This is a genomic window from Pseudomonas sp. PSPC3-2 (genome assembly GCF_049897085.1).
GTDB classification, from domain to species: domain Bacteria; phylum Pseudomonadota; class Gammaproteobacteria; order Pseudomonadales; family Pseudomonadaceae; genus Aquipseudomonas; species Aquipseudomonas paraveronii.
In genome coordinates, this window is record NZ_JAFCVO010000003.1 from 275,811 (window position 1) to 331,273 (window position 55,463).

Genomic DNA, 55,463 nt, shown 5'->3' on the forward strand with positions numbered 1-55,463 from the left:
TTCGCCGCAGTAGAACAAGCACACTGACGCAACCTCACAAGGGCGTGCGTCTACCAATGTAGTGGGGAAAACCATGGCACGTGTTCTGATCGTCGACGATTCGCCGACCGAAATGTACAAACTGAGCGGCATGCTGGAAAAGCACGGCCATCAGGTCCTCAAGGCCGAAAATGGCGCCGACGGCGTAGCACTTGCGTCCCAGGAGAAGCCCGATGCGGTGTTGATGGATATCGTCATGCCGGGCCTCAACGGCTTCCAGGCCACGCGCCAGTTGAGCAAGCACAACGATCCGAGCATCAACTCGATACCGATCATCATCATTACCACCAAAGATCAGGAAACCGACAAGATCTGGGGCGAGCGCCAGGGCGCCAGGGATTACCTGACAAAGCCTGTGGACGAAGAAACCCTGATCGCCACCCTGAACAAGGTGTTGGCCGGCTGACGGCACGCCATCATGACCGAGTCACAGACCGCCTTCGAGCTGCTGCTGGACATCGACCGCCGCTGTCGCCTGCTGGCCGCCGACCTGCCATCCCAGGAAACCCGCCTGCAAGGCTGGAGCGGGATCGGCTTTCGCGTGGGCGAACAGTGGTTTGTCGCGCCCATGGGCGAAGTCGCCGAAGTGCTGCATGAGCCGCGCTGCACTTTAATGCCCGGGGTCAAGACCTGGATCAGAGGAGTCGCTAACCTGCGTGGGCGCCTGCTGCCGGTGATGGATCTCGGCGGTTTCCTCGGCCATGCGCTGTCCAAGACAGGTAAGCAACGGCGGGTATTGGTCGTGGACTACCAAGACATATTTATCGGGCTGCTGGTGGACGAGGTGGTGGGTATGCAGCATTTCGCACAAGACGCGTTGTTGCCCAGCACCACCCCCTGCGCGTCCTTTATCCGCGGCCAGTTCGACGCTGATCAGCGCTGGCAGGTCTTCAGCCCCTTCGCTCTGGCCCAGGCCCCTGGCTTCATGGATGTTGCCGCATGACCACTGCTACTACGCCCAAACCCCAGGCGGTCTCGCGCAGCCGCTCGCAGATCATCGTGCTGTTTATTGCGCTGATCGTATTCATCATGTTGCTGTTCGCCAACTTCGCGTACCTCAACACCCAGTCCACCTACGACAAGCAGTACATCGGCCACGCCGGTGAGTTGCGGGTGCTGTCCCAGCGTATCGCCAAGAACGCCACCGAAGCGGCCGCCGGCAAGGCCGCCGCGTTCAAATTGCTGGCGGAGGCGCGCAATGACTTTGCCCAGCGCTGGGGTTACCTGAAAAAGGGCGACCCGGACACCGGCCTGCCCGCCGCGCCCAGTGCGGTGCGTGCAGAGATGCGGGCGGTGCAGACCGATTGGGAAGCGCTGCTGAAAAATACCGACGCGATCCTCGCCAGCGAACAGACCGTGCTGTCGTTGCATCAAGTCGCCGCGACCCTGGCCGAAACCGTGCCGCAACTGCAAATGGAATCGGAAAAGGTCGTAGATATCCTGCTGCAACGCGGCGCCCCGGCCAGCCAGGTGGCCCTGGCCCAGCGTCAGTCGCTTCTGGCCGAGCGTATCCTGGGGGCGGTCAACACCGTACTGGCCGGTGACGAAACCGCCGTGCAGGCCGCCGATGCCTTTGGCCGCGATGCCAACCGCTTCGGCCAGGTGCTCACCGGCATGCTCCAGGGCAACCCCGGGCTGCGCATCACCCAGGTCGAGGACCACGATGCGCGGGCGCGCCTGACAGAAATCGCCGAGCTGTTCGAGTTTGTCTCAGGCTCCGTGGACGAGATCCTCGAAACCTCGCCGCAACTGTTCCAGGTCCGCGCCTCGGCGAACAATATTTTCAACCTCTCGCAAACCCTGCTCGATGAAGCCTCGCTCCTGGCCACCGGCTTTGAAAACCTGGCCAGTGGGCGCAGTTTCGACACGATCGGCGGCTATGTGCTGGGCTTGCTGGCGCTGGCCTCGATCATCCTGATCGGCCTGGTGATGGTCCGCGCCACCAACCAGCAACTGCGGGAAACCGCCGAGAAGAACGAGCGCAACCAGAACGCGATCATGCGCCTGCTGGATGAAATCGAGGACCTCGCCGACGGCGACCTTACCGTCACCGCCTCGGTGACCGAGGACTTCACCGGCACCATCGCCGACTCCATCAACTATTCCGTGGACCAACTGCGCGACCTCGTCGCCACCATCAACCTCACCGCCGGCCAGGTTGCCGGCGCGGTGCAGGACACCCAGGCCACCGCCATGCACCTGGCGCAGGCCTCGGAACACCAGGCCCAGCAGATCGCCGAGGCCTCCACCGCGATCGAACAGATGGCCCAGTCCATCGACCAGGTGTCGGCGAACGCCGCTGAGTCCTCGGCGGTGGCCGAGCGCTCGGTGGAAATCGCCAACAAGGGCAATGAAGTGGTGCACAACACCATCCACGGCATGGACAACATTCGCGAACAGATCCAGGACACCGCCAAGCGCATCAAACGCCTGGGCGAGTCGTCCCAGGAGATCGGTGACATCGTCAGCCTGATCGATGACATCGCCGACCAAACCAACATCCTCGCGCTCAACGCCGCGATCCAGGCGAGCATGGCCGGGGATGCCGGACGCGGCTTTGCGGTGGTGGCCGATGAAGTGCAACGCCTGGCCGAGCGCTCGTCGGCGGCCACGCGGCAGATTGAAACCCTGGTGCGGGCGATCCAGGCCGACACCAACGAAGCGGTCATCTCCATGGAACAGACCACCACTGAAGTGGTGCGGGGTGCGCGGCTGGCCCAGGACGCCGGGGTGGCGCTGGAAGAGATCGAAGGCGTGTCGAAAACCCTGGCGGCGCTGATCCAGAGTATCTCCAACGCGGCGCAGCAACAGACGTCGTCGGCGGGGCAGATCTCGCTGACCATGAACGTGATCCAGCAAATCACCACCCAGACGTCGTCGGGCTCGACCGCCACCGCCGAGAGCATCGGCAACCTGGCAAAAATGGCCAGCCAGTTGCGCCGCTCGGTGTCGGGGTTCACCTTGCCTGCGCCCAAGCAGGCTGATGATTGAAATGTAATCCAAATGTGGGAGGGGCGGTGCGACGATTCGACTTGCTCCCGATGACGGTGTATCAGTCACCTGATTCATTGACTGAGCCACTGCCATCGGGAGCAAGTCGAATCGTCGCACCGCCCCTCCCACATTGGATACCAGCAACTCATGAATTCAAAGCGGAGCAGTTATGGTTGATCGGCACGACTACGTGGCCCTTGAATGGGTCAAGGGCGACATTGCCGAAACCCTGAAACAGGCCCGTTCGGCGCTGGACGCGTTTGTCGAAACCACTGACAACGAGACCCTCGGCGACTGCCTGGCGTGCATTCACCAGGTGCATGGCGCGTTGCAAATGGTCGAGTTCTACGGCGCCGCGCTGCTCGCCGAAGAAATCGAAGCCCTGGCCCTGGCCCTGCAGGCCGGGCGCGTCAGCCAGCGCGATGAAAGCATCCGTCTGCTGCAACAGGCCCTCGGGCAATTGCCGCTGTACCTGGACCGCATCCACAGTGCCCGCCGCGACTTGCCGCTGGTGGTGTTGCCACTGCTCAACGACCTGCGCAGTGCGCGCGGCGAAAGCCTGTTGTCGGAAACCAGCTTGTTCAGCCCGCAATTGCTGTCGATTGCGCCGTTGCCCGAGGAGACGCTGGCGCAACGCGCGCCGCCCGACCTGAGCGATCAGTTGCGTCAGTGGCATCTGCTGCTGCAACAAGCCCTGGCCGGGTTGCTGCGCGAAGATCACGGCCCTAGCAACCTGGAAGACATGGCGCGGGTGTTCGCCCGCCTCGAAGCGCTGTGCCAGGGCGCGCCGCTGTTGCCGCTGTGGCAAGTCACCTCGGCGCTGGTCGAGGGCATGCTGACCGGCGTGATCGCCAACAGTCCGGCGCTGCGCAGCCTGCTCAAGGCCAGCGACAAGCAACTCAAACGCCTGCTCGCCCAGGGCATTGGCGGCATCAACCAGCCGGCGCCGGATCAACTGCTCAAGAGCCTGCTGTTCTATGTCGCCAAAGTCACCCGGCCAACGCCGCGCATGCAAAGCCTGAAAGAACGCTACGGCCTCGATGAAGCCTTGCCCGACAGTGCCGTGGTCGATGCCGAACGTGCGCGCCTGGCCGGGCCGGACCGCAATGCGATGGGCTCGGTGCTCGGCGCGTTGTGTGAAGAGCTGGTGCGGGTCAAGGAACGCCTCGACCTGTTCGTGCGCAGCGACCGTCAACACACCAGCGACCTCGATGCACTGCTGGCGCCGCTGCGGCAAATCGCCGACACCCTCGCGGTGCTGGGCTTTGGGCAGCCGCGCAAAGTCATCATCGACCAGCTTGCCGTGGTGTTGAGCCTGGCCCAGGGCCAGCGTGAACCCAACGATGCCGTGCTGATGGATGTCGCCGGCGCCTTGCTCTACGTCGAAGCGACGTTGGCCGGGATGGTCGGTACGGTCGAGCCGCAAGGCCGTGAAGAAAGCCGCCTGCCCACCACCGACCTGACGCAGATTCATCAGTTGGTGATCCGCGAGTCCTGCCAGTGTCTCAAGCAAGCCAAAGAGCTGGTGATCGACTGCATCGACGCCCAGTGGGAGCGCCAGCGCCTGGAATCCCTGCCGGAACTGTTGAGCCAGGTGCGCGGCGCCCTGGCGATGATTCCACTGCCACGCGCAGCGAGCCTGATGCGCGGTTGCACCGATTACGTCGATGAACAACTGATGATCAACGACGCAGTGCCGTCCGAAGAGCAGTTGGCGCATTTCGCCGACGTGATCAGCGGCCTGGAGTACTACCTGGAGCGCATGCTCCAAGACCCCGACGCTGCTGGCGAACGGGTGCTGGAGTTGGCCACCGAGGGCCTGGCCGCGCTGGGTTACCTGCCTGCCGAAAAGCCCTGGCGCCAGGCGCTGGTGGCGCCGGACGGCGCGTTGTCGACCGAGAGCGCGCCGAGCCAATCCCAGTTCGACGCGCTGGCCAATCCTGCTTCGCGCTTGAATCCGCCCGCCCTGCAACGCCCCGGCAGCTTGCTGCCGCCGCCAGCCGGTGAAGAGCCGATCGACGACGAACTGCGTGAAGTGTTCCTCGAAGAAACCGCCGAGGTCCTCGAGGTACTGCACCACCATCTGCCGAGCGGCGTCGATAAAACCGCCCTCGGCGAAATGCGCCGTGCCTTCCACACCCTCAAAGGCAGTGGCCGCATGGTGCGCGCCCTGGTGCTGGCGGAACTGGCCTGGGCCGTGGAGAACCTGCTCAATCGCGTGTTGGAGTGCAGCGTGGCCGCCGGCCCCGAGGTGCAACGGGTGCTGGATGACGCGGTGGCCCTGCTGCCGGAATTGATCGCCGACTTCGCCGCCGGCGCCCAGCGCCAACGGGACGCGGTCGACGCCCTGGCCGCGCGCGCCCACGCCTTGGCCAGCGGCACCGCCGTGCCGGCTGCCGAACCGCATGACCCGATGCTGCTGGAGATCTTCCGCAACGAAGCCCAGAGCCACCTCGACAGCCTCAACCACTTCCTGCGCCAAGCCGCCGAGCATGTGCCGCTGCAAGTCAGCGATGAGCTGCAACGCGCCTTGCACACCCTCAAAGGCAGCGCCTATATGGCCGGCGTGCTGCCGATCGCCGAACTGGCTCGCCCGCTCGATCACCTGACCCGCGAGTACAAGGCCCACCGCCTGCCGCTGGACCTGGATGAAGTAGAACTGCTGCTGGAGGCCGAGGATCTGTTCCAACGTGGCTTGCGCCAGTTGAACGGCGACCCGCTGGTGCCGATCAAAGGTGCCGCCGACCTGATCGACCGCACTCAAAGCCTGCTCGATCATCAGTTTCAAGCCCAGCTCGACGCGCCGAGCACCGGCCTGCGGATCAAGCGTGATCCGCACCTGATCACCAACTTCCTGGCCCAGGGCATGGACATTCTGCTCGACGCCGAAAGCCTGCTGCGCCGCTGGCAACAACACCCCGGCGAACGCCAGGAACTGACCGCGCTGCTGGATGAATTGACCACCTTGGGGCAGGGCGCGCACCTTGCCGACCTGCACGCCATCGACGAACTCTGCGAAGCCTTGCTTGATCTGTACGGCGCCGTGGAAGAAAGCAGCCTGGCGGTCAGCGAGCGGTTTTTCGAGGAGGCCGAACAGGCCCACGAAGCGCTGATCAACATGCTCGACCAACTGGCTGCCGGCCAGGAAATCAGCCCGGCCCCGGCGCGCATGCAAGCCTTGCGCGAGCTGCTGGATGGCGCCCTCGACCCGTCCGCCACCGGCCTGATCAAAAGCGACGGCAGCCGTGCGCTGAGCATCTCCGAGCTAGGCGCTGCGACGGCCCGGCTGGATCGGCACGCGGTGGTGGATGATGAGATCGTCGAGATCTTCCTCGAAGAAGCCGTGGATATCCTCGACAGCGCCGGGCAGTCGCTCAAACGCTGGCTGCTGGAACCCGAGGGCGTGGCGCCGTTAACCTCGTTGCAGCGCGACATGCACACCCTCAAGGGCGGCGCGCGCATGGCCGAGATCGGGCCCGTTGGCGACCTGGCCTACGAACTGGAAGGCCTTTACGAAGGCCTGGCGGACCGCCGCTACAGCTATTCCAATGAACTGTCCCAGGTGCTGATGGCCAGTCATGAGCACTTGGCGTTGCAGTTGGACCAACTGCAACAGCATCAGCCACTGAGCGACTCCAGCGCGTTGATTGCCAGCGTCCGGGCATTGCGCCACAGCGGGCCGCCCGCAGCGCCGGCCGCTGCTGCGCAGAGCTTGGGCATCGACCCGGAATTGCTGGATATCTTCCTCGAAGAAGCCGCCGACATTCTCGACAGCTCGGGGGCGGCGTTGCTGCGCTGGCAGGCTGAGCCCAACAACCGCCAGGAAGTCGAAACCCTGTTGCGCGACCTGCACACCCTCAAGGGCGGTGCGCGCATGGTCGAGATCGGCCCGATCGGCGATCTGGCCCATGAGCTGGAGTTTCTCTACGAAGGTTTGTCCTCCGGTTTGCTCGTGGCGTCCCCCGAGTTGTTCGCCTTGCTGCAAGGCTGTCACGACCGCCTGGCGCAGATGATCGACGCGGTGGCGGCGGGCTTGCCGGTGGGCTCGGTGGACAAACTCATCGAGCGCATCAAAAGCCTGGTCCACCCGAGCAAAGAGCCGGTGGTGCAGGTGGTGCCGGTGGCATTAGTGACGGGCAAGGCCGAAACAGCCGGCGACCCGACGGCCGACATGGTGAAAATCTCCGCCGACCTGCTGGACGATCTGGTTAACCTGGCCGGCGAAACCTCGATCTTCCGTGGACGGATCGAACAGCAGGTCAACGACGCGCAGGTTGCCCTCAATGAGATGGAAACCACCCTCGAGCGCATGCGCGACCAACTGCGCCGGCTCGACACCGAAACCCAGGGCCGCCTCTTCAGCCGTCAGCAGGCCGAAGCCGAGCGCCTGGACTACGAAGAATTCGACCCGCTGGAAATGGACCGCCATTCACAGTTGCAGCAGTTGTCCCGCGCGCTGTTCGAGTCCGCCTCCGACGTGCTCGACCTCAAGGAAACCCTTGAGCGCCGCAACCAGGATGCGCACGACCTGTTGCAGCAGCAGGCGCGCATCAACACCGACTTGCAGGAAGGCCTGATGCGCACGCGCATGGTGCCCTTTGAACGCATGCTGCCGCGCCTCAAGCGCATCGTGCGCCAGGTCGCGCAGGAATTGGGTAAGGACGTGGAATTCGTGGTCGGCAACGCCGAGGGCGAGATGGACCGCAACGTGCTGGAACGCATGGTCGCGCCGCTGGAACATATGCTGCGCAACGCCGTCGATCACGGCCTGGAATCCCGCGAGGCGCGGCTGCTGGCCGGCAAGCCTGAGAAGGGCCGTATCACCCTGGACCTGACCCACGAAGGCGGCGATATCGTCTTCGATCTGCACGACGACGGCGCCGGCGTGCCCCTCGATGCGGTGCGGCGCAAGGCAATCAAGCGCGGCTTGCTCGCCCCTGATCAAGAGATCAGCGACCGTGACGTGTTGCAGTTCATCCTGCAGCCGGGGTTCTCCACGGCGGAAAAGATCACCCAGATTTCCGGGCGCGGCGTGGGCATGGACGTGGTGCATGAAGAAGTGCGCCAGCTCGGCGGCTCGATGTCGATCGATTCGACGCCGGGGGCGGGCGTGCATTTTCGTATTCGCTTGCCGTTCACCGTCTCGGTCAACCGCGCGCTGATGGTGCAGTGCGCGGACGATCAATACGCGATCCCGCTCAATACCATCGAAGGGCTGGTGCGCGTGCTGCCCCATGAGCTGGAAGGGCACTATCAACTCGACCCGCCGCGGTATGAATACGCCGGCCAGCGGTATGAGCTGTTTTACCTCGGCGACCTGCTGCACACCGTCGCCCGCCCGAAACTGCTGGGCCTGTACCAACCGTTGCCGGTGCTGCTGGTGCAGTACAACGAACGGCACGTGGCGGTGCAGGTGGACAGCATGGCGGGCACCCGGGAGATCGTGGTCAAGGGCTTGGGGCCGCAGTTTGCCGGGGTGAAGGGGCTCTCTGGGGCGACCATTCTCGGTGACGGCCGGGTGGTCTTGATCATCGATCTGCTCGCCCACATCCGCGCCCGGCAACCGGCGTTGCCGGCGCAGGTGGTGGACGTCCCACTGCTGCTCAACGTCCCGCTGAAAAAGCGCCCGCTGCTGGTGCTGGTGGTGGACGACTCGGTCACCGTGCGCAAAGTCACCAGCCGCCTGCTGGAACGCAACGGCATGAACGTGCTCACCGCCAAGGACGGCATCGATGCCATGGCCGTGCTGGAAGAACACACCCCGGACCTGATGCTGCTGGACATCGAAATGCCGCGCATGGACGGTTTCGAAGTGGCCATCCAGGTGCGCAACGACCCACGGCTGATGCGCCTGCCGATCATCATGATCACCTCTCGCACCGGCCAGAAACACCGCGACCGCGCCATGGCCATCGGCGTCAACGACTACCTCGGCAAGCCGTATCAGGAGTCGGTGCTGCTGGAAAGCATCGCTTATTGGAGCCAGTCCCATGCTTGACCACCGCACCAGCCAACTCACCGGCCTGCTCCTGCCCCTGGCCGACCGCCACCTGGTGCTGCCCAACGTTGCCATCGCTGAACTGATCGACTTCCAGCGCGGCGAACCGGCCAGCGATGCACCGCCCTGGTATCTGCGGCAAGTGACCTGGCGGGACCGGCAATTGCCGCTGATCAGCTTCGAAGCGGCCTGCGGCGAAGCCAGCATGACCGGCGAGCGCTCGCGCATCGTCGTGCTGAACGCCCTGGGCGGGCGGCCGTCATTGAAGTTCATTGCGATGGTGATCCAGGGGATTCCACGCTCGTACAAGCTCGATAGCCAGTTGAGCTATGTGGATGTGCCGCTGTGCGCGTTGGAGCTGGCGGCGGTGCAAGTGGGGGAACATGTGGCGAAGGTGCCGGATTTGATGGGGCTCGAAGCGCTGCTGGTCGAGGCTGGGCTGGCCTGAACATACGCCTTGCAATGATCCCAATGTGGGAGGGGGCTTGCCCCCGATAGCGGTGTGTCAGTCTTAGTATCTGTAACTGAGCCACTGCCATCGGGGGCAAGCCTCTGTCGGAATGGGATGTTGTTTATGTAGGCAAGTTCTTTACTTGGATTGGGCAGGTTTTCTGGCCTGAGTGGGATGCTAATTTCAGCGCCCCTCACTGCCAACAAGGACCGGCACATGGCCGTACCGTTAATGCCGCCTGGTGTTTCACTTCTAGAAAATATGGCAATAGCCAAATGCAAGCGTGTTCATCTCCAGTCAGGCTCGGCGTTCGCCTACTCCTGGTTTTATTCTTAGGTCAGAGCTGCCGGGCCATGGAACTACAAGAAGCGAGGGCGCCAATACGAGGCTTTTGGTAACTTCAATTACGGTGCAACTGGTACGGTGTTGGGCATTCCTGAGCACGTGTTGCTGCGCGCCGCTGGTGTTGCTCAGACCATCGCAAAAACCACCCATCCGGATTTTGGATCATGGTGGGGAGGTGATCCTTTTGGTGATGACCCGCGAGATCAATATTGGATAAGGAGAGGTATTGAGTATGCGATTTCTCAAGGCCACTGAAGGCTTCATACCGATCCTGCGTAACTGCCTGTTAGTGGTCTGCCTGATTTATATCGCGGGCAGTTGGGTCATGTCGCCCGGGGCACCGGATCTGGATGAGGTGGTGTTGAAACATTCCTTGGGCAACGGCACCTCAATCTACGGCGCGCGGGATGGGCAGGGTGGTGCGACGGTGGGCTTTTCCTACAGGTACTACGTTCATAAGGACCTGGGGAGTGATCAGGAAATACTCACAGGGTTGGTGTCGGCTCATCCATTTCTGAAAACCAAAGAACCCGATGTGCAAGTAAGTGAGCATGAGGGCGTGCTTCGGTTGGATATTCAGGGGGGCGTGTATGAGTACAACAGCTACGCCCTCGAAGGTCTTGGAGCGGTCAAGGTGGTGATGGCGTTGTGATGAGTCAGCGTTCGGATTCTTCCTGCAATATTTTGCGCCCGGCATGAACGTGTCGCTCCCAGCGCGTAATCATGCTCGGAATCCAGCAAATGGCGGCGTTGGGGCAGTTGCTGGTCGACAGAGCGCTGGAGCAAGTCAGCCCTTCTCCAGCATCGTGAAGCGTTCCCAAACAGCGACTGATCGTTCCTTTTTGGGGACCGCCATTTAAAAGACACCACCGAACAAATGTGGGAGGGGGCTTACCTCGATAGCGGTGTGTCAGTCTCAGTATCTGTAACTGAGCCACTGCCATCGGGGGCAAGCCCCCTCCCACACAGGTTAGCGCTCGTCTTTATCGCTCAATGACCGGTTGCTCTGGATGCTCGGCCTGCCACAAGTCGTAGGGGCTCAGCCCGAACCCTGACTGCCAACCACTGCCGTCATAGCCGATTGGCAGAGTATGTAACTGCCAACGCATCTGCCATCTTCGTGCTTGAATATTTAAGTATTTGTTATCAATCAATAAAAAACACATTTCCGCTCTTGGCATGGCGCGTGCTAACTGCCTGGTTATGGCCCGTTCCGATAAGCGACGGCGGCGCCATCTGCCAATGGCAGTGCTGGGTGACGCATGCGCTTGCCGGCGGGATAAAGTTCCAACATTGAGTGCTGACGATATGACTGAACTATTGAGTACCGCGCATAAGAACACCACCAGTACTTATCTCCAGTTAGGGGGAGAGGCGGGTATCCATAAACTGGTCGACCGCTTTTACAAACTGATGGAGGTGCTGGCCGAGGCGAGAATAGTGCGTCAGATGCACCCACAGAGTCTCGCCGGCAGCGCCGACAGTCTATTCAAGTTCCTGAGTGGCTGGCTTGGCGGCCCGCCACTGTTCCATCAGGAACGTGGCCACCCTCGTTTGCGCATGCGACATGCGCCCTTTGCAGTCAGTATTGTCGAGCGCGACGAATGGATGCTGTGCATGCGTCAGGCAATCAACGAGCAGGTGGATGACGCAGCCCTGAATGCGAAGCTGCAACGTATGTTTTCCGAGATGGCCGACCACATGATTAATACCGATGGGAGCCGCGCAGGTGTTGCGGCGCCGCTTTGAACGTCGGGTCACTCTCCCAACTGGACGCTTCCCAAATACCATGATTAAAACTGCCCACGATCTTGTAGTAGAGGCTAAGGCCCGTATCGAAGAAGTTGCCATCGAAGACGTTGACCTGGCTATCCAGAATGCGGATGTACTGATTGATGTACGTGAAGCCGACGAGTATGCCGCAGGTCATATATCGGGCGCTGTGCATGCGTCGCGCGGCATGCTGGAATTTAAACTGACCAACGATACCGCGCTCAGTTCGCGAGACCTTAAAGTCGTGCTGTACTGCAAAACGGGTGGTCGCGCTGCGCTCGCGGCTGTATCGCTGCTTGATATGGGCTACCTGCACGTAACATCGATCACCGGAGGGTTCGACGCATGGGTGAGTGCGCAAAAGCCGATTGCGGTTCCGCATTTACCGCGCTTCGAGTAGCACTGTGGGCTGCTTTGGGGGGCATGTTGCTCCCCATTAGGCTTAACCCCGTGTTTGTTGCTTATTCATTACTCCAGCCGTAACGATTCAGCGCCCAGCTTGATTGATGCCCCTCTGAATCACTCCTAAGGTACAGCCCACGACAGCAAACCCGTGGAGCGACCATGACAACAATAATTACCCCCGACTCGCGCTGGACGCGGCGGCGCGATGAAAAGCAGCGGCGGCTCGGGCTGGTCAAGCAGTATGCGGATGGGGCCGTGCTGCCCAGCGACAAAATCGTCGAGGCCCTCGAAGCCCTGATCCTCCCCGGCGACCGCGTGGTGCTGGAAGGCAATAACCAGAAGCAGGCGGATTTCCTCTCGCGCTCCCTGGCCAAGGCCGACCCGGCCAAGCTCCACGATTTGCACATGATCATGCCCAGTGTCGGCCGGTCCGAGCACCTGGATCTGTTTGAGAAGGGCATCGCACGCAAGCTCGACTTCTCCTTCGCCGGCACCCAATCCCTGCGCATCAGCCAGTTGCTGGAAGACGGCTTGCTGGAAATCGGCGCGATCCACACCTACATCGAACTCTATGCCCGGCTGGTGGTGGATCTGATCCCCAATGTGGTGCTCTCGGCCGGATTCATGGCCGACCGCGCCGGTAACATCTACACCGGCGCGAGTACCGAAGACACCCCTGCGTTGATCGAGCCTGCCGCGTTCAGCGACGGCATCGTCATCGTGCAGGTCAACCAGTTGGTGGACGACGTCACTGACTTGCCCCGCGTCGACATCCCGGCCAGTTGGGTGGATTTTGTGGTGGTGGCTGACAAGCCGTTCTACATCGAACCGCTGTTCACCCGCGACCCGCGCCACATCAAGCCGGTGCATGTGCTGATGGCGATGATGGCGATCCGTGGCATCTACGAAAAACACAACGTGCAGTCGCTCAACCACGGCATCGGCTTCAACACTGCCGCCATCGAATTGATCCTGCCCACCTACGGCGAATCCCTGGGCCTGAAGGGCAAGATCTGCCGCAACTGGACCCTCAACCCGCACCCCACGCTGATTCCCGCCATCGAAAGCGGCTGGGTCGAAAGCGTGCATTGTTTCGGCACCGAGCTGGGCATGGAAAATTACATCGCCGCCCGCCCGGATGTGTTCTTCACCGGCCGCGACGGTTCCATGCGCTCCAACCGGATGTTCTGCCAACTGGCCGGCCAATACGCGGTGGACCTGTTTATCGGCGCCACCCTGCAAGTGGACGGCGACGGGCATTCCTCCACGGTCACCCGTGGCCGCCTCGCCGGTTTTGGCGGCGCGCCGAACATGGGCCACGACCCGCGCGGTCGCCGCCATGGCACCCCGGCCTGGCTCGATATGCGTCACGAGGATGCCCCCGAAGCACTCTTGGAGCGCGGCAAAAAGCTCGTGGTGCAAATGGTCGAGACGTTCCAGGAGGGCGGCAAACCGACCTTCGTCAACACCCTCGACGCGGTGGAAGTGGCGCGTAAAAGCGGCATGCCCCTGGCGCCGATCATGATCTACGGCGACGACGTCACCCACCTGCTCACCGAAGAAGGCATCGCCTACCTGTACAAGGCGCGTTCCCTGGAAGAGCGCCAGGCGATGATCGCCGCCGTCGCCGGGGTGACCGCCATCGGCCTGCGCCATAACCCCAAGGACACCGCGCGCATGCGTCGCGAAGGCCTGATCGCCTTGCCCGAAGACCTCGGCATCCGCCGCACCGACGCCACCCGCGAATTGTTGGCCGCCAAGAGCGTGGCCGATCTGGTGGAGTGGTCCGGTGGTTTGTACAACCCGCCCGCCAAGTTCAGGAGCTGGTGAATGCGCGCCCTCAAACTGCACGAACTCAGCCTCGCCGAACGCCTGGCGGACCTCGCCGTCGACGCGTTGATCGACGAAGCCGACCTGTCGCCCAAACCCGCCCTGGTGGACCGCCGTGGCAACGGCGCCCACAGCGACTTGCACCTGGGCCTGATGCACGCCTCGGCGTTGTCCTTGTGGCCGATGTTCCTGGCAATGGCCGAAGCCGCCCTCGACATCGGCGAAGTCGGCTTGCCCCTGCGCGAAGCCCTCGGCCGCATCGGTCGCGACGGTGAGCAGGCGATGCTCGTCACCACCGACGGTGTGAACACCCATCGCGGTGCGATCTGGGCCCTCGGCTTACTCACCGCCGCAGCGGCACTGGAGCCGCAATCCTGCACCCCGAATGCCGTGACCTTAAAAGCGGCAAAACTGGCCCTGCTCGACGATCGCTATGCCCCGCAACCGATGAGCCACGGCGCGCAGGTGGCGCAACGTTACGGCGCACGCGGTGCCCGTGAAGAAGCCCAACTGGGTTTCCCTTCAGTGCTGCAACGCGGCCTGCCGCGACTGCACAAAAGCCGCCAGCAACAGGCCGGTGAGCAGAACGCACGCCTGGATGCCTTGCTCGCGATCATGACCGACCTGGCCGACACCTGCGTGCTCTACCGCGCTGGCCCCGCCGGCCTGCACGCCATGCAACACGGCGCGCAAGCGGTGCTCGACGCCGGCGGCAGCGCCACCCTCGCGGGGCGCCGCCACCTGCACGAACTCGATCAACAGCTGTTGGCCCTGAATGCCTCCCCCGGTGGCGCCGCCGACCTGTTGGCCGCCTGCCTGTTTATCGACCGCCTCGACGGAGCGTTTTGATGGAAACTTTATCCTTTGAATTCCCCGCCGGGCAGCCACCCAAAGGCCGCGCGCTGGTGGGGTGTGTCGGTTCGGGCGACCTCGAAGTGCTGCTGGAACCGGGCACGCCCGGCATCCTGACCATTCAGGTGCAGACCTCGGTGAATGGCGCCGAACAACGCTGGCAGCACCTGTTCGAGCGGATCTTCCTGGAGCAGACACCGCCAGCACTGAACATTGATATCCACGACTTCGGCGCCACCCCCGGCGTGGTGCGCCTGCGCCTGGAGCAGGGCTTCGAGGAGATCGGCCATGACTGACTTGCTCAGCAAACACAGCTTCGTCGAACTGGGCGCACGGCAGCGGGCCAAGGCCTTGTTGGACGCGGGCTCTTACCGTGAACTGATCGACCCGTTTCAGCGAGTCATGTCGCCCTGGCTCAGCCTTCAGGGCGTGGTGCCCCAGGCCGATGACGGTGTGGTGATCGGCAAAGGCCGCATCGCCGGCAAGCCGGTGGTGATCGCCGCGATCGAAGGCAACTTCCAGGGTGGCAGCCTCGGTGAAGTCGGCGGCGCAAAAATCGCCGGAGCCCTTGAGCTGGCGGCCGAAGACAACCGCAACGGCATCCCGACCTGCGCCGTGCTGCTGCTGGAAACCGGTGGCGTGCGCCTGCAGGAAGCCAACCTGGGCCTGGCGGCGATTGCCGATATTCACGCCGCGATTGTCGATCTGCGCCAGTATCAGCCGGTGATCGCTGTGGTGGCGGGCAGCGTCGGTTGCTTTGGCGGCATGTCCATCGCCGCCGGGCTGTGCAGCTACCTGGTGGTGACCCGCGAAGCGCGGCTGGGCCTGAACGGTCCGCAGGTGATCGAGCAGGAAGCCGGCCTGGACGAATACGATTCCCGCGATCGGCCCTTTATCTGGAGCCTGACCGGCGGCGAGCAACGCTTCAACAGCGGCTTGGCCGACCGTTACGTGGCAGACGATGTCGCGCAGATTCAGCAGACCGTCAGCGCGTTGTTGCAGCTCGGTTTGCCGGCCCAACAACGCAGCCGCCGGGCCGACTTCTATCTGGCGCGCCTGGCTGAGCTGGACGCCGAACCGCAAATCGACCCGGCGACGGTTCGCGATCTTTATCAGGGAGAACGCTCATGAGAGGTTTGCAGTGGTTCAACGCATTGAGTGCCGGCGCCCAACCTGTGGAAGGATTGCCGAACTCGCTGAAAGTCGCCGATGGCGTATTGGGTGAACACCAGGTGCGCTTTATCGCCGTGGTCCCCGACGCGCAAAACCGCTTCCCCCGCGCACGCAACGGCGAAGTCGGCTTGCTCGAAGGGTGGGGTTTGGCCAAAGCCGTGGATGAAGCCATCGCGACGGGCGACAAACGCCCACTGATCGCCATCGTCGATGTGCCGAGCCAAGCCTACGGCCGTCGCGAAGAAGCCCTCGGCATTCATCAAGCCCTGGCGGCTGCCGTCGACAGCTACGCCCGCGCCCGTCTGGCCGGGCACCCGGTGATCGGGTTGTTGGTGGGCAAGGCCATGTCCGGTGCGTTCCTCGCCCACGGTTACCAGGCCAACCGCTTGATCGCCCTGCGCGACCCCGGCGTGATGGTACACGCCATGGGCAAGGCCTCGGCGGCGCGGGTAACCCTGCGCAGCGTCGAAGAACTCGAAGCCCTGGCCGCCAGCGTGCCGCCGATGGCCTATGACATCGACAGTTATGCCAGCCTCGGTTTGCTCTGGGAGACCCTATCGGTCAGCCAGATTGAACAGCCGACGAAGGACGATGTGGCGCGGGTCAGCGATTGCCTGGTCAATGCGATCAGGGATGTCGATGGCCGTGATTTGAGCGGTCGCCTCGGCGCCACCAATCGTTCTGCCTCCAGCCATGTCCGCCAACTGCTGCGGGCGCAATGGTGAACGCTCACGACCTGCTCTGGGGCATGACCCCGGCGCATGTCCCTGCCGATGCGCCGGCCTGGGTGCTGGCGGCGCTCGGTGCCGGGCAGCCGGTGGTGGTCCGTCGCGCCATTGCGCAACCGGGCCATGTGGCGGTCGGCGTGCGCGGGCGTTTGCGCGAGCAGCGTTTCGCCGCCGAAATGCCGCTGGCGCTGGTGCAACGGCGGGTGGTGCCGGAAGCGCTGCGCGAGGTGATCTCGCCCCGCGATGTACCGGCATTGCGCGCGCTCGCTCAATTGCGGCCGATGCTGGCGCAGAAGGACTGGGGCGTCAGCGGCAGTGCGGGTTTTGAATTGGCCACGGGCATTGAAGCGCTGCATGACAGCAGCGATCTGGATTTGATCCTGCGCACCCCAGAGCCGCTTGAACGACGCGACGCCGGGGACTTGCTGGCGATCCTGGACACGGCAGCCTGCGTTGTGGACCTGCAACTGCAAACCCCGTTTGGCGCCGTCGCCTTGCGCGAATGGGCGGGCTCGTCACGCCGCGTGCTGCTCAAAGCCGCCAGCGGTGCGCATCTGGTGATTGATCCCTGGCAGGCGCTGATATGAGCAGCCTGCTGGTGTTTCCGGGGCAGGGCGCGCAACGGCCCGGCATGCTCGGGCATCTGCCCGCGCCGGTGCTGGACGAAGCCAGCGCGGCCTTGGGTGAAGACGTGCGCCAGCTCGATTCTGCGCGGGCCTTGGCCAGTACCCGCGCCGTGCAGTTGTGTCTGTTGATTGCGGGCGTGGCCCATGCGCGTCTGCTGGCGCGCACGCCGGATTATGTGGCGGGCTTGTCCATCGGCGCTTACCCGGCGGCGGTGATTGCCGGGGCCCTGGACTTTGCCGACGCGGTCAGGCTGGTCAGCCTGCGTGGCGAACTGATGCAGCAGGCTTATCCACAGGGCTACGGCATGACCGCCTTGATCGGCCCGGACTTATCCACTGTCGAAACCCTGCTGGCCGAAATCCATAGCCCCGAAACCCCGGTGTACCTGGCCAATATCAACGCCGATAACCAGACGGTGATCGCCGGCAGCGATGAAGCGATGCAGCGCGTGGCCCAGCGCGTCAAAGGCAACGGCATCGCCAAGCGTCTGGCCGTCAGCGTGCCGTCCCATTGCGCGCTGCTGCAGCGGCCGGCCCAGGCGCTGGCTGAAGCGTTCGTCACGCTCAAGGCTCCGCGTATCACCTACCTGAGCAGCACACGGGCGCGGCCGATCCACGACCCTGCGCAGTTGCGCGACGACCTGGCCTTCAACATGTGCCGCGTGGTCGACTGGCGCGGCACCGTGCAAAGCGCCTATGAGCGCGGCGTGCGCCTGCAAATCGAACTGCCCCCCGGCGCCGTACTCACCGGTTTGTCACGCCGCGTGTTCGAACAAGGCACGGTGATCGCCTGCGAAGGTGCGCGCCTGGACACCGTGCAGGCCCTGCTGGAAGAGGAGGAACACCGCGACCGATAAAGCACTACCCAAGGCTTTCGAAGCACAAAAACAAAAAATCGATCGAGCACTTTGAGGACAACAACAATGATTATCTATGGTGTGGCGTTTCTGGCGCTTTGCACGTTGGTCGGGCTGTTTGTGGGCGAACTGCTGGGTAAATGGATGGGTATCCCGGCCAACGTCGGCGGGGTTGGCATCGCCATGTTGCTGTTGATCGGCCTGGGCAGTTACCTCAGCAAGCGTGGCTTGTTTACCGTTAAGTCGGAACAAGGCGTGAGCTTTTGGGCGGCTATCTATATCCCGATTGTGGTGGCCATGGCTGCCCAGCAAAACGTCTATGGCGCCATCAGTGGCGGGCCCATGGCGATCTTGGCCGGGACGTTTGCGGTGGTGCTCGGGTTTGCCTTGGTGCCGGTGCTGATGCGCATCGGCAACCAGGAGCCAAGCGCTGTTGTTCCCACTAAAGATGCCGGGTGATCGCTATGTACGAATCGATGATGAAAGTGATCACCGGCTACGGCCTGATCAGTGGTTTCGCGGTAATCGGCTTGACCATGTGGGTGTCCTACTGGATTTCCAACACGTTCACCAAAGGCCGTCTGCACGGCTCGGCCATCGCCATTTTGTTGGGGTTGCTGCTGTCATACGTCGGCGGCGCCTTCACCGGCGGCGCCAAGGGTGTGGTGGATATCCCGTTGCTGTCAGGCATTGGCCTGCTCGGTGGGGCGATGCTGCGGGACTTCGCCATCGTGGCCACGGCATTTGGCGTGAGTGTGGATGAGCTTAAGCGAGCCGGGTACGTTGGCGTACTGGCGTTGTTTATCGGCGTAGGGTCGTCGTTTATCGCCGGTGTGTCGGTGGCCATGGCATTTGGTTATACCGATGCCGTAAGCCTCACCACCATAGGCGCCGGGGCGGTGACCTATATCGTCGGCCCGGTGACCGGTGCCGCGATTGGCGCCAGCTCCGAGGTTATGGCGCTGTCCATTGCCGCGGGGCTGATCAAGGCCATCCTGGTGATGGTGATGACCCCGTTTGTAGCGCCATTGATTGGCCTGAACAACCCTCGCAGTGCCGTTATCTTCGGCGGCCTGATGGGCACATCCAGCGGTGTGGCGGGAGGCCTGGCGGCAACCGATCCGAAGCTGGTGCCTTACGGCTGCCTGACAGCGGCGTTCTATACGGCGCTGGGATGCTTGCTGGGGCCGTCGTTGCTGTTTCTGATCATGCGTGGCTTGGTGGGTTGACGGGGCCGCAGGCAAGCCTGCTCCCACCTATTGACCGAGTATGCTCAGGCGGCTCGGTCAACGGCAGGCGCCGGGCTTGCCCCCGATAGCGGTCTGTCAGGCTGTCACCTGGCGATTGGCATACATCCGACACTCCGCCAACAACGCCAGTAAATTCGGGTCGCGCTCCTTGGCCTTCAAGAACACCACCCCGATATGCTGCTGCAACCGATACCTGGGTTGCAGCGGTATCAGCTTCACGCGGTTCTCATACACCGCCGCAATCCTTCCCGGCAGCAGCGCATAACCCACCCCCGAACTGACCATGCTCAGCAGCGTGAAGATGTCATTGACCTGCATCGCCACCTTCGGCTCGAACCCCGCTTGCTTGAACACCCGGTTGCCGTCCTGGTGGGTGGCGAAGCCCTGGGTGAGGGTGATGAACGTGGCGTCACGCACGTCGGCCAGGTCGATTTGCTGCTCGCGGTCGAAGGGCGAATCGGCGGGCGTGGCGAGGAAGATGTCGTCGGAGAACAGCGCAATCTGCGCACAGTCGGGATCGTTGGCGTGTTCGTCGAGGGAGATGAGGATCGCGTCGACTTCCATGTTCTTGAGCTTGTACAGCAGGTCGAAGTTGGAGCCGAGGATCAGGTCGATGTTGAGTTCGCTGCGGCGGATTTTCAGGCCCATGATCAGTTGCGGCACGGTTTTCACCGTCAGCGAATACAGCGAGCCGAGCTTGAAGCGTTCGGCGGAGAACCCGGCGGCTTCGCGGGTCAGACGCACGCTGTCGACCACGTCGGCTATCAGCTTTTGCGCACGTTCTTCGAGCACGTAGGCGCTTTCCAGCGGGGTGAGGTTGCGGCCTTCATGCTTGAACAGCGGGCAGCGCAGGGCGTTTTCCAGGGAGTGGATGGCGCGGTGTACGCTGACGTTGCTGGTTTGCAGCTCGGCGGCGGCGCGGGCCAGGTTGCCGGTGCGCATGAACGCCAGGAAGATTTCCAGCTTTTTGAGGGTGAACTCTTCGTCGATCAGCATGGCCGTGGCTCTTGTTCGAATACGGCCGATTGTGCCCGCAAAACCGCGCGGCGTCGCCGGAACGTCATAAGGCCCTTGCACTCTTATGCGCAAGGCGGGACGCTTGTCAGGCAGCGGTTAACGGTTACAAGGGGGGCAGTGACAGATGTACCACGGGGAACGATTCAACGCCTGGAGCCATTTGCTCGGTGCAATCGCGGCGTGTGTGGGCGCCGTGTGGATGTTGGTGGTGGCGAGCCTGGATGGCAGCCCCTGGAAGATTGTCAGCGTGGCGATTTATGGCTTTACGCTGATGGTGCTGTACAGCGCGTCGACGGTGTATCACAGCGTGCAGGGGCGGCGAAAAGCGATCATGCAGAAGGTCGATCACTTTTCGATCTACCTGTTGATCGCCGGCAGTTACACGCCGTTTTGCCTGGTCAGTTTAAGAGGCCCGTGGGGCTGGACGCTGTTCGGGATCGTGTGGGGGCTGGCGGTGGTCGGCATTCTGCAGGAGATCAAGCCGCGTTCCGAGGCGCGGGTTCTGTCGATCGTGATCTACGCGGTGATGGGTTGGATCGTGCTGGTGGCCGTCAAGCCGCTGATTGCGGTACTGGGTACGGCGGGGTTTATCTGGCTGGCGGCGGGCGGCGTGTTGTACACCGTCGGCATCATCTTTTTTGCCCTGGAGGATCGCCTGCGGCATTCCCATGGGATCTGGCATTTGTTTGTGATCGGCGGCAGTTTGCTGCATTTTGTGGCGATCATGCATTACGTGCTCTAACGCACGAAGCGGTCTAAAAAATGTGGGAGGGGCGGTGCGACGATTCGACTTGCCCCCGATGGCGGTGTGTCAGTTGGCAAATAAGCTGACTGAACCACCGCCATCGGGGGCAAGTCGAATCGTCGCACCGCCCCTCCCACATTGGTTCTTCAGTGGGGTTGAGGGCGCTGACTACAGGCGTTCCAGCAGCTCCCGGGCACGCTCACCGAAGATCTGCAGCAGGTTGGCCAGCATGTGCGGCGGCGGTTCGTTGGCGCGGGTCAGGGCGTACAGGGTGATCGGCAGTGGCGGTGTGAGCGTGCGGATGCGGGTGGTCGCCGTCGACGCGCCGAGGGCGGTGAAGGGGTCAGCGCTGGACAGGCCAATCAACGGCGCTCCCGCCAATTCCGCCAACGGCAGCGGCTTGCGGGTTTGCGCCTCGGTCCAATAGCCCTTGGACGCCAATGCGACCAAGGCTTCGTTGGCCAGCACTTGGGTGGTGAGTCCCGGGTGGCCGGCGAAGTTGAGGGTCAGCGCCAGGTCGATCTCGCGCATCAACAGCTTCTGCACCAACTCGCGGCTATGGTCGCTGGACAGCTCGCAGGCAATGTCCGGGTAAGCGCGCTGCCACTGCAGAATCGCCGGCGGTAGCAACGACAGGGCCGGGCGCCCCGCGCCGCTTAAATCGTCATCACCCGAGAACCAACGATCGATGGGATTTGTCGGCGCGGGTTTGAGCCGCCGATCCCACCGAAGGGCTTGAACCTGGAGTTTCCGATGAGCGCCGAGTTGAAGGCGATCTTCGCTAAGCCAGCGAGCGATCCGGTGGAATAAACCCTCTCCTCGGGTTGGTCAGAAATCGCCCCACAGTTGTTGGGCGACCGACAGCGCGACAACCGGTGCGGTTTCGGTGCGCAACACGCGCGGGCCGAGGCGGGCGGCATGGAAGCCGGCGCCTTGGGCGGTGTCGATTTCAGGGTCGGTCAAGCCGCCCTCGGGGCCGATCAGAAAGGCCAGGCTCGACGGCTTGGCGTGGCTGATCATCGGCTCGGCGACCGGGTGCAGCACCAGCTTCAGGTCCGCCTCGGTCTGCTTCAGCCAATCGGCCAGTAACAGCGGCGGGTGAATCACCGGCACCGTCGAACGCCCGCATTGCTCACAGGCACTGATCGCCACCTGGCGCCAGTGCTGCAGGCGTTTGTCGGCGCGTTCGTCCTTGAGGCGCACTTCGCAGCGCTCGCTGAAAATCGGCGTGATGGCGTTGACGCCCAGTTCGGTGGCTTTCTGAATCGCCCAATCCATCCGCTCGCCCCGGGACAGGCCCTGGCCGAGGTGAATGTGCAGCGGCGATTCGGTCTGCCCGGCGAATTGCTCGGTCAGTTGCACGCTGACGCGTTTTTTCCCGACCTCCAGCAACGTGCCGCGAAACTCCTGCCCGGAACCGTCGAACAGTTGCACGGCATCGCCTTCGACCATGCGCAGCACGCGGCTGATGTAGTGCGCCTGGGCTTCGGGCAATTCATGCTCGCCGAGGCTCAACGGGGTGTCGGTGAAAAAGCGGGACAGTCTCATTTCTGTTCTCTGGAAAAATACAAAACCTGTGGGCGCCGGGCTTGCCCGCGATGACGGTAGACCTGGCACCCGATCAGTCGAGTGAGCCCAATCAGCCCGGATCGCGAAAGCCTGGGTGAAAGTCCTTCGGCACGGCGACGCTGACGGTGCTGTTGGTGGCGATATCGATCCCTTCACTCGCCACTTCGGCCAGGAAGTCGATCTGCTCCGGTGTAATCACATACGGCGGCAGGAAATACACCACGCTGCCCAACGGCCGCAGCAGCGCACCGCGCTCCAGGGCGTGCTCGAACACCTTCAGGCCGCGGCGTTCCTGCCACGGGTAGGCGGTTTTGGTGGCTTTGTCCTGGACCATCTCGATGGCCAGCACCATGCCGGTCTGGCGCACTTCCGACACGTGGGGGTGGTCCACCAGGTGTGCGGTGGCCGTGGCCATGCGCTGGGCCAGGGCCTTGTTGTTTTCGATGACGTTGTCTTCTTCGAAAATATCCAGGGTCGCCAGGGCCGCCGCGCACGCCAGCGGGTTGCCGGTGTAGCTGTGGGAATGCAGGAAGGCGCGCAGGGTGTGGTAGTCGTCGTAGAAGGCGCTGTAGACGTCTTCGGTGGTGACCACCGCCGCCAGCGGCAGGTAGCCGCCGGTGAGGGCTTTGGACAGGCACAGGAAGTCCGGGCGGATGCCGGCCTGTTCACAGGCGAACATGCTGCCGGTGCGGCCGAAGCCCACGGCGATTTCGTCGTGGATCAGGTGTACGCCGTAGCGGTCGCAGGCTTCGCGCAGCAGCTTGAGGTACACCGGGTGATACATGCGCATGCCGCCGGCGCCCTGGATCAGCGGTTCGACGATTACGGCGGCGACCGTGTCGTGGTTGTCGGCCAGGGTCTGTTCCATGGCCAGGAACATGTTGCGCGAGTGTTCTTCCCAGCTCATGCCCTCGGGGCGCAGGTAGCAATCCGGGCTCGGTACTTTGATGGTGTCGAGCAGCAGCGCTTTGTAGGTCTCGGTGAATAGCGGCACGTCGCCCACCGACATCGCGGCGATGGTTTCGCCGTGGTAGCTGTTGGTCAGGGTGACGAAGCGCTTTTTGTTCGGCAGGCCACGGTTGAGCCAATAGTGAAAGCTCATCTTCAACGCGACTTCGATGCACGACGAGCCGTTATCGGCGTAGAAGCACCGGGTCAGGCCTTCAGGCGTCATCGCCACCAGGCGCTCGGACAGTTCGATCACCGGCTGGTGGCTGAAGCCGGCGAGGATCACGTGCTCCAGTTGGTCGACCTGGTCTTTGATGCGCTGGTTGATGCGCGGGTTGGCGTGGCCGAACACGTTGACCCACCAGGAGCTGACGGCGTCGAGGTAGCGCTTGCCTTCGAAGTCTTCCAGCCATACGCCTTCACCCCGCTTGATCGGGATCAGCGGCAGTTGCTGGTGGTCTTTCATCTGGGTGCAGGGATGCCACAGCACCGCGAGGTCGCGTTGCATCCACTGGTTGTTCAAGCCCATCGTCTATCTCCTCGAAGCGGTCCTGCATCTTCGCAGGTGAAACAATCGCGCAAGCCTATGCAATGGAGGCCCGTGTCACAAGCCATTGTGGGGAATTCGCGGTAAACATAGGACGGACTGTCACGTTTCTTGGGAATAGTCTTAATCCCTCGTTAACGTATCGTGCCTAGGCTTATGATCATATTTCTCGATATTTCAAAGCAAAAATTTGCGCTTTAATTCGATAGGTAAATCGTTAGTCTTGAGCACAGTTCTTACGGGATTAAGTACATGCAGCTACGTAACTCACCAGCCCGCTACGGCTGGGTCAGCATGGTGTTGCATTGGGGCGTGGCCCTGGTGGTGTTTGGTCTGTTCGCCCTGGGCTTGTGGATGGTCGGTCTCGACTACTACAGCACGTGGCGCAAAGACGCGCCGGACCTGCACAAAAGCATCGGCATCACGCTGTTCGCGGTGATGCTGGTGCGTATTGTCTGGCGCCTGATCAGCCCGCCGCCGCCGGCGCTGGCCAGCTACAGCCGCCTGACGCGAATCGGTGCTGCCTTTGGCCATGCGTTCCTTTATGTCGGTTTGTTTGCCGTGATGATTGCCGGTTACCTGATTTCCACCGCAGACGGTGTGGGTATCCCGGTGTTTGGCCTGTTTGAGATTCCTGCTGTGGTTTCCGGCTTGCCGGACCAGGCAGACACCGCTGGCGTGGTGCATCTGTACCTCGCCTGGGTGCTGGTGGTTTTCGCCGGCTTGCATGGCGTAGCCGCGTTGAAGCACCACTTTATCGATCGTGATGCGACCCTCACGCGAATGCTGGGGCGCAAAGCCTGATGTTCAACCTCGACTCACAAGGAATAGAAAGCATGTTGAAAAAGACTCTCGCCGCTCTGGCAATCGGTTCTGCTCTGCTGTCGGCAGGTCAGGTGATGGCCGCTGACTATGTTGTCGACAAAGAAGGCCAGCACGCCTTCGTCGATTTCAAGATCAGCCACTTGGGCTACAGCTTCATCACCGGTACGTTCAAGGACCTGGACGGCAAGTTCAGCTTCGATGCCGCCAAGCCTGAAGACAGCAAGATTGAGTTCAACGTCCGTACCGCCAGCGTGTTCACCAACCACGCCGAACGTGACAAGCACATCTCCAGCAAAGACTTCCTGGACGTTGGCAAGTTTGCCGATGCCAAGTTCGTCTCCACCAGTGTTAAAACCACCGGTAAAAATGCTGCGGGCCAAGTCACTGCCGACGTGACCGGCGACCTGACCCTGCACGGCGTGACCAAGCCGATCGTTGTCAAGGCCACCTTCCTGGGTGAAGGCAAAGATCCATGGGGCGGCTACCGTGCCGGTTTTGAAGGCACCACCAGCTTCAATCGCCAGGACTTCGGCAAGCAGATGGACCTGGGCCCAGCGTCCAACAATGTTGAGCTGTACGTGACGTTTGAAGGTGTGAAAGCGAAGTAATTTTCGCCCGCCACACAAAAATGCCCCGGATCTCACGATCCGGGGCATTTTTTATGACGCTTTGAAAATCAGCGGTTGCGGGTCAGCAGCGCTGGTTTTTCACCACGAGGACGGCCTGGCAACTGATCCAGTTGCTCGGGTGTCGGGAAGCGATCGGCTTTCGACTCCTTGTGGATGATCTTTGGTGCCGGGCCGCCGCGCGGGTTTTGCACCGCTGGCTCGGACAACTGTGGCTGGTCGTCACGGGCTGGGCGGCGGTTGTTGCTACGCGAGTCTTCGCGACGCGCCTGGCCATCACGCGGTGCGCCGTTACGCGGGCCGCTGCGCTTGGCCGGTGGGGTGCCGGTGGTGCCGCCGCTGCTGTTGCGCGGGCCGTTCTGGCGCGCGCCCTGTGGCTGACCGCCACGGGGTGCGGCCGTGCCGGTGCCAGCGCCCGGAGCCGGAGCGCCTGGACGACGGCCACGGCCCTGGGCCGGTTTGGCCTGAGGCACGTAGTCGACGCGGTTACCGAAGTTATCCACATCGTCGTCGAGGAACTCGTCCGGCGCGCGGTCGGCGCTGGCGCGTGGCGTCTGGCTTGGCTGGCTCGGCTGACGCTGTTCGCGGGCCGGGGTGCCTTCACGGGGTTTCTGCTCGCGGGCCGGGCGTTCGCCACGGCCGTTGGTTGGCGCTTTTTCCTTGCCGCCCTTGTCCTTGCCCTTGTCGCGACGACCACCGCCGCCACCGCCGCCGTTCGGGCCATCGCCCTTCGGACCGCGTGGGTTGCGCGGGTTACGCACGTCCGGACGCTCGCGCACTTCAGGCTTCTCGGCCTCAACGGCGCTGGAATCGAAGCCCATCAGGTTGCCGTCGGCAATTTTCTGCTTGGTCATGCGTTCGATGCTTTTCAGCAGTTTTTCTTCGTCCGGCGCTACCAGGGAAATGGCTTCGCCCGAACGACCGGCGCGGCCGGTACGGCCGATACGGTGTACATAGTCTTCGTCGACGTTGGGCAGCTCGAAGTTGACCACGTGCGGCAGTTGGTCGATATCCAGGCCGCGTGCGGCGATATCGGTGGCCACCAGGATGCGTACTTCACCGGCCTTGAAGTCGGCCAGCGCTTTGGTGCGCGCGTTCTGGCTCTTGTTGCCGTGGATGGCGACGGCGGAGAGGCCGTGCTTGTCCAGGTACTCGGCCAGGCGGTTGGCGCCGTGCTTGGTGCGGGTGAACACCAGCACCTGTTCCCACGCGCCATGGGTGATCAGGTGGGCGAGCAACGAACGCTTGTGGCTGGCAGCCAGGCGGAACACGCGTTGCTCGATACGCTCGACCGTGGTGTTCGGCGGCGTGACTTCGATGCGTTCCGGGTTGTGCAGCAACTTGCCGGCCAGGGCGGTGATGTCGTTGGAGAACGTTGCCGAGAACAGCAGGTTCTGACGTTTGGCAGGCAGGCGGGCGAGGACCTTTTTCACGTCATGGACAAAGCCCATGTCGAGCATGCGGTCGGCTTCGTCCAGCACGAGGATTTCCACGTGGGACAAATCGACGCTGCCTTGGCCGCACAGGTCGAGCAGACGACCCGGGCAGGCGACGAGGACGTCAACGCCACGGGACATGGCCTGAACCTGTGGGTTCATGCCGACGCCGCCGAAGATGCAGGCGCTGACGAACTTCAGGTCGCGGGCATACAGCTTGAAGCTGTCATGCACTTGGGCGGCGAGTTCGCGGGTAGGGGTCAGGACCAGTACGCGCGGTTGGCGCGGGCCATGACGCTGGGACTTGTCCGGGTGACCGTTGGGGAACAACCGCTCCAGAATCGGGAGGGCGAAACCGCCGGTTTTACCAGTACCTGTCTGAGCCGCAACCATCAGGTCGCGACCTTGCAACACGGCGGGAATGGCCCGCTGTTGCACCGGAGTAGGCTCGGTATAGCCCGCTGCCTCGATGGCGCGGACTAAAGCCTCGGAGAGACCGAGGGAAGCAAAGGACATGAGTAATCCTGTTTTAGTTAGGGCTTGGCCCAAAGGGATAATCTTGCCGGGCGTGAATGGCGCTTAGGGGAGCGCAATCCCGTCCGGTCCTGCTGCGTCTGGCGGGCACTCCACCGGCTCGCGCGGGCTTGAAAGCTGCGCAGTAGCGGGGTTGGGTGCCTTTTTCAAGACCTCAGCGGCCGGGCGTAAGCCTGGCGGGAAGGCCGGAGTATAACAGAGCAATCACGGCGCGCTGCTTTCCTGCTGCTCAACGGTGTGTTCAGGCAGTGTAATCGGCTCGGCTGCGGTTTGAATACCACCATATTTGGCGCTCAAGGCGGTGTAGGCCGGCTCTTGCTTGAAGCGCTTGAGTTCAGCGGCAAAGCGCTGCACCAGCAGGTCCATCCCGGCGCCACGGCGCACCGCGAGGAACTGCTGCTGGCGGCTGATCACGACGGGCGCCTGGCTGACCTTGCCTTCCAGGCCCAATGCGTTGATCACATGCTGAGCGACCCTGCGGTCAGTCACCAGCAGATCGATGCGGCCAAGCATCAATTTGCCGAAGTTCGCTTCATGAGTCGGCGCCGGCTCGCGATGGAACAGGCTCGATTCGCTGAATTGCGCGCCATACAGGTAGCCCGGCGAGGTGCCGACGGTCAGGTTGCGCAGCTCGTCGAGGGTCTGGGCCGGGTGGGGCCGCTCATTGGCGTAGAACAGCACGAACTCCACCTCCGACAGCGGTTCGCTGGGGTACAACAGCAGGGCATCGCGCTCATGGCTGTGGAAAATATCCAGCGCGCCGTCGGCGTGGCCTTGTTCGAGCATGCTCAGGCAGCGTTTCCATGGCAGGAATTGCCATTGCACATCGACGCCCAGGCGCTGGAACACGATCACCGTGGTTTCATAGTCCAGCCCGCGCATGGTGCCGTTGTCGTCGTACACATAGGGCGCCCACGGCTCGGTGACAATGCGCAACTTCTCGCCGTAAGCGGCCAGGCTCAGGCAAGTGAAAAATGTCGCGGTCAACAGCTTGAGAATCACGGGCATGGCCTGAGGTTACGACGCTCCTGCGTTAAAGAGAAGCTCTGGCACACGCATCTGCGGGGATCGCTAGTGGGCTGGCGAGGTCATCAAGTGTTCGTAGATTGCGGTGCGCCGTTCGCCGAGAATCAGCCTGACCGCCGGGTTGGCGAACCAGTGTTCCAATTGGTGGGCGTCGAACGGACGCTTTTGGCGCTGTTCCTGATTCTGTCGCGCCTTGTCCCACCACGCCGGGCCGCACGCCCGGTCGAACTCGTTTTCGTGCTCGTAGCAACCGTAGAGAATTTCGCGGATGAACTGTTGCTGGTGCTTGGGCAAGAGCAGGGTGATCAGCTTGTACATCAGGCGCTGCAGGCGCGGTGGTCGCGGCAAGTGGGAGGAGACCTGCCGCGTGTCGGCCAGGGCCTGCGCGCTGGTGGGGGCGGCCGCGTGCTTGGCGACCCACGCTTTGACCTTGGCGCGGAACAGCTGCTTGCGGCTCCAGTAGTGGTGGATCAGGTCCGGGCACCCGCGCACGTTGAGGGTGCGGTAGGCGGCGATCGACAGGCAGAACTCTTCCAGGGTGTAGGCGCCCTGGGCGTGAGGGAACAGTTCGTCCATCAACTCGATGGAGTGATCGAGGATGTGCGCGTCCTGTTGCGTCAGGCCGATGACCCCGGAGTTGAGATTCATCATGTCATCGTCGGCCAAGCCCATGTCCAGCAGGCGTTGGTGCAACGCGGAGTAGAGAATGTTTTCGTGGTTGTCGCCGTACTTGGAGTAGAAATCGTTGCACAGCAGGGTGCCGGGCTGCACGCGCTCGAACAGGGTCGTGGGCGAATGGTGGAAGAACGTGTCGGTGTCGATCAGCAGCGCCACTGGCGATTCTTTCAGCACCTGGCGCAGCACCACATGTTTGGTGCGGAAGTGATAACCGTGGGGCTCGCTCCAGCGTTTGCGGGTGGCTTCGTCCAGCGGGCGCACACGCACCGGCAGCAGGCGATAGGGTTCGGGGTTGTCGCTGAAGACCTGGATGTCTATGGCGGCGTCCGGAGTCTCCTGCAGAAAAGCCAGCGCACTGGCGATGCTGAAGACGGCCTCCTGGTGATAGGTCTCGGCGCCGAAAACCAGATAGACCAGTTGCGGGCGGGAAGTCGGGGGCGCGGTATTCATGGACTGCTGGGTTCCGTGGGCATGTAAAACGACAAAGGCCCTCGTAGGGGCGAGGGCCTTGGCACCGCCGGGCAGGCGTTAGCGTGGCAGCTTCAGGTTGTTCCAGATGGCAAGGCTAGGTTCAGCCTGGTTCAGGGTATAGAAGTGCAACCCTGGCGCGCCACCTTGCAACAATTGTTCACACATCTCACTGATAACCTGTTCGCCGAACGCCTGGATGCTTTTGACGTCGTCGCCATAGGCTTCCAGTTGTTTACGCACCCAGCGTGGGATCTCAGCACCGCAGGCGTCGGAGAAGCGCGCCAGCTTGCTGTAGTTGGTGATCGGCATGATGCCCGGCACGATCGGGATGTTCACACCCAAGGCCCGTACACGCTCTACGAAGTAGAAGTAGCTGTCGGCGTTGAAGAAGTATTGGGTGATTGCACTGTCGGCGCCGGCGTTGGCCTTGCGCACAAAGTTCTGCAAATCGTCTTCGAAGTTGCGCGCCTGTGGGTGCATCTCCGGGTAAGCGGCCACTTCGATGTGGAAGTGATCGCCGCTTTCTTCGCGGATGAAGCTCACCAGGTCGTTGGCGTAGCGCAGCTCACCGCTGGCGATGCCCATGCCGGATGGCAAGTCACCGCGCAGGGCGACGATGCGCTTGATCCCGGCGGCCTTGTATTGGGTCAGCAGGGCGCGCAGGTCGGCCTTGCTGTCGCCCACGCACGACAAGTGCGGCGCGGCGGGAATTTTGACTTCGCTTTCCAGCTGCAACACGGTGTTGATCGTGCGGTCACGGGTCGAACCGCCGGCGCCGTAAGTGCAGGAGAAGAAGTCGGGGTGGTAGCTGGCCAACTGCTTGGCAGTCGCCATCAGTTTTTCATGCCCAGCATCGGTCTTGGTCGGGAAGAACTCGAAGCTGTAGCGACGGTCTTGGGACATGGTAATACCCTTGGAAACTCAGAATACCGGAAGGCGTGCACCGATTAATGTGGGAGCGGGCTTGCTCGCGATGGGGGCGGCTCGCTGTTGCAGGTGTGCCGAGTCGGTGCCATCACGAGCAAGCCCGCTTCCACAAAATGCCCCCTCCCGAAGAGAGGGCAACAGGCATATCAGTAGCGGTAAGCGTGCGGCTTGAACGGACCTTCAACGGTCACGCCGATGTAGTCGGCCTGGGTCTTGGTCAGTTGAGTCACCACGCCGCCGAAGCCGCGGACCATTTCCAGGGCCACTTCTTCGTCGAGTTTCTTCGGCAGCACTTCCACGGTCAGGCGCTCGGCTTTCTGGGCCGGCGACAGGTCGGCGTATTTCTGGCCGAACAGGAAGATCTGCGCCAGTACCTGGTTGGCGAACGAGCCATCCATGATGCGGCTTGGGTGGCCAGTGGCGTTACCCAGGTTTACCAGGCGGCCTTCGGCCAGCAGGATCAGGTAGTCGTCGTTCTGCGGGTCGAAATCGCCCGAGCCGGTACGGTGAACCTTGTGGACCTGTGGCTTCACTTCTTCCCATGCCCAGTTCTTGCGCATGAAAGCGGTGTCGATTTCGTTGTCGAAGTGACCGATGTTGCACACCACGGCGCGCTTTTTCAGGGCCTTGAGCATGTTGGCATCGCAGACATTCACGTTACCGGTGGTGGTCACGATCAGGTCGATCTTGCCCAGTAGGGCCTTGTCGATGCTTGCTTCGCTGCCGTCGTTGATACCGTCGATGAACGGCGAAACCACTTCGAAACCGTCCATGCAGGCTTGCATGGCGCAGATCGGGTCAACTTCGGAGACCTTGACGATCATGCCTTCCTGACGCAGGGACTGGGACGAACCCTTGCCCACGTCACCGTAGCCGATCACCAGGGCTTGCTTGCCCGACAGCAGGTGGTCGGTGCCGCGCTTGATGGCATCGTTCAGGCTGTGACGGCAGCCGTACTTGTTGTCGTTCTTGCTCTTGGTCACCGAGTCGTTGACGTTGATGGCCGGGATTTTCAGCTCACCCTTGGCCAGCATGTCCAGCAGGCGGTGTACGCCGGTGGTGGTTTCTTCGGTCACGCCGTGGACGCGGTCGAGGATCTGCGGGTACTTCTTGTGCAGTAACTCGGTCAGGTCGCCGCCGTCGTCGAGGATCATGTTGGCATCCCATGGCGCGCCATCTTTCAGGATGGTTTGCTCCAGGCACCACTCGTACTCTGCTTCGGTCTCGCCTTTCCAGGCGAATACCGCGATACCGGCAGCAGCGATGGCGGCGGCAGCCTGGTCTTGCGTCGAGAAGATGTTGCAGGACGACCAACGCACTTCGGCACCCAGGGCAACCAGGGTTTCGATCAGCACGGCAGTCTGGATGGTCATGTGGATGCAGCCAAGAATCTTCGCGCCCTTGAGCGGTTGCTCAGCGGCGTACTTGCTGCGCAGGCCCATCAGGGCTGGCATTTCGGATTCGGCGATAAAGGTTTCGCGACGGCCCCAGGCAGCGAGGGACATGTCGGCGACTTTGTAGTCGTTGAAATCTGCAGGCGTAATTACAGCGCTCATGAAGAGCCTCCATTCGTAGTGTGCGAATGGGCGCCGTTGTGCGTTTAGTATCAGGCCAGGGTAACCAGGCCGGACAACGCCCCATCCGAGCCTGACAGGTTGAACCTGCTGCAGCGCCCCTCGGACAGGTGGCGGGAGAACGGTATCAACTGAAGATGACCGTTTTGAAGCGGGGGCGATTATAGCTGTGTACGCGGCACTTCCCAAGCCTTTCTGTCGGCGGGATGAAGATCGCGCATGGGGTTGATAGGCAATAGCGCATAGAGCTTGAGCCCGGGCTCTGCCATGATGTTGCCCATCATTCGGCAAGACGTTTTGGAGTGACCATGAACTTCCACACCCGCAAATGGGTAAAACCTGAAGACCTCAACCCCAACGGCACCCTGTTCGGTGGCAGCCTGCTGCGCTGGATCGACGAGGAAGCGGCCATTTACGCGATTGTTCAATTGGGCAACCAGCGGGTGGTGACCAAGTACATCTCCGAAATCAACTTCGTCAGCGCCTCGCGCCAGGGCGACATCATCGAGCTGGGCATCACCGCCACCGATTTCGGCCGCACCTCCATCACCCTGACCTGTGAAGTGCGCAACAAGATCACCCGCAAAAGCATCCTCACTGTGGAAAAAATGGTCTTCGTCAACCTCGGCGAAGACGGTTTGCCCGCGCCGCACGGCCGGACCGAGATCAAGTACGTGAAGGACCAGTTCAAGGAAGACAGCCACCCTGCGTAACCGCTCACCGGTTTGATTGCTTTACCAAATCATTCCAGGTGGATCTTTCCCGGGCGTTCTCATCACTCAGGACTACATCCTGTATTGAGAGCCTGTGTATGAAAGTGTCCTCCAATCCGGCTGCCCAAATTCGGCCGCCTTCGCTTCAGTCGCCACAATCCTCCTTCAGCCAAGGCGTGAAACCGACCTTGGTTGAAGGGGTTGGGCCGCGCAAGCTGAGCCTCTCCCGCGACATTAACGGCCAGGTGGACATTGTGGTGTCGCCGCCACCGCCCAGCCATCTGGTGCTCAGTGGCGGGGGAGCCAAAGGCATTGCCTATCCGGGGATGGTGCAGGCGCTTGAGGACAGCGGGAAGCTGCAAGGTATCCAGGTTATTTCCGGCTCATCGGCCGGCGCGATTTCTGCAACGTTGCTCGCCAGTGGCATGAACGCCGAGGTCTTCGGCAAGCTATCGAACAGTATCGACCTGCCGAGCCTGTTGAATAGTAACGACCCGTTAACGGCCTGGCTGCAAGAGGCCAGTACTCGTATTGGCAAACTCATCGGGCGCTTGCCAGGCCCTGCCGGCAATATCGCCCAATTGCTGCTGACCTTGATGCCGCGCCTGCAAACCGAGGCGTATCCCCTGGAGGAATTGCTGCGCAACGAGTCACGCCAGTCGATCCTCGCCCATATCGCCGCCACGCCAAGGGCCACCCGGCCAGACGCAGTCATGAAAATTGCTGACCGGCTCAGCGCTGGCGGCGCGCCGACTTTTCGCGATCTTGAGGTGTTGAACCGACATATCCCAGCGATCAAGCCACTCAATATCACCGGTACGGGTATGTTCGACGGCCGCCCGCAATTGGTGGCGTTTAACGCCAGCTTGACCCCAGACATGGACATCGCCCGCGCCGCGCACATTTCGGCGTCATTGCCGGTGCTTTTCAAGCGCCCGACCGAGCAGGGCCATGCCTTTCAGGAAACTGCCGAAGCCACGGCGTTTCAGGACGGTGGCCTGCTGCTCAACACGCCGGCTCCCGGGGTGATCGAGCGCTCGTTTGCAGAAAGTCCGCTAAGCCAGTACGAGTCTCTGATCGTCAAATTTGAAGCCGAAGACGCTGCAACGCCGAAAAAAAGCGTCGGGTTTTTCAGTGGCCTCGTCGATAAGGTGACGGGAACGTCCCATACGTCCGCCGAGGCCTATCAAGATGAACGGCTCAAGGCGTTTGCCGAGCAGACAGTGGTCCTGCGGCTGAAGACGAATAAGGGGGATTTTCGCGGCACACTCAACGGCACCGTGAACTTCACCATGAGCGCCGAGCACAAGCAGCATCTGCAGGCACACGCGCGCAAAACCGTGGCGGCGCACTTGGAGCAACGCGACACGGTTCGCGAGCATCACACTTTTGCTTCATTGGATGACGCTGTGCTGGCGATGGACGATGAGATGTTGGCCAGTGTGCAGGAAACCTTGCAGAAAGAGCCGGCTGCGGCTGCGGTATTGAGGTTCAGAAAGAGCGCGCAACAAGCATTGCAGGCCCTGGACAATGCCATTGCCAAGGTGAACCAGAACTACGACAGCTTGATCTTCACCCCTGAACTGTCTGCCGCGCTGCGCAACCTGGATGCGCTCGCCAGCCGGCCAGAACATGTCGAGTGGCTGGGGCGGCGCCTGAATGCAGCGGGGCAGCGCAATTTTCAGCAGTTGTTGCAGGTGGCGGCCAAGCAGGCTTCGGGCGCCTCGTCGATGTCCAAGGTCATGGCCAGTGCGGTCGCCGAAATGAAAAGGCGCGACCTCTCGGTAAAGGCCGAAAATTTCACCCGCGAGGTCATCTACCCATCGCTGTACCGCCCCGGCCAGACAGGCGCCAACGTCGACTTGTTGCAACGCGCCGCAGGTAATTTGGCCAAGGCGACCACCCCCGCTGAGTTCAACCGAGTGCTCGACGACATCATTCAGCACTACGGTGCGCGCAACAAACCCTGGTCAAAATCGTTCCGCTCGACCACGGTGGAGATGGCCAAAGCCTGGCGCATACCGGTTTAGTTGCCACGCCACTGAACAGCCATTGCTCCAGCCTGTCGTAGCTACAGACACCTCTTGGACTCTGGAACATCATGGCCACGAACGACGACGGCAAAACCCCCAACCTGTCGCAGGAAGAACAGCACGACGTTGACAAGAACCAGCCGCCCCGCGCGGCTGTACTGCATGAAATCATCCGCACTCAGGGCGATCAGGAGCTCGAGCGCTCGGTGGCGGCATTGTGGTGGTCGGCGCTGGCGGCGGGCCTGACTATGGGCCTCTCACTGATGGGAATGGGCCTACTCAACTCGCGCCTGCCGGACGGTGAAGGGTTCAAAGTCATCGCCAGCTTCGGCTATTGCGCGGGCTTTTTGGCGGTGATCCTCGCACGCCAGCAGTTGTTCACTGAAAACACCCTGACCGCAGTGCTGCCGGTGATGAGCAAACCGACCCTGGCCAATGCCGGGCGTCTTCTGCGCCTGTGGACGGTGGTGCTGGTGGGTAACTTGTGCGGCACCTTGCTGGTGGCCTATGTGATGCTGCACTTGCCGATCTTCGATACCAAGACCGACTTGGCCTTCCTTGAGATCGGACGCAAAGTCATGGAAAACGCCCCCGGCCAGATGTTCGCCAAGGGCATCGTTTCCGGCTGGATGATCGCCACCATGGTGTGGATGATCCCGTCGATGGAAAGCGCCAAGATCTGGATCATCATCCTGATCACCTACCTGATGGCGCTGGGGGATTTCACCCACATCGTGGTCGGTTCGGCGGAAGTGTCTTACCTGGTATTTGCCGGCGAATTGCCGTGGAAGGATTTCTGGCTAATATTCGCCGGGCCGACCCTGGCCGGCAATATCATTGGCGGGAGCTGTATCTTTGCGCTGATCAGCCACGCGCAGATCCGCAGCGAAAGCAGCCTGCCGGGCAAGGCTGCAGCGGACCCGAGGCATCCGCAGCGGATCAATAAGGATCAGTGAGCGGAGGCGCTACCGGCGCCGACCGGGGCGTGTGTTGATGAGCTACGCTTGGGTGCTTTGGGTCATGCCGTTGGGCCCATCGCCTGTGGATGGGGGCTGACCAGCATGTTCGTGATAAAACGCTAGCCGTCTTGATAAAACCAAAAAAGGAATGAGTAATGACTGTCGCTTTCTGGTGTGTATTGATCGCAATCTTTCTGCCTTACCTGTGTATAGGCGTGGCCAAATTCAGCGGCGGCAAGTTCGGGCCACGGCAGAACCATGACCCGCGTGCCTTCCTCGATACCTTGGAAGGCTTCGCCAAACGTGCCCACAGCGCGCAGCTCAACAGCTTTGAAGTGACCCCGGCGTTTGCTGCCGCTGTGATCATCGCGCACCTGGCTGGCAACGCCGAACTGGTTACGATCAATGTCCTCGCGGTGTTGTTTATCACCAGTCGCCTGCTGTACATCATCTGCTACCTGGCGGACTGGGCCATCCTGCGCTCGCTGGTGTGGGCGGTTGGCATGGCGCTGATTGTGAGTTTCTTCTTCGTCTCGATCTAACGCCTGCCGCCGTGTGGGAGCCGGCTTGCTCCCACATTGTCGATCAGCGTCGGTCAGGTGCCGGCTGGGGCATCCGGCACCTGGGGTAATACGGCCCCCTTGGGCCACAACATCCAGATCTGCCCCTGCTGCTTCATATTCCCTGCCAGTTCGCCTGCTGCTTCCCCTGTGCCCCAGAACAAGTCCGCGCGCACTTCGCCGGTGATTGCGCCGCCGGTATCCTGCGCGGCGACAGGGCGCACGATCGGTGTGCCATCCGGGCGTGTGGTCGACAGCCACAACAGGCTGCCCAGCGGAATCACCTTGCGATCCACCGCTACGCTGTAGCCGGCGGTCAGCGGCACGTTGAGCGAGCCGCGTGGGCCTTCGTTGCTGTCGGGGCGGGCGCTGAAGAACACGTAGCTGGGGTTGCTCGCCAGCAGTTGCGGAATGCGCTGCGGGTGCGCCTTGGCCCAGGCGGCGATGGCGCCCATGGTCACGTCTTCTTTCTTCAGCTCGCCTTGTTCCACCAGCCAGCGGCCGATAGGGCGGTAGGGGTAGCCGTTCTGGTCGCCGTAGCCGATACGCAGTTGGCGCCCGCCAGCCAGTTGAATTCGGCCCGAACCCTGGATCTGCAGGAATTGCAGGTCCATCGGGTCGGTCAGCCAGGCGATCGGCTTGGCGGTGGAGCCTTGGCCGTTGATCGTGCTGGCGTCGTCATACGGCTTGAGCACACGACCTTCCAGGCGGCCGCGCAGGCGCTTGCCCTTGAGTTCCGGGTAGATGCTTTCGAGGTTGACGATGATCAGGTCGTCCGGCACGCCGTACACGGGCACATGGGCGGTAGGGGTTTCGGTCAGGCTGCCGGGGTAGACCGGCTCGTAGTAGCCGGTGATCAGGCCGTTCGGGGTGTTGTCGGCCGAGCGCAGGCCGAATACGTCCAGGCGCTCCTTGAGAAAACCGCGAACCGCCACCGCATCCCCTGGCACTGCAGTTGCCGCCGCGCAGGTCGCGCCCCACACCGGGTCAGCCTTGAGGCGTTGGCAGGCGCTGCGCCAGGATTCAAACCCGGCTAGCAGTTCGCTATCGGACACCGCCGGCAGCGCTTCCCACGGTGCGCTCACATAGGTGGCGACCGCATGGGGTTTGATAGTTTCATCTTTGTGCGCATCCTTGCCCACATCGCAGCCGGCCAACATCACGATCATCGGTAGAGCCCACGCCAGGCGGCGGCTCCAGGGTTTCAAAGCGATATTCATACAAGCAATTCCTGAAGCGATTGCCCGCGCGCCGACGCGTTTGGGCAACCCTTATCGTTAATAGGGCTATTGGTCTTTGCAGGCGGGGCGAGGATACTGGCCGCCGTTTCCCGTGACCTCGAAGCCACCATGACTTTTAAAAAACTGACTGTTGTACTGCTGGTCTGCCTGGCGCTGTCCGCCTGTGGCGGCGTTGATCCGAATTCGCCCCTGGGTCAGCGCAAGGCGATCTTCAAGCAAATGCTCAAGACCGGCGAAGACCTGGGTGGCATGTTGCGTGGACGCATCCCGTTCGACGGCCCGAAGTTCGCGGAAGGCGCGGTCAAGCTCGATGCGTTGTCCCATGAGCCGTGGAAGCATTTCCCGAGCGTGCGAGAGGAAGACCACACCAGCGCGAAGGACGACGTTTGGCAAAAACAGGCGCAATTCCAGCAACTGGCCCGCGACCTCGAAGCGGCCACCGGTGAATTGGTGATCGCAAGCAAGGTGCAGCCCTACAAGGCCAGTAACCTTTCGCCTGCGGTGCAGAAAGTCGAAGATGCCTGCAGCGCCTGCCATAAGCAGTTCCGGGACCACTGACCGGTTTACTGGTCGAGTTCTTCCACCGCATCCTGCAGTGCTTTGCGCGACTCGGCCAGTTTGTCCTTACGTTTGTTGATCTTGTCCGCGTCGCCTTTTTTCATCGCCTTGTCGAGGTCGGCCTGACGGCGGCTGACGTCATGCTTGGCGTCGAGTACCTTGTTTTCGCGCTCCTTTTTCAAGGTGGCGTCGGTGCAGTTGGCCGTGACTTCACTCAGGGCTTTTTCCAGGCCGGCCTGTTGTGCGCTGTTGCCATGGGCCTTGGCCTGTTCGATCTGGGTGATGATGGCCTGGCGCTTGGCGGCGCAGCCGGTCAGTGGGGTTGCTTCTTCGGCTGCCAGCAGCGGCGTCGCCATGAAGCATGCGACGGTCAGCAGGGCAAAAGGGGCTAAAAATTTCATAGGGCGCTCCAAAGTCGCAATCTAGTGGCCGGGTCAGGTTCAAAACCCGTCAATCCCAGCCACGCGTAGTGTCTCAGCCAACGCCTGGATCTGCGGGTCGCGAAAAAAAGCGCTCAGTTGCGCCGCGCGTCCCGGGCCGATGCCATCCAGGGCCAGCCAGGCTTGGGTGTCCTTGGCAACCAGCGCCTGCCAGTCGCCTTCCAGGTTATTGCGTGCCGCGGGCGGCACGCCCAGGGCTTTGAGCCATTGAGCAAAAGGCCGTTGCCGTGCGCTACGAATACTGTCGAGCACCCGCGCACGGCTGCGATCACCGAAGCCTTCAATGTTAGCAAGCTCTGCCGCATCCAGGGTTAACCAATCGAGGAAGCCTGCGATTAGACCGGCCTGGATCAATACGTTCCACGTCTCACGGCCCATATGCGGCAGGCCCAGGCCCTGGTTGCCGCTCAGCCAGGTCAGGCGGGCCAGCAACTGTTCTTCACAGCCGGGGTCCAGTTGCCAGCAACTCAGGGCGTGAAAGTCCCTGGCGCTGGGGACTTGGATATCCACTCTTGTTTCGTTGCGCAGGATCACTGCGTCCAATCGCGGAATGACCTGGCCGGCGAGGCTGATGGAAACCTGATCGCCGGGGCGTATATCCAATGTTTTCCAGCGTTGCAGGGAACCGGTGCTGACGCGGCTGATTTGCCTGTCGTCCAGTCGCACCGGTTCGAGCTCCAGGACAGGCGTGATGCGCCCGGTGCGGCCGATGTTGAACTGCACCTTGCGTACCAGCGCCAGGGCCTTTGCTGCTGGATATTTCCAGGCGACCGCCCAGTAAGGCGCGCTGACCTGCCAGCGCTTGGCGGGTGCACGGGTGGCTTGGTGCAGCACGACGCCATCGCTGGCAAAAGGCAGTGGATGGTTGTACCAGTAGGTGCGCCAACGGGCGGCGTCGGCGATGTCCTGAATGGGCCGGCTGTAGCGTTGGCTGTCGGTGAAGCCCCAGCCAGCCAGGGTGGCCAGGCGTTCGGTAAAGTCTGCCGGGCCATCGGGCCAGGCCCAGACAAACAGACCGATCCCGGCCGCCTCGGTGTCGTTCAATTGTCGACGGTTCATCAGGCCGGCCACCTTGCTGCGCGCATTAAGCCCGCCGAGGGTCGATTGCACGTGGTCGTCGAGACGCCAGTAGAGCTCACCTTGCAGCACAAGGGCGATGGGCTCTGGCAGTTGCTGGACGATGCCGGGGATTTTTTTCGCGGAGGCAGACCAATCCTGGCCGAGCAGGCCGTCGCCTCGGCTGATTACTTGGCGCAAGCGCCCCTGGCGGTAGACCAGGGTCACGGCGACACCATCGACCTTGGGCTGAATCCAGACGTCTTGGCGAGCCCGGAGCCATTCGCCGACGGCGTGTTCGTCGAGCAATTTTTCCAGGCCCGTATGGGCCACCGGGTGCGGCGAGGTGCCCCGTGAGCTGGCCAATGGCTTGTCAGCTACCGCAGCCGGTTGGGGAAAGCACCGGTGCCAGTGAGCCAGGCGTTGGCGGGCCTGGTCGTAGAGTTCATCGCTGATGGGCGAATGGCCAAGCCGGTGGTAGTTGTCATCCCAGAGACTGATTTGCCGGGCCAGCGGGCCGATCTGCGCGCGCGCATCATCGGGGCACTCTTCAGCCCTGGCCAACCCGGTTAGAACACTGAGTAAAAGAACAATCAGCAGGCGCATCGGGAGCATCCTTGCTCGGTAAGGGGCGCTCAGCCTAAGGGATCTTCGCGCCCACAAAAAAGCCCCGACAGGTCGGGGCTTTTTACCGGGTGTTTCTGCTTACTTGAACAGACCACCCAAGGCTTTCACGGCATCGTTGTTTTCAGTCTTGGCCTGCTGCTTTTGCTGCTTGGCATCGACGTTGGCCTGGGACTCGGCGAGTTTGTTACAGCCTTTGTTGACCTGCTCCAGCGCGGCTTCGAAGGCCTTCACTTTCAAGGTGTCGTTTTTGGCATTGGCCGCATCGATCTTGGTTTGCAGGTCTTTGGCTTGCTGTTGGCAGTCGCCGGAGTTGCCGCCACCGAGTTGGGAGCTCAGTGCGCCACTCAGTGCGCTCAGGTCGGCGGCATTTACCGGCAGGGCGAACAGGCTGAGCAGCAGGGCGGTCGGGGCGAGCGTGGAAATGCGCATGAAAACCTCAATGTTCGATTGCCTGCGCGTTGATGAGTCCCGGGCTGGCGCAGTGCAATATCCATAATTAGGTGGAAGGCCCGGGAGGGCGCGGATTCTAGTGGGCCATTATTTGGCCTGCAAGGTTTGGATCCAAAAAATGTGAAGCACGACGCGAATCGCGCACCAATAAAAAGCCCCGCCGGGCGAACCCGGCAGGGCTTTGAGTACCGCAAGCGATTACAGGCCGGCAGCGATACGCAGGTCGTCGGCGCGGTCGGTTTTTTCCCAGGTGAACGTGGTGAAGGTGTCGTCGCCGACCGTCTTCTGCGCCGGGGTACGGCCGAAGTGGCCGTAGGCCGCGGTTTCCTGGTACATCGGGTGCAGCAGGTCGAGCATGGTGGTGATTGCGTAAGGGCGCAGGTCGAAGATCTCACGCACCAGCTTGACGATCTTGTCATCGCTGATCTTGCCGGTGCCGAAGGTGTTCAGCGAGATCGACGTAGGCTGGGCCACACCGATAGCGTAGGACACCTGAATCTCGCAACGCTCGGCCAGGCCGGCGGCGACGATGTTCTTGGCCACGTAGCGACCGGCGTAGGCTGCCGAACGGTCAACCTTGGATGGATCTTTACCGGAGAACGCGCCACCGCCGTGACGGGCCATGCCGCCGTAGCTGTCGACAATGATCTTGCGCCCGGTCAGGCCGCAGTCGCCCACCGGGCCACCAATGATGAACTGGCCGGTCGGGTTGATGTGGAACTGGGTGTCCTTGCTCAGCAGTTCAGCCGGCAGTACGTGCTTGACGATCAGCTCCATCACGCCTTCGCGCAGGTCGGCGTAGGAAACGTCCGGGTTGTGCTGGGTTGACAGCACGACAGCATCGATGCCGACCACTTTGCCGCCTTCATAACGGCAGGTTACTTGGGACTTGGCGTCCGGCCGCAGCCACGGCAGCAGGCCGGATTTACGGGCTTCGGCCTGGCGCTGCACCAACTGGTGCGAGAAGGTGATCGGTGCCGGCATCAGCACGTCGGTTTCGTTGCTGGCATAGCCGAACATCAGGCCCTGGTCGCCGGCGCCCTGGTCTTCTGGCTTGGCGCGGTCGACACCTTGGTTGATGTCTGGGGACTGCTTGCCGATGATGTTCATCACGCCGCAGGTGGCGCCGTCAAAGCCGACGTTGGAGCTGTTGTAGCCGATGTTGGTGATCACCTCACGGACGATATGCTCCAGGTCGACCCAGGCCGAGGTGGTGACTTCGCCGGCGATGATCGCCACGCCCGTTTTCACCAGAGTCTCGCACGCCACACGGGCGAACTTGTCTTCAGCAATGATGGCGTCCAGCACCGCATCAGAAATCTGGTCGGCGATTTTGTCCGGATGCCCTTCAGACACGGACTCGGAGGTGAAAAGGGAGTATTCGCTCATCTCGATGTTTTCCTGATATTTACCGATGGTGAGTGTCGCCAGCCGGTCGCTGAAAATGGCGGACCTGGATCTGGAAACCATTGCGTAAACCTACATAGAGGCTTTCCCCGGGAACGAGTCCCGCAGCGGTGGCCCAACGGGCCAGATCGTCCTGTTCAAAACCCAACCAGAGATCACCGCAGGCCTCCCTGGCCCAATTCTGGTTGTGGCTGCATAAATCTGTAACCAGCAGGCTACCGCCGGGTTGCAGCAAATTCGCCATCTGCTTGAGGGCGTCGGCGGGGGCCGCGAAATGGTGCAGGACCATGTTCAGCACCACGCAATCGGCCCGCAGGCTGGTGTCATTCAGGGCGTCCGCCAACTGCAGGCTGACGTTGCCCAGGGCCTCGCGCTCGCACAACTGGCGCGCCAGTTCGAGCATCGCCGGGCTGTTGTCCAGCGCCGTGACCTGGTGAAAACGGCGCGCCAGCTCCGGCAAAAAGCCGCCATCCCCTGGCCCGACTTCCAGGGCGGTCGCTTCATGACTGAAGCTCAGCTTGTCCAGCAGCGCCAGTACACTTTCGCGATATTGGGGCAAGCCGGCGATCAGGTCCTGCTGGGCGCGAAACTTTTCGGCAACCCGTGAGAAAAAGTCCTGGCTGGCCGCTGCGCGCTGCCCATGCACTTGGCCGATGCGCGACTGCACGTCGCTGGGCAGACTTAAGTTGTCCACTTCTTCCAGCAGCGCACTGTGCAGCTTGCCGCCGAGCAGCTCGGTGTGGGGCAGGGCGCGGCGGTAAAAAATCGCATTGCCTTCGCGACGGGTGGCCACCAGGTCGGCCTGGGCCAGGACCTTCAAGTGATGGCTCATGCCCGACTGACCAATGGCGAAGATCTGCGCCAGTTCCAGCACGCCGAAGGAATCGTTGGCCAGCACCCGCAGTACGTTCAGGCGCAACGGGTCGCCAGCGGCCTTGCATAAGGCAGCCAGTTCATCGCCATCGTCGGGACGCAGGGAGGGCACGGGTAGGTTCATAAGGCCAGCAGTCTAGTGATGGGTGGAAATCATCGCAAGGTCAATATCAAAAAGTTTTGATATTGGTCGATAAGTGGCGGTTATAAGCGAGCGCTATCCCTCTTAGACGAAGGGGCGGCCGAGTTCTGCAGGCGATTGCCGCGCAAACCACAGGAAAAACACCCTCAAGTGACTATCTGTCATTGCCCGCAGGCGGTGGCTGAGGGAAAATGCCGGTCCTTTTTTCCGTTTCTTTTATTCAACCCTCAGGAGAACAGCGATGCCCAGCCGTCGTGAGCGTGCCAACGCCATTCGTGCCCTCAGCATGGATGCCGTGCAAAAAGCCAACAGCGGCCATCCCGGTGCCCCGATGGGCATGGCGGATATCGCCGAGGTCCTTTGGCGTGACTACCTGAAACACAACCCGAGCAACCCAGCGTTCGCCGACCGTGACCGCTTCGTGCTGTCCAACGGCCACGGCTCGATGCTGATCTACTCGCTGCTGCACCTGACCGGCTACGATCTCACTATCGACGATCTGAAGAGCTTCCGTCAGCTGCACAGCCGCACCCCGGGCCACCCGGAATTCGGCTACACCCCAGGCGTCGAGACCACCACCGGTCCCCTGGGCCAAGGCCTGGCCAACGCCGTCGGTTTCGCGCTGGCTGAAAAAGTCCTGGGCGCGCAGTTCAACCGCCCCGGCCACGACATCGTCGACCACCACACCTACGTATTCCTGGGTGATGGCTGCATGATGGAAGGCATTTCCCACGAAGTTTCCTCCCTGGCCGGCACCCTGGGCCTGGGCAAGCTGATTGCCTTCTACGACGACAACGGCATCTCCATCGACGGCGAAGTCGAAGGCTGGTTCACCGATGACACCCCTAAGCGTTTCGAAGCCTACAACTGGCAAGTGATCCGCAACGTCGACGGCCACGACCCGGAAGAAATCAAGACCGCCATCGACACCGCCCGCAAGAGCGAGCAGCCGACCCTGATCTGCTGCAAGACCACCATCGGTTTCGGCTCGCCGAACAAGCAAGGTAAAGAAGACTGCCACGGCGCCCCACTGGGTGACGCGGAAATCGCCCTGACCCGTGAAGCGCTGAAGTGGAACTACGGCCCGTTCGAAATCCCGGCCGACATCTACGCCGAATGGGATGCCAAGGAAAAAGGCCTGGCCGCCGAAGCCGAGTGGGACCAGCGTTTCGCCGCCTACTCCGCCGAATTCCCTGCGCTTGCCAATGAGCTGGTGCGCCGTCTCGCCGGTGACCTGCCTGCCGACTTCTCGGAGAAAGCCTCGGCCTACATCGCCGAAGTCGCGGCCAAGGGCGAGACCATCGCCAGCCGTAAAGCCAGCCAGAACACCCTGAACGCCTTTGGCCCGCTGCTGCCTGAGTTCCTCGGCGGTTCGGCCGACCTGGCCGGTTCCAACCTGACCCTGTGGAAAGGTTGCAAAGGTGTTTCGGCCGAAGACGCCAGCGGCAACTACATGTACTACGGCGTGCGCGAGTTCGGCATGAGCGCCATCATGAACGGCGTGTCCCTGCACGGCGGCCTGGTGCCTTACGGCGCGACCTTCCTGATGTTCATGGAATACGCGCGCAACGCCGTGCGCATGGCCGCGCTGATGAAGAAACGCGTGATCCACGTGTACACCCACGACTCCATCGGCCTGGGCGAAGACGGTCCGACCCACCAGCCGGTCGAGCAACTGACCAGCCTGCGCACTACGCCGAACCTCGATTGCTGGCGCCCAGCCGACGCGGTCGAATCCGCCGTGGCCTGGAAGCACGCGATCGAGCGCAAGGACGGCCCTTCGGCGCTGATCTTCTCGCGTCAGAACCTGCAACATCAGGTGCGCACCGACGCGCAGATCGCCGACATCAGCCGTGGTGGCTACGTGCTCAAGGACTGCATCGGCGAGCCGGAGCTGATCCTGATCTCCACCGGTTCCGAAGTCGGCCTGACCGTTCAGGCCTACGACAAGCTGACTGCCCAAGGCCATAACGTGCGCGTGGTGTCCATGCCATGCACCAGCGTGTTTGAAGCTCAGGACGCTGACTACAAGCAATCGGTATTGCCGTTGCAGGTCAGTGCGCGTATCGCCATCGAAGCGGCTCACGCCGACTACTGGTACAAGTACGTGGGCCTGGAAGGCCGCGTGATCGGCATGACCACCTACGGTGAGTCGGCGCCGGCGCCAGCCTTGTTCGAAGAGTTCGGTTTCACCCTGGAAAACATCCTGGGTCAGGCTGAAGAGCTGCTGGAAGACTAAGGCTGTAAATTGCGGTGGCTGTACTGACGCCTTCGCGAGCAAGCCCGCTCCCACATTTGGAATGCATTTCAAATGTGGGAGCGGGCTTGCTCGCGAAGGCGGTGGCACATTCACCCTGTTACCCAAGGTAATCGAGAACCCCATGCCCCAACCGCGTCCCTACAAAGTTGCACTCAACGGCTACGGCCGCATTGGTCGTTGCGTCTTGCGTGCTCTGTTCGAGCGAGGGCCGGCGGCCGGGTTTGAGATTGTTGCGATCAACGATTTGGCCGACATGGCCAGCATCGAATACCTGACACGCTTTGACTCCACCCACGGCCGGTTCCCCGGCGAAGTACGGGTCGACGGCGATTGTCTGCATATCAAGGGCGACTGCGTGAAAGTGTTGCGCAGTGCCACCCCCGAGGGCATCGACTGGGCGGCGCTGGGCGTCGACCTGGTATTGGAATGCTCCGGTGCCTATAACACCCGTGCCGACGGCCAGCGTTTTCTCGACGCCGGCGCACCCCGCGTGCTGTTTTCCCAGCCGATGGCCAGCGAGGCGGATGTCGACGCCACCATCGTCTACGGCATCAACCAGGATTGCCTGACCGGCGATGAGCGGCTGGTGTCCAACGCCTCCTGCACCACCAACTGCAGCGTGCCGCTGTTGCGCCTGCTGGATCAGGCGATCGGCGTGGACTACGTGTCGATTACCACCATCCACTCGGCCATGAACGACCAGCCGGTGATCGACGCTTATCACCACGAAGACCTGCGTCGCACGCGTTCGGCGTTTCAGTCGGTGATTCCGGTGTCCACTGGCCTTGCGCGTGGCATCGAACGACTGTTGCCGGAACTTGCCGGGAGAATTCAGGCCAAAGCCGTGCGGGTGCCGACGGTGAACGTGTCCTGTCTGGACATCACCATGCAAACCGTCAGCGACACCGATGCCGTGGAGGTCAACCGGATTCTGCGCGACGCCGCCGCCAGCGGCCCGCTCAAAGGCTTGTTGGCCTACACTGAATTGCCTCACGCCAGTTGTGATTTCAACCATGACCCGCATTCGGCGATTGTCGATGCCAGCCAGACCCGCGTTTCCGGCCCGAGGCTGGTGAACATCCTGGCCTGGTTCGACAACGAATGGGGGTTTGCCAACCGAATGCTGGACGTTGCAGAGCACTATCTGCAAATAGCCGCCCCAAAATCCGTTCTCTAATTCAAAGACTCTCAGGAATTGCCACCCATGACCGTGTTGAAGATGACCGACCTCGATCTGCAAGGTAAACGCGTACTGATTCGCGAAGACCTCAACGTCCCAATCAAGGACGGTGTTGTCACCAGCGATGCGCGAATCCTGGCCTCGCTGCCGACCATCAAGCTGGCCCTGGAAAAAGGCGCAGCCGTGATGGTTTGCTCCCACCTGGGTCGTCCGACCGAAGGTGAGTTCTCGGCTGAAAACAGCCTCAAGCCTGTGGCCGATTACCTGAGCAAGGCCCTGGGCCGCGACGTGCCGCTGGTAGCTGACTACCTGGGCGGCGTCGACGTGAAGGCCGGCGACATCGTGCTGTTCGAAAACGTGCGCTTCAACAAGGGCGAGAAAAAGAACAGTGACGAACTGGCCCAGCAATACGCCGCCCTGTGCGACGTGTTCGTGATGGACGCATTCGGCACCGCTCACCGTGCCGAAGGCTCGACCCACGGCGTGGCCAAGTTCGCCAAGGTCGCGGCTGCTGGCCCGTTGCTGGCTGCCGAGCTGGACGCACTGGGCAAGGCCCTGGGTGCGCCGGCCCAGCCAATGGCCGCCATCGTGGCCGGCTCCAAAGTCTCCACCAAGCTGGACGTGCTCAACAGCCTGAGCCAGATCTGCAACCAACTGATCGTCGGCGGCGGCATTGCCAACACGTTCCTGGCGGCAGCCGGCCACCCGGTGGGCAAGTCGCTGTACGAGCCGGACCTGCTGGACACCGCGCGTGCCATCGCCGCCAAGGTCAGCGTGCCGCTGCCGGTGGACGTGGTCGTGGCCAAGGAATTCGCCGAAAGCGCCGAAGCCACGGTCAAACTCATCGATGACGTGGAGGCCGATGACATGATCCTGGACATCGGCCCGCAAACTGCGGCCAACTTCGCAGAGCTGCTGAAAGCCTCCCGGACCATCCTGTGGAACGGCCCGGTCGGCGTGTTCGAGTTCGACCAGTTCGGCAACGGCACCAAAGTGCTGGCCAAAGCCATCGCCGAAAGCTCGGCATTCTCCATCGCCGGCGGCGGCGACACCCTGGCGGCCATCGATAAATATGGCGTTGCCGACCAGATCTCCTACATTTCCACCGGTGGCGGCGCGTTCCTTGAATTTGTCGAAGGCAAAGTCCTGCCTGCCGTTGAAGTCCTGGAAAGCCGAGCCAAAGGCTGAGGCAGATCAGGAAAAGGAGCATTCCCATGATCAAGTCGTTGGCACTGGTGATTGCAGCGGGCCTGTTGGCCGGCTGCGGCAGCACGCCGAGCGCGGCGCCGGCGCCTGGAAAAGCGCTGCCTGTGCAGAAAAAAAACTGCAACCAGGCCGATTGGCAAGCCGAGACCATGCCGGTGATCAACAAGCGCCTGGGCAACGAACGGCTGGAGAAATACGACTCTGCGCCCAACGGTCAGGAACAGGGTTGCCCTTGACGGGTCTGATCAACTAACCGACTGCAACGCAGCCCTTGGGCCTGCGTGCGAGGATTGGCAATGAAAGGCGTTTTCGCCCTGGCAGCACTGGCCCTACTGGCCGGTTGCAGCAGCATGAACATGTTCAACAAGGCAGAGCCTGCCGACAAATGGACGACCTGGACCTGCGACAGCAAGGCCGAGGTCAACTGGCGCTTTGCCAACCCGGCCCGCACCGAAGTGGACGTCCGTCTCGGCGGCTCGCCCCAGGTTTACCGCCTCAAGCAGGACGTGGCGGCGTCGGGCGTGTTGTACAGCAACGACCAGTTGGCGTTTCACACAAAAGGTGAGGAAGGCCTGGTTTACTGGGTTGCCACCGACGATTTGATCGGGCGCGGCTGCAAGGCCCAGTAAACAGAACACGGTCTCAACATTAATGAGACCAAAATGTGGGAGGGGCGGTGCGACGATTCGACTTGCCCCCGATAGCGTTGGGTCAGCCACCCGCGATGTCGACAGGTAAATCGCCGTCGCGGGCAAGTCGAATCGTCGCACCGCCCCTCCCACATTGATACGGTTTCAAAGTGATGTCGGCGTTGAGTCCGGCTCACAAAAAACGATTCAGCCAGCCAGGCATGCAAAGCCTGACCGGCAATAACTTGAATAGCAGCCGCCGCTACGGCAGGCTTGCACGATTAACGACCCTCGACCGGGAGAGACAACACAATGGCACTTATCAGCATGCGTCAAATGCTGGACCACGCAGCCGAGTTCGGCTATGGCGTCCCAGCTTTTAACGTCAACAACCTTGAGCAGATGCGCGCCATCATGGAAGCCGCTGACAAGACCGACTCTCCAGTGATCGTCCAGGCCTCGGCCGGTGCGCGCAAATATGCCGGCGCCCCGTTCCTGCGTCACCTGATCCTCGCTGCGATCGAAGAGTTCCCGCACATCCCGGTGTGCATGCACCAGGACCACGGCACCAGCCCAGACGTGTGCCAGCGTTCCATCCAACTGGGCTTCAGCTCGGTGATGATGGATGGCTCCCTCGGCGAAGACGGCAAGACCCCGACCGACTACGAGTACAACGTGCGCGTCACCCAACAAACCGTGGCCCTGGCTCACGCCTGCGGCGTATCGGTTGAAGGCGAGCTGGGCTGCCTGGGTTCCCTGGAAACCGGCATGGCCGGCGAAGAAGACGGCATCGGCGCCGAAGGCGTGCTGGATCACAGCCAGATGCTGACCGACCCGGAAGAAGCTGCCGACTTCGTCAAGAAGACTCAGGTCGACGCCCTGGCCATCGCCATCGGCACCAGCCACGGCGCCTACAAGTTCACCAAGCCGCCTACCGGCGACGTGCTGGCCATCGACCGCATCAAGGAAATCCACAAGCGCATCCCCAACACCCACCTGGTGATGCACGGTTCTTCCTCGGTGCCGCAAGAGTGGCTGGCGATCATCAACCAGTACGGCGGCGACATCAAAGAAACCTACGGTGTACCGGTTGAAGAAATCGTCGAAGGCATCAAGTACGGCGTGCGCAAGGTCAACATCGACACCGACCTGCGCCTGGCGTCCACCGGCGCGATGCGCCGCCTGATGGCCACCAACCCGAGCGAATTCGACCCACGTAAATTCTTCGGCGCGACCGTGACGGCGATGCGCGATGTGTGTATCGCACGTTATGAAGCGTTTGGTACTGCGGGCAATGCTTCGAAGATCAAGCCGATCTCGTTGGAAGCGATGTACCAGCGTTACCTGAAAGGTGAGTTGAACGCCAAGGTGAACTGAGCCTCAGGCGTTTAAAAAGAAGCCCGCAGCGATGCGGGCTTTTTTTTGGCCGGGATTTGATCCGCTTGCAGGTCGCGCTCGGCGAATCGTGTAGGACAGACCCTTAACCCTCAATCGACGTAGGGCACATGTGGGAGCCGGGCTTGCCCGCGATGGCGGACGGTCAAACAGCTTATCCGGTCACTGACCCACCGCCATCGCGGACAGCGCCGACTTAAAGATCAAACAAGCCATCGTTCACTCATGATCAATATCCAGCTTGGCAAACGTCACCCGTGCACCTTCCTTGCTGTCGCCACTGTTGTCCTGCACATACGTCCCCGCCTTGAAATACAGCAGCTTGCTGCCCCATGCCGCGCCAATGCGTTCGTTCCACTCATCGTCGGCGGCGTACACGCTGAGCAAGCCGGCTTTATTGAGGTTGATGGTGTACGTAAAGCTCTTCTCCAGCGGCACATTGGAGGCGACGATGATCACCCGGCTTTCGTCCTCGTCCGGGCGCATGCGGACCTTGGCGACGATGTTGCCGGTCTGGGTTTTTTCCTTGAACTGGTATTCCAGCTTGATCAGCGGTTTTTGGCTGTCGTAGGCGTGGATCTGGCCGATGACGATTTTCCCGGAGGATGGCACCTGATTGACGGTCAATGTGGCGTGTAGATAATTGTCGGCTTCGGGGTAGGTCCAGTTGCGCAGGCGACCATCGGCGTAGGTTTCGCGCAGTTCGCTGCGGGGGTAAATGGCGTTTTCGGTGCGGGTGCCGGTGACGGGTGTCCAGAATTGCACGTTGCTGCCTTCGGCCTGGAAATATTGGTCGTTGAAGCCATTCATCAGCTTTGGGGTGTCGATCGTCGTGGGGGGCGAGCCGACCGGAATGCTTAGGTTCCAGGTGGAAAGATCAATCATGGCGTAGGCCTTTTTACAGATAGGTGTAGGCTTTGGCCCTTGGGCCAGACAGCATCTTTATAGGCGGTAGCCCACCGCTTGTTAATCAATGGCTGGCAAGTTATTGGCGCCAAGGGAATGTCAAAAAGCCATGTTCCGCATGAAACGTGGGCTGTAGAGGTTGACCGTTAGTCGGCTTAGCAGTTTTTGGCGCAATGATGGCACCCTCGTCACTTCTGATTTTCGGGAACCAAGGCTAGAGTGAGACCTCAGTGCTTGCCTGGTTTTTCTGTCAGAACTGACCGGTGCGGCACCTTAAGGAAGAGACGTAGCATGGAATGCGCTCCACACCCAGGCGATGGTGGTTCGGTTCTTCTGGTGGTCGATGACTACCCGGAAAACCTGATCAGCATGCGTGCCCTTTTGCAGCGTGATGACTGGCGGGTGGTGACCGCCGGTTCCGGCCTGGAGGCTCTGGAGCTGTTGCTCCAGCACGAAGTCGACTTGGTGCTGCTCGACGTAATGATGCCCGGCATGGACGGTTTTGAAGTCGCCCGCCTGATGCGCGGCAGCCAGCGCACACGCATGACGCCGATCATCTTTCTGAGCGCCAATGCGCAATCGCCGGCCGCTGTGCTGGAGGGCTATGCCAGCGGCGCCATCGACTACATGTTCAAACCCTTCGACCCGCATATTCTCAAGCCCAAGGTTCAGGCGTTGCTGGAGCACCAGCGCAATCGCCGGGCCTTGCAGCGCCTGAGCCATGACCTGGAATCCGCCCGCGCCTTCAACGCCTCGGTGCTGGATAACGCCGCCGAAGGCATCCTGGTGGTCAGCGAGGCGGGCGTGATCGAGTACGCCAACCCGGCGATTTCGCGTCTGCTCAATGCCACGCTCCATGAACTCAACGGCCAGGATTTCCTGGGTTTCCTGCAAAAACCCCATGTGCCGGCCTGGCTTGAGTCGCAGATGTGCGCCAGTTACCGCCGGGGCGAAACCTGGCGCTTGCACGATGCGATCTTGCGCACCGGCCGTGGTCAGCAGGTGCCGGTGGCGCTGTCCTGTGCGCCATTACCTGCCGAGCGAAAGGCGATGGTGGTGACCGTGTTGGACATGTCCGAAGTTCGCCATTTGCATCAACAACTGGAATTCCAGGCGGTGACCGACCCGCTGACCGGCTTGTTGAACCGCCGTGGTTTTTACCAGGCGGTGGAAAACTCCTTGCTGCGCAGTGATCGGACCGAGCAGTCCTTGGTCTTGCTGTACCTGGACCTCGACGGCTTCAAGCGGGTCAACGACTCGCTGGGGCATGACGCCGGTGATCGGGTGCTGCGCTGGGTCTCGGAACAGTTGCAGAGTTGCCTGCGTTCCTACGACATTCTCGGACGCATGGGCGGGGATGAGTTCACGGCGTTGCTGGAGCTGGAGTTCCCCGAGCAGGCAGCGAAGATTGCCGAGAAACTGATCGAGCGCGTGTCTGTTGGCCAGCAGGTTGACGGTTTGGAGGTGATGCTCGGGGTCAGCATCGGCATCGCCACGTTCCCGGATTGCGGGTCGGACTTGAGTGGCCTGTTGCGTGCGGCTGACATCGCGATGTATGAAGCCAAGCGTGCGGGGCGTCAGCAATATCGCTATTACGATCAGGAAATGAACGGCCGTGCGCGCTCGCGGCTGATGCTCGAAGACAGCGTGCGCAGCGCCATCCAGAACAAGGATTTCACTCTGGTGTACCAGCCCCAGGTGTCCCTGGAGGATGGCCATCTGCGCGGCGTCGAGGCATTGTTGCGCTGGCAGCACCCGAGTGTCGGCGATGTACCGCCGGGGCTGTTTTTGCCGCTGCTGGAAGAGGCCCGGCTGATCAGTCAGTTGAGCGCCTGGATCTACCACCAGGTCGCGTCCCAGCGCCAAGCGTGGCAAGCCACGTTCGAGGATGCGCTGGTGTTGAGCGTGAGCTTGAGCGGCAGCCAGTTCAACATGCCCAACTTGGCGAGCCAACTGCAGCAGGTGCTCGACCGACACGGGCTGCAGGGGCGCCAGTTGGAAGTGGAGATCGGTGAGGACAGCCTGATGCATAACCTCGAAGAGTCCGCCAAGCAGCTCAAGTTGCTGCGCGCGGTCGGGGTGCGCATCGCCCTGGATGACTTCGGTTCCGGCCACTGTTCCCTGGCCCACCTGCGCGACCTGGAATTCGACACGCTCAAGCTCGACCGCCAATTGATCGCGTGCCTGCCGGGCTCGGCGCGGGATGCGGCGATGGCCCGCAGCATTATCGAGTTGTGCGGGCATTTCGGCGTGCTGGTGGTCGCCGAGGGTGTAGAGACGCAGGAGCAAGCTCATTGGCTCAAGGCCAATGGTTGCGCGTTTGTCCAGGGACCGTGGGCGGCGCAGCCGTTGATGGCCGAGGCGGTGGTCGACTGGTCGCGCGCCCGTTCCGGTTGAATTCGCTACACTGGCGCCCATTCGAACCCTGTTGCAGACCTCAATGACCGCACTGAAATACCTCCAGGCCTACCCCGCAGCCCTCCAGGAGCAAGTGCGCCAACTGATCGCCAAGGACCAGTTGGGCGCCTACCTGGAACAGCGTTACCCCGAACGTCACGCCGTGCAGAGCGACAAAGCCCTGTACGCCTACGCGCTGGCCTTGAAGCAGGAGCACCTGCGCAACGCGCCGGCCATCGACAAAGTGCTGTTCGATAACCGTCTTGATCTGACGCACCGCGCCCTCGGCCTGCACACCACGATCTCGCGGGTTCAGGGCGGCAATCTGAAGTCCAAGAAAGAAATCCGCATCGCCGCGCTGTTCAAGGAGGCTGCCCCGGAGTTTCTGCGCATGATCGTGGTACACGAGCTGGCGCACTTCAAGGAATCGGACCACAACAAAGCGTTCTACAAACTCTGTGAGTACATGATGCCGGGCTACCATCAGGTGGAATTCGACCTGCGTGTGTACCTCACGTATCGCGATCTGCAGGGCAAACCCTGACTTTCCAAGGCGGTTGACCATGGATGTGAGCAAGACCAAAAGCAGCTTCTACCGCCGCCTGTACGTGGCGTATTTGATCGACAGCCAGCAGGCCAGCAGCGTGCCGGCGCTGACCGAGGTGACGGGCATGCCCCGGCGCACCGCGCAGGACACGATTGCGGCGTTGGCGGATCTGGATATCGTCTGCGAGTTCGAGCAGGAAGACGGCGCGCGCAATCATGCGGGGCATTATCGGATTCGCGATTGGGGCGCGATTGATCGGGGGTGGATCGAGGCGAATCTTGCGTCGATCAAACAGGTATTGGGTTATCCCTGAGCCTTGGCGGTCGCTGGGCTGACGCTTTCGTGAGCAAGCCCGCTCCCACATTTAACCGCGTACACCGTTTGGAATGCGCGCGAATGTGGGAGCGGGCTTGCTCACGATGGGGCCATCAGGCGCGCCGCATGCCGATGTGGGGAATATCGTCTTCAAGGTATTGCTCGCCCGCCACCAAAAAACCATACCGCGCGTAATAACCCTGCAAATGTGCCTGGGCTGACAGAAAGATCGGCGTCTCTGGCCAGATATCGTCAATCTGCTTGAGCGCTTCTTCCATCATCAGATGCCCCAGCCCGGTGCCGCGTGTCATCGGTGCCACGATCACCCGGCCGATCACCACATCCCCGGCCTGGGTCTCCGGGTCCAGCAGGCGCAGGTAGGCCACCAGTTCATCGTCTTTCCAGGCCATCAGGTGGTGGGTATCGCCTTGCAGGTCCTGCCCGTCGATGTCCTGATAGAGGCACTTTTGCTCGACGACGAAGACCTCGCTGCGCAGGCGCAGAATGGCGTACAGCTGTTCCTTGCCCAGCTCGGTGTGATGTTTACAGACCCATTCGACTGTCATAGTGCGGTTCTCTTGGAAGTGACTGTCCCGGATAGTAAGCGCGGTAGGCACTTCTGTCTAAATCAGCTATTTTTTTCAGTGCCGTCAATCTGCCATCATTGTGTGCATTCAGCGTCGGGTTCTTTGTGTAATCTGAGCTACTGTTAGATCCTCAGGCACTGCCTGAGCCAAGGCCACCACCTGCCCGCCAAGGACTTTAAGCATGCCGCGATTCTCTCGTGCCCTTGCTTTGATTGGAATGTTGTTGATGGCCCCGCCGGCGTTCGCGCAGCGTCTGCGCCTGGTGGCGGATGCCTGGCCACCCTTTACCGATGCCAACTTGGTCAATGGCGGGCTGGCTACCGATATTGTCAGCACGGCCTTGGCCCGCGCCGGTTATGCCAGTGATTTCGAGCAGGTGCCCTGGGCCCGCGCGTTGATGGGCGTCGGCGATGGGCGCTACGACGTGTTGGTCAACGCCTGGTATGACGACGCTCGCACGCATCTGGGGCAGTTTTCCGCTGGATACCTGATCAACCGCTTGGTGTTTATCAAGCGCCGCGACGATCCCATCGAGTTTCAGAACCTTGAGCAATTGCACGACTACCCCATCGCCGTGGTGCGTGGGTATGCGTATTCAGCGGCGTTTGACCAAGACCCCCAGTTACAGAAAATCCCGGTGCATAACTTCGCCATGGCGGTGCGCATGCTCGTCGCGCGTCGGGTACGCCTGACGGTGGAGGACGAATACGTCGCCCGCTATTACCTGGCACAGGAGTC

The 55,463-nt window shown here is 61.8% G+C and carries 53 protein-coding genes, 3 pseudogenes and 1 riboswitch (2 of these 57 cut by a window edge); of the genes and pseudogenes, 39 read left to right on the forward strand and 17 right to left on the reverse strand.

What is annotated here, in order from left to right; translation table 11 throughout:
• The 20 genes and pseudogenes from pilG to madM all read left to right on the forward strand — a co-directional run.
• A protein-coding gene (gene pilG, locus ACP7CJ_RS08010; protein WP_010564379.1) for a twitching motility response regulator PilG crosses the window boundary here: on the forward strand, window positions 1-27 show its end. 381 nt of this gene lie to the left of the window's left edge; the window shows 27 of its 408 coding nt (coding positions 382-408); its start codon lies off the left edge, out of view; it ends in the stop codon at window positions 25-27.
• Window positions 28-73: 46 nt separating this feature from the next.
• A complete protein-coding gene (gene pilH / locus ACP7CJ_RS08015; protein WP_276195288.1) occupies window positions 74-445 on the forward strand; it encodes a twitching motility response regulator PilH in 372 nt (123 codons plus the stop codon).
• A gap of 12 nt (window positions 446-457) precedes the next feature.
• Complete coding sequence (locus ACP7CJ_RS08020; RefSeq protein WP_276195287.1) at window positions 458-982, forward strand: chemotaxis protein CheW; 525 nt, start codon at window positions 458-460, stop codon at window positions 980-982.
• Entirely contained in the window at window positions 979-3,030 is a 2,052-nt protein-coding gene (locus ACP7CJ_RS08025; RefSeq protein WP_426099977.1) for a methyl-accepting chemotaxis protein, read from the forward strand. The genes ACP7CJ_RS08020 and ACP7CJ_RS08025 overlap by 4 nt, the downstream gene beginning before the upstream one ends.
• A gap of 172 nt (window positions 3,031-3,202) precedes the next feature.
• On the forward strand, window positions 3,203-9,031 hold the full coding sequence (locus ACP7CJ_RS08030; RefSeq protein ID WP_426099978.1) for an Hpt domain-containing protein: 5,829 nt from the start codon (window positions 3,203-3,205) through the stop codon (window positions 9,029-9,031).
• Window positions 9,024-9,479 (forward strand): chemotaxis protein CheW, encoded by a 456-nt coding sequence (locus tag ACP7CJ_RS08035; RefSeq protein WP_276195284.1) that lies wholly within the window; start codon window positions 9,024-9,026, stop codon window positions 9,477-9,479. The genes ACP7CJ_RS08030 and ACP7CJ_RS08035 overlap by 8 nt, the downstream gene beginning before the upstream one ends.
• A 426-nt stretch (window positions 9,480-9,905) precedes the next feature.
• Window positions 9,906-10,082: a polymorphic toxin type 44 domain-containing protein gene (locus tag ACP7CJ_RS08040; RefSeq protein ID WP_426099979.1), complete on the forward strand. Its 177-nt coding sequence runs from the start codon at window positions 9,906-9,908 to the stop codon at window positions 10,080-10,082.
• The gene (locus tag ACP7CJ_RS08045; RefSeq protein ID WP_426099980.1) at window positions 10,060-10,479 is read left to right on the forward strand and encodes a hypothetical protein; all 420 of its coding nucleotides are present in this window, start codon (window positions 10,060-10,062) and stop codon (window positions 10,477-10,479) included. The genes ACP7CJ_RS08040 and ACP7CJ_RS08045 overlap by 23 nt, the downstream gene beginning before the upstream one ends.
• Window positions 10,480-10,535: 56 nt before the next feature.
• Window positions 10,536-10,637 (forward strand): annotated as a pseudogene (locus ACP7CJ_RS08050) (DUF6124 family protein); the annotation flags it as partial.
• A gap of 498 nt (window positions 10,638-11,135) precedes the next feature.
• A complete protein-coding gene (locus tag ACP7CJ_RS08055) occupies window positions 11,136-11,576 on the forward strand; it encodes a group II truncated hemoglobin (RefSeq protein WP_426099981.1) in 441 nt (146 codons plus the stop codon).
• A 43-nt stretch (window positions 11,577-11,619) separates the two neighbouring features.
• The gene (locus ACP7CJ_RS08060) at window positions 11,620-12,000 is read left to right on the forward strand and encodes a rhodanese-like domain-containing protein (RefSeq protein ID WP_276198003.1); all 381 of its coding nucleotides are present in this window, start codon (window positions 11,620-11,622) and stop codon (window positions 11,998-12,000) included.
• A gap of 164 nt (window positions 12,001-12,164) precedes the next feature.
• Window positions 12,165-13,835: a malonate decarboxylase subunit alpha gene (gene mdcA / locus ACP7CJ_RS08065; RefSeq protein WP_276195282.1), complete on the forward strand. Its 1,671-nt coding sequence runs from the start codon at window positions 12,165-12,167 to the stop codon at window positions 13,833-13,835.
• On the forward strand, window positions 13,836-14,684 hold the full coding sequence (locus tag ACP7CJ_RS08070; RefSeq protein ID WP_276195281.1) for a triphosphoribosyl-dephospho-CoA synthase: 849 nt from the start codon (window positions 13,836-13,838) through the stop codon (window positions 14,682-14,684).
• Window positions 14,684-14,983: a malonate decarboxylase subunit delta gene (locus ACP7CJ_RS08075; protein WP_276195280.1), complete on the forward strand. Its 300-nt coding sequence runs from the start codon at window positions 14,684-14,686 to the stop codon at window positions 14,981-14,983. Before ACP7CJ_RS08070 ends, ACP7CJ_RS08075 begins: the two co-directional genes overlap by 1 nt.
• Window positions 14,976-15,818, forward strand: a complete 843-nt coding sequence (locus tag ACP7CJ_RS08080; RefSeq protein WP_276195279.1) for a biotin-independent malonate decarboxylase subunit beta — start codon at window positions 14,976-14,978, stop codon at window positions 15,816-15,818. Before ACP7CJ_RS08075 ends, ACP7CJ_RS08080 begins: the two co-directional genes overlap by 8 nt.
• Window positions 15,815-16,585, forward strand: coding sequence for a biotin-independent malonate decarboxylase subunit gamma (gene mdcE / locus ACP7CJ_RS08085; protein WP_276195278.1), 771 nt, complete (start codon window positions 15,815-15,817; stop codon window positions 16,583-16,585). The genes ACP7CJ_RS08080 and mdcE overlap by 4 nt, the downstream gene beginning before the upstream one ends.
• Window positions 16,579-17,175, forward strand: coding sequence for a malonate decarboxylase holo-ACP synthase (locus tag ACP7CJ_RS08090; protein WP_276195277.1), 597 nt, complete (start codon window positions 16,579-16,581; stop codon window positions 17,173-17,175). The genes mdcE and ACP7CJ_RS08090 overlap by 7 nt, the downstream gene beginning before the upstream one ends.
• Entirely contained in the window at window positions 17,172-18,071 is a 900-nt protein-coding gene (gene mdcH, locus ACP7CJ_RS08095; protein ID WP_426099982.1) for a malonate decarboxylase subunit epsilon, read from the forward strand. Before ACP7CJ_RS08090 ends, mdcH begins: the two co-directional genes overlap by 4 nt.
• A 66-nt stretch (window positions 18,072-18,137) precedes the next feature.
• Window positions 18,138-18,530, forward strand: a complete 393-nt coding sequence (gene madL / locus ACP7CJ_RS08100; RefSeq protein ID WP_276195275.1) for a malonate transporter subunit MadL — start codon at window positions 18,138-18,140, stop codon at window positions 18,528-18,530.
• Window positions 18,531-18,535: 5 nt separating this feature from the next.
• Window positions 18,536-19,300: a malonate transporter subunit MadM gene (gene madM / locus ACP7CJ_RS08105; protein WP_276195274.1), complete on the forward strand. Its 765-nt coding sequence runs from the start codon at window positions 18,536-18,538 to the stop codon at window positions 19,298-19,300.
• Between the two features lie 96 nt (window positions 19,301-19,396).
• Here the strand turns inward: madM and ACP7CJ_RS08110 are convergent, their stop codons facing one another.
• The gene (locus tag ACP7CJ_RS08110; RefSeq protein WP_426099983.1) at window positions 19,397-20,317 is read right to left on the reverse strand and encodes a LysR family transcriptional regulator; all 921 of its coding nucleotides are present in this window, start codon (window positions 20,315-20,317) and stop codon (window positions 19,397-19,399) included.
• Between the two features lie 145 nt (window positions 20,318-20,462).
• Between ACP7CJ_RS08110 and trhA the strand changes: the two genes are divergently transcribed.
• Entirely contained in the window at window positions 20,463-21,080 is a 618-nt protein-coding gene (gene trhA / locus ACP7CJ_RS08115; protein ID WP_276195272.1) for a PAQR family membrane homeostasis protein TrhA, read from the forward strand.
• 171 nt (window positions 21,081-21,251) lie between these two features.
• On the opposite strand, the pseudogene ACP7CJ_RS08120 reads toward trhA, so the two are convergent.
• A pseudogene (locus ACP7CJ_RS08120) lies at window positions 21,252-21,722 on the reverse strand (LysR substrate-binding domain-containing protein); the annotation flags it as partial.
• Between the two features lie 45 nt (window positions 21,723-21,767).
• Between ACP7CJ_RS08120 and ACP7CJ_RS08125 the strand changes: the two are divergent.
• Window positions 21,768-21,893 (forward strand): annotated as a pseudogene (locus ACP7CJ_RS08125) (transporter substrate-binding domain-containing protein); the annotation flags it as partial.
• 18 nt (window positions 21,894-21,911) lie between these two features.
• Here ACP7CJ_RS08125 and ACP7CJ_RS08130 read toward each other — a convergent pair.
• A complete protein-coding gene (locus ACP7CJ_RS08130) occupies window positions 21,912-22,631 on the reverse strand; it encodes a 16S rRNA (uracil(1498)-N(3))-methyltransferase (protein WP_276195271.1) in 720 nt (239 codons plus the stop codon).
• Window positions 22,632-22,722: 91 nt separating this feature from the next.
• Complete coding sequence (locus tag ACP7CJ_RS08135) at window positions 22,723-24,129, reverse strand: adenosylmethionine--8-amino-7-oxononanoate transaminase (protein ID WP_426099984.1); 1,407 nt, start codon at window positions 24,127-24,129, stop codon at window positions 22,723-22,725.
• Window positions 24,130-24,399: 270 nt separating this feature from the next.
• Between ACP7CJ_RS08135 and ACP7CJ_RS08140 the strand changes: the two genes are divergently transcribed.
• Both ACP7CJ_RS08140 and ACP7CJ_RS08145 read left to right on the forward strand, forming a co-directional pair.
• The gene (locus ACP7CJ_RS08140) at window positions 24,400-24,951 is read left to right on the forward strand and encodes a cytochrome b (protein ID WP_247407209.1); all 552 of its coding nucleotides are present in this window, start codon (window positions 24,400-24,402) and stop codon (window positions 24,949-24,951) included.
• A 32-nt stretch (window positions 24,952-24,983) separates the two neighbouring features.
• Window positions 24,984-25,580: a YceI family protein gene (locus tag ACP7CJ_RS08145; RefSeq protein ID WP_017844972.1), complete on the forward strand. Its 597-nt coding sequence runs from the start codon at window positions 24,984-24,986 to the stop codon at window positions 25,578-25,580.
• Between the two features lie 68 nt (window positions 25,581-25,648).
• Here ACP7CJ_RS08145 and ACP7CJ_RS08150 read toward each other — a convergent pair whose 3' ends face one another.
• From ACP7CJ_RS08150 to ahcY, 5 genes are all read right to left on the reverse strand, one after another.
• Complete coding sequence (locus ACP7CJ_RS08150) at window positions 25,649-27,550, reverse strand: DEAD/DEAH box helicase (protein ID WP_426099985.1); 1,902 nt, start codon at window positions 27,548-27,550, stop codon at window positions 25,649-25,651.
• Window positions 27,551-27,772: 222 nt separating this feature from the next.
• Complete coding sequence (locus tag ACP7CJ_RS08155) at window positions 27,773-28,576, reverse strand: substrate-binding periplasmic protein (protein WP_426099986.1); 804 nt, start codon at window positions 28,574-28,576, stop codon at window positions 27,773-27,775.
• Between the two features lie 63 nt (window positions 28,577-28,639).
• The gene (locus ACP7CJ_RS08160) at window positions 28,640-29,722 is read right to left on the reverse strand and encodes a hypothetical protein (RefSeq protein ID WP_276195268.1); all 1,083 of its coding nucleotides are present in this window, start codon (window positions 29,720-29,722) and stop codon (window positions 28,640-28,642) included.
• A 78-nt stretch (window positions 29,723-29,800) separates the two neighbouring features.
• Window positions 29,801-30,646 (reverse strand): methylenetetrahydrofolate reductase [NAD(P)H], encoded by an 846-nt coding sequence (gene metF, locus ACP7CJ_RS08165; RefSeq protein WP_253399864.1) that lies wholly within the window; start codon window positions 30,644-30,646, stop codon window positions 29,801-29,803.
• 170 nt (window positions 30,647-30,816) lie between these two features.
• Window positions 30,817-32,226: an adenosylhomocysteinase gene (gene ahcY / locus ACP7CJ_RS08170; RefSeq protein ID WP_276195267.1), complete on the reverse strand. Its 1,410-nt coding sequence runs from the start codon at window positions 32,224-32,226 to the stop codon at window positions 30,817-30,819.
• Window positions 32,227-32,247: 21 nt separating this feature from the next.
• Window positions 32,248-32,354: riboswitch (S-adenosyl-L-homocysteine riboswitch) on the reverse strand.
• A 198-nt stretch (window positions 32,355-32,552) separates the two neighbouring features.
• Between ahcY and ACP7CJ_RS08175 the strand changes: the two genes are divergently transcribed.
• The 4 genes from ACP7CJ_RS08175 (at window position 32,553) to ACP7CJ_RS08190 (ending at window position 36,491) form a co-directional block, all read left to right on the forward strand.
• Window positions 32,553-32,957, forward strand: a complete 405-nt coding sequence (locus tag ACP7CJ_RS08175; RefSeq protein ID WP_276195266.1) for an acyl-CoA thioesterase — start codon at window positions 32,553-32,555, stop codon at window positions 32,955-32,957.
• Window positions 32,958-33,055: 98 nt separating this feature from the next.
• Window positions 33,056-34,987 (forward strand): patatin-like phospholipase family protein, encoded by a 1,932-nt coding sequence (locus tag ACP7CJ_RS08180; RefSeq protein ID WP_426099987.1) that lies wholly within the window; start codon window positions 33,056-33,058, stop codon window positions 34,985-34,987.
• Between the two features lie 71 nt (window positions 34,988-35,058).
• Window positions 35,059-35,946: a formate/nitrite transporter family protein gene (locus ACP7CJ_RS08185; RefSeq protein WP_276195263.1), complete on the forward strand. Its 888-nt coding sequence runs from the start codon at window positions 35,059-35,061 to the stop codon at window positions 35,944-35,946.
• Window positions 35,947-36,104: 158 nt separating this feature from the next.
• The gene (locus ACP7CJ_RS08190; protein ID WP_276195261.1) at window positions 36,105-36,491 is read left to right on the forward strand and encodes an MAPEG family protein; all 387 of its coding nucleotides are present in this window, start codon (window positions 36,105-36,107) and stop codon (window positions 36,489-36,491) included.
• 53 nt (window positions 36,492-36,544) lie between these two features.
• Here the strand turns inward: ACP7CJ_RS08190 and mltA are convergent, their stop codons facing one another.
• Entirely contained in the window at window positions 36,545-37,729 is a 1,185-nt protein-coding gene (gene mltA, locus ACP7CJ_RS08195) for a murein transglycosylase A (RefSeq protein ID WP_426099988.1), read from the reverse strand.
• Window positions 37,730-37,858: 129 nt separating this feature from the next.
• Between mltA and ACP7CJ_RS08200 the strand changes: the two genes are divergently transcribed.
• Complete coding sequence (locus ACP7CJ_RS08200) at window positions 37,859-38,308, forward strand: c-type cytochrome (RefSeq protein ID WP_426099989.1); 450 nt, start codon at window positions 37,859-37,861, stop codon at window positions 38,306-38,308.
• A gap of 5 nt (window positions 38,309-38,313) precedes the next feature.
• Here ACP7CJ_RS08200 and ACP7CJ_RS08205 read toward each other — a convergent pair whose 3' ends face one another.
• The 5 genes from ACP7CJ_RS08205 to ACP7CJ_RS08225 form a co-directional block, all read right to left on the reverse strand.
• Entirely contained in the window at window positions 38,314-38,709 is a 396-nt protein-coding gene (locus tag ACP7CJ_RS08205) for a DUF1090 domain-containing protein (protein WP_276195255.1), read from the reverse strand.
• Window positions 38,710-38,748: 39 nt separating this feature from the next.
• Complete coding sequence (gene ligB / locus ACP7CJ_RS08210) at window positions 38,749-40,410, reverse strand: NAD-dependent DNA ligase LigB (protein WP_426099990.1); 1,662 nt, start codon at window positions 40,408-40,410, stop codon at window positions 38,749-38,751.
• Window positions 40,411-40,509: 99 nt separating this feature from the next.
• Entirely contained in the window at window positions 40,510-40,860 is a 351-nt protein-coding gene (locus ACP7CJ_RS08215; protein ID WP_253399854.1) for a DUF1090 family protein, read from the reverse strand.
• 219 nt (window positions 40,861-41,079) lie between these two features.
• Complete coding sequence (gene metK / locus ACP7CJ_RS08220) at window positions 41,080-42,270, reverse strand: methionine adenosyltransferase (protein ID WP_276195252.1); 1,191 nt, start codon at window positions 42,268-42,270, stop codon at window positions 41,080-41,082.
• A 19-nt stretch (window positions 42,271-42,289) separates the two neighbouring features.
• On the reverse strand, window positions 42,290-43,285 hold the full coding sequence (locus ACP7CJ_RS08225; protein WP_276195251.1) for an ArsR/SmtB family transcription factor: 996 nt from the start codon (window positions 43,283-43,285) through the stop codon (window positions 42,290-42,292).
• Between the two features lie 259 nt (window positions 43,286-43,544).
• On the opposite strand from ACP7CJ_RS08225, the gene tkt reads away from it, so the two are divergent.
• The 6 genes from tkt to fba all read left to right on the forward strand — a co-directional run bounded on the left by tkt (window position 43,545) and on the right by fba (window position 49,955).
• Complete coding sequence (gene tkt, locus ACP7CJ_RS08230) at window positions 43,545-45,542, forward strand: transketolase (protein WP_276195250.1); 1,998 nt, start codon at window positions 43,545-43,547, stop codon at window positions 45,540-45,542.
• 142 nt (window positions 45,543-45,684) lie between these two features.
• Window positions 45,685-46,740, forward strand: coding sequence for an erythrose-4-phosphate dehydrogenase (gene epd / locus ACP7CJ_RS08235; protein WP_276195249.1), 1,056 nt, complete (start codon window positions 45,685-45,687; stop codon window positions 46,738-46,740).
• A gap of 27 nt (window positions 46,741-46,767) precedes the next feature.
• Entirely contained in the window at window positions 46,768-47,931 is a 1,164-nt protein-coding gene (locus ACP7CJ_RS08240; protein WP_276195248.1) for a phosphoglycerate kinase, read from the forward strand.
• Window positions 47,932-47,957: 26 nt separating this feature from the next.
• Window positions 47,958-48,185, forward strand: a complete 228-nt coding sequence (locus ACP7CJ_RS08245; RefSeq protein WP_276195247.1) for a hypothetical protein — start codon at window positions 47,958-47,960, stop codon at window positions 48,183-48,185.
• A gap of 60 nt (window positions 48,186-48,245) precedes the next feature.
• Complete coding sequence (locus ACP7CJ_RS08250; RefSeq protein WP_247404051.1) at window positions 48,246-48,578, forward strand: MliC family protein; 333 nt, start codon at window positions 48,246-48,248, stop codon at window positions 48,576-48,578.
• Window positions 48,579-48,890: 312 nt separating this feature from the next.
• Window positions 48,891-49,955 carry a class II fructose-bisphosphate aldolase gene (gene fba, locus ACP7CJ_RS08255; protein WP_247404048.1) on the forward strand — a complete coding sequence of 355 codons (1,065 nt, stop codon included), beginning with the start codon at window positions 48,891-48,893 and terminating at the stop codon, window positions 49,953-49,955.
• Between the two features lie 237 nt (window positions 49,956-50,192).
• Here the strand turns inward: fba and ACP7CJ_RS08260 are convergent, their stop codons facing one another.
• Window positions 50,193-50,858 (reverse strand): polysaccharide lyase family 7 protein, encoded by a 666-nt coding sequence (locus ACP7CJ_RS08260; protein WP_276195245.1) that lies wholly within the window; start codon window positions 50,856-50,858, stop codon window positions 50,193-50,195.
• Window positions 50,859-51,170: 312 nt separating this feature from the next.
• Here ACP7CJ_RS08260 and ACP7CJ_RS08265 point away from each other — a divergent pair, with 312 nt between their 5' ends.
• Genes ACP7CJ_RS08265 through ACP7CJ_RS08275 form a run of 3 tightly spaced genes read left to right on the forward strand, consistent with a single transcriptional unit; the run spans window position 51,171 to window position 54,136 of the window.
• Window positions 51,171-53,276, forward strand: a complete 2,106-nt coding sequence (locus tag ACP7CJ_RS08265) for a putative bifunctional diguanylate cyclase/phosphodiesterase (protein WP_276195244.1) — start codon at window positions 51,171-51,173, stop codon at window positions 53,274-53,276.
• A gap of 43 nt (window positions 53,277-53,319) precedes the next feature.
• Window positions 53,320-53,820: a M48 metallopeptidase family protein gene (locus ACP7CJ_RS08270; protein ID WP_010207148.1), complete on the forward strand. Its 501-nt coding sequence runs from the start codon at window positions 53,320-53,322 to the stop codon at window positions 53,818-53,820.
• 19 nt (window positions 53,821-53,839) lie between these two features.
• Window positions 53,840-54,136, forward strand: coding sequence for a winged helix-turn-helix domain-containing protein (locus tag ACP7CJ_RS08275; protein ID WP_247404038.1), 297 nt, complete (start codon window positions 53,840-53,842; stop codon window positions 54,134-54,136).
• A gap of 115 nt (window positions 54,137-54,251) precedes the next feature.
• On the opposite strand, the gene ACP7CJ_RS08280 is transcribed toward ACP7CJ_RS08275, so the two are convergent.
• Entirely contained in the window at window positions 54,252-54,704 is a 453-nt protein-coding gene (locus tag ACP7CJ_RS08280) for a GNAT family N-acetyltransferase (protein WP_276195243.1), read from the reverse strand.
• A gap of 202 nt (window positions 54,705-54,906) precedes the next feature.
• On the opposite strand from ACP7CJ_RS08280, the gene ACP7CJ_RS08285 reads away from it, so the two are divergent.
• Window positions 54,907-55,463: the 5' portion of a substrate-binding periplasmic protein gene (locus ACP7CJ_RS08285; RefSeq protein ID WP_276195242.1), read on the forward strand. It continues 181 nt past the right edge of the window; 557 of the gene's 738 nt are visible here — the first part of the coding sequence; its start codon is at window positions 54,907-54,909; the stop codon falls past the right edge of the window.

What these genes read in the sequence shown, in the direction of transcription:
- ACP7CJ_RS08045 (WP_426099980.1), top strand. Translation starts at nt 10,060, where the DNA reads ATGCGATTTCTCAAGGCCACTGAAGGCTTCATACCGATCCTGCGTAAC.
- ACP7CJ_RS08030 (WP_426099978.1), top strand. Translation starts at nt 3,203, where the DNA reads ATGGTTGATCGGCACGACTACGTGGCCCTTGAATGGGTCAAGGGCGAC.
- mltA (WP_426099988.1), bottom strand. Translation starts at nt 37,729, where the DNA reads ATGAATATCGCTTTGAAACCCTGGAGCCGCCGCCTGGCGTGGGCTCTA.
- pilH (WP_276195288.1), top strand. Translation starts at nt 74, where the DNA reads ATGGCACGTGTTCTGATCGTCGACGATTCGCCGACCGAAATGTACAAA.
- ACP7CJ_RS08080 (WP_276195279.1), top strand. Translation starts at nt 14,976, where the DNA reads ATGACTGACTTGCTCAGCAAACACAGCTTCGTCGAACTGGGCGCACGG.
- ACP7CJ_RS08020 (WP_276195287.1), top strand. Translation starts at nt 458, where the DNA reads ATGACCGAGTCACAGACCGCCTTCGAGCTGCTGCTGGACATCGACCGC.
- ACP7CJ_RS08240 (WP_276195248.1), top strand. Translation starts at nt 46,768, where the DNA reads ATGACCGTGTTGAAGATGACCGACCTCGATCTGCAAGGTAAACGCGTA.
- ACP7CJ_RS08155 (WP_426099986.1), bottom strand. Translation starts at nt 28,576, where the DNA reads ATGCCCGTGATTCTCAAGCTGTTGACCGCGACATTTTTCACTTGCCTG.
- metF (WP_253399864.1), bottom strand. Translation starts at nt 30,646, where the DNA reads ATGTCCCAAGACCGTCGCTACAGCTTCGAGTTCTTCCCGACCAAGACC.
- ACP7CJ_RS08140 (WP_247407209.1), top strand. Translation starts at nt 24,400, where the DNA reads ATGCAGCTACGTAACTCACCAGCCCGCTACGGCTGGGTCAGCATGGTG.
- mdcA (WP_276195282.1), top strand. Translation starts at nt 12,165, where the DNA reads ATGACAACAATAATTACCCCCGACTCGCGCTGGACGCGGCGGCGCGAT.
- ACP7CJ_RS08110 (WP_426099983.1), bottom strand. Translation starts at nt 20,317, where the DNA reads ATGCTGATCGACGAAGAGTTCACCCTCAAAAAGCTGGAAATCTTCCTG.
- epd (WP_276195249.1), top strand. Translation starts at nt 45,685, where the DNA reads ATGCCCCAACCGCGTCCCTACAAAGTTGCACTCAACGGCTACGGCCGC.
- trhA (WP_276195272.1), top strand. Translation starts at nt 20,463, where the DNA reads ATGTACCACGGGGAACGATTCAACGCCTGGAGCCATTTGCTCGGTGCA.
- ACP7CJ_RS08275 (WP_247404038.1), top strand. Translation starts at nt 53,840, where the DNA reads ATGGATGTGAGCAAGACCAAAAGCAGCTTCTACCGCCGCCTGTACGTG.
- tkt (WP_276195250.1), top strand. Translation starts at nt 43,545, where the DNA reads ATGCCCAGCCGTCGTGAGCGTGCCAACGCCATTCGTGCCCTCAGCATG.
- ACP7CJ_RS08280 (WP_276195243.1), bottom strand. Translation starts at nt 54,704, where the DNA reads ATGACAGTCGAATGGGTCTGTAAACATCACACCGAGCTGGGCAAGGAA.
- ACP7CJ_RS08135 (WP_426099984.1), bottom strand. Translation starts at nt 24,129, where the DNA reads ATGGGCTTGAACAACCAGTGGATGCAACGCGACCTCGCGGTGCTGTGG.
- ACP7CJ_RS08055 (WP_426099981.1), top strand. Translation starts at nt 11,136, where the DNA reads ATGACTGAACTATTGAGTACCGCGCATAAGAACACCACCAGTACTTAT.
- ACP7CJ_RS08215 (WP_253399854.1), bottom strand. Translation starts at nt 40,860, where the DNA reads ATGCGCATTTCCACGCTCGCCCCGACCGCCCTGCTGCTCAGCCTGTTC.
- ACP7CJ_RS08145 (WP_017844972.1), top strand. Translation starts at nt 24,984, where the DNA reads ATGTTGAAAAAGACTCTCGCCGCTCTGGCAATCGGTTCTGCTCTGCTG.
- ACP7CJ_RS08205 (WP_276195255.1), bottom strand. Translation starts at nt 38,709, where the DNA reads ATGAAATTTTTAGCCCCTTTTGCCCTGCTGACCGTCGCATGCTTCATG.
- ACP7CJ_RS08175 (WP_276195266.1), top strand. Translation starts at nt 32,553, where the DNA reads ATGAACTTCCACACCCGCAAATGGGTAAAACCTGAAGACCTCAACCCC.
- ahcY (WP_276195267.1), bottom strand. Translation starts at nt 32,226, where the DNA reads ATGAGCGCTGTAATTACGCCTGCAGATTTCAACGACTACAAAGTCGCC.
- mdcH (WP_426099982.1), top strand. Translation starts at nt 17,172, where the DNA reads ATGAGCAGCCTGCTGGTGTTTCCGGGGCAGGGCGCGCAACGGCCCGGC.
- ACP7CJ_RS08180 (WP_426099987.1), top strand. Translation starts at nt 33,056, where the DNA reads ATGAAAGTGTCCTCCAATCCGGCTGCCCAAATTCGGCCGCCTTCGCTT.
- madM (WP_276195274.1), top strand. Translation starts at nt 18,536, where the DNA reads ATGTACGAATCGATGATGAAAGTGATCACCGGCTACGGCCTGATCAGT.
- ACP7CJ_RS08185 (WP_276195263.1), top strand. Translation starts at nt 35,059, where the DNA reads ATGGCCACGAACGACGACGGCAAAACCCCCAACCTGTCGCAGGAAGAA.
- ACP7CJ_RS08035 (WP_276195284.1), top strand. Translation starts at nt 9,024, where the DNA reads ATGCTTGACCACCGCACCAGCCAACTCACCGGCCTGCTCCTGCCCCTG.
- ACP7CJ_RS08070 (WP_276195281.1), top strand. Translation starts at nt 13,836, where the DNA reads ATGCGCGCCCTCAAACTGCACGAACTCAGCCTCGCCGAACGCCTGGCG.
- fba (WP_247404048.1), top strand. Translation starts at nt 48,891, where the DNA reads ATGGCACTTATCAGCATGCGTCAAATGCTGGACCACGCAGCCGAGTTC.
- ACP7CJ_RS08265 (WP_276195244.1), top strand. Translation starts at nt 51,171, where the DNA reads ATGGAATGCGCTCCACACCCAGGCGATGGTGGTTCGGTTCTTCTGGTG.
- ACP7CJ_RS08130 (WP_276195271.1), bottom strand. Translation starts at nt 22,631, where the DNA reads ATGAGACTGTCCCGCTTTTTCACCGACACCCCGTTGAGCCTCGGCGAG.
- ACP7CJ_RS08200 (WP_426099989.1), top strand. Translation starts at nt 37,859, where the DNA reads ATGACTTTTAAAAAACTGACTGTTGTACTGCTGGTCTGCCTGGCGCTG.
- ACP7CJ_RS08160 (WP_276195268.1), bottom strand. Translation starts at nt 29,722, where the DNA reads ATGAATACCGCGCCCCCGACTTCCCGCCCGCAACTGGTCTATCTGGTT.
- ACP7CJ_RS08250 (WP_247404051.1), top strand. Translation starts at nt 48,246, where the DNA reads ATGAAAGGCGTTTTCGCCCTGGCAGCACTGGCCCTACTGGCCGGTTGC.
- ACP7CJ_RS08190 (WP_276195261.1), top strand. Translation starts at nt 36,105, where the DNA reads ATGACTGTCGCTTTCTGGTGTGTATTGATCGCAATCTTTCTGCCTTAC.
- metK (WP_276195252.1), bottom strand. Translation starts at nt 42,270, where the DNA reads ATGAGCGAATACTCCCTTTTCACCTCCGAGTCCGTGTCTGAAGGGCAT.
- ACP7CJ_RS08150 (WP_426099985.1), bottom strand. Translation starts at nt 27,550, where the DNA reads ATGTCCTTTGCTTCCCTCGGTCTCTCCGAGGCTTTAGTCCGCGCCATC.
- ACP7CJ_RS08260 (WP_276195245.1), bottom strand. Translation starts at nt 50,858, where the DNA reads ATGATTGATCTTTCCACCTGGAACCTAAGCATTCCGGTCGGCTCGCCC.
- ACP7CJ_RS08075 (WP_276195280.1), top strand. Translation starts at nt 14,684, where the DNA reads ATGGAAACTTTATCCTTTGAATTCCCCGCCGGGCAGCCACCCAAAGGC.
- ACP7CJ_RS08090 (WP_276195277.1), top strand. Translation starts at nt 16,579, where the DNA reads ATGGTGAACGCTCACGACCTGCTCTGGGGCATGACCCCGGCGCATGTC.
- ACP7CJ_RS08245 (WP_276195247.1), top strand. Translation starts at nt 47,958, where the DNA reads ATGATCAAGTCGTTGGCACTGGTGATTGCAGCGGGCCTGTTGGCCGGC.
- ligB (WP_426099990.1), bottom strand. Translation starts at nt 40,410, where the DNA reads ATGCGCCTGCTGATTGTTCTTTTACTCAGTGTTCTAACCGGGTTGGCC.
- ACP7CJ_RS08025 (WP_426099977.1), top strand. Translation starts at nt 979, where the DNA reads ATGACCACTGCTACTACGCCCAAACCCCAGGCGGTCTCGCGCAGCCGC.
- mdcE (WP_276195278.1), top strand. Translation starts at nt 15,815, where the DNA reads ATGAGAGGTTTGCAGTGGTTCAACGCATTGAGTGCCGGCGCCCAACCT.
- ACP7CJ_RS08270 (WP_010207148.1), top strand. Translation starts at nt 53,320, where the DNA reads ATGACCGCACTGAAATACCTCCAGGCCTACCCCGCAGCCCTCCAGGAG.
- ACP7CJ_RS08225 (WP_276195251.1), bottom strand. Translation starts at nt 43,285, where the DNA reads ATGAACCTACCCGTGCCCTCCCTGCGTCCCGACGATGGCGATGAACTG.
- madL (WP_276195275.1), top strand. Translation starts at nt 18,138, where the DNA reads ATGATTATCTATGGTGTGGCGTTTCTGGCGCTTTGCACGTTGGTCGGG.